General features: G+C 41.0%; 52 protein-coding genes (1 of these 52 cut by a window edge). 21 read left to right on the top strand and 31 right to left on the bottom strand.

The genetic code is table 11. From position 1 onward, the window contains the following. Positions 1–47 precede the first annotated feature (47 nt). The 4 genes from ACGTN9_RS00840 to ACGTN9_RS00825 form a co-directional block, all read right to left on the bottom strand. Positions 48–251, bottom strand: coding sequence for a mersacidin family lantibiotic (locus ACGTN9_RS00840; RefSeq protein ID WP_499589590.1), 204 nt, complete (start codon positions 249–251; stop codon positions 48–50). Between the two features lie 203 nt (positions 252–454). Continuing rightward, positions 455–1165: an ABC transporter permease gene (locus tag ACGTN9_RS00835; RefSeq protein WP_499589588.1), complete on the bottom strand. Its 711-nt coding sequence runs from the start codon at positions 1163–1165 to the stop codon at positions 455–457. Beyond that, positions 1162–2010 (bottom strand): ABC transporter ATP-binding protein, encoded by an 849-nt coding sequence (locus ACGTN9_RS00830; RefSeq protein WP_499589586.1) that lies wholly within the window; start codon positions 2008–2010, stop codon positions 1162–1164. Before ACGTN9_RS00830 ends, ACGTN9_RS00835 begins: the two co-directional genes overlap by 4 nt. Before the next feature lie 191 nt (positions 2011–2201). Then, entirely contained in the window at positions 2202–3293 is a 1092-nt protein-coding gene (locus tag ACGTN9_RS00825) for a LytTR family transcriptional regulator DNA-binding domain-containing protein (protein ID WP_499589584.1), read from the bottom strand. Positions 3294–3686: 393 nt separating this feature from the next. Here ACGTN9_RS00825 and ACGTN9_RS00820 point away from each other — a divergent pair, with 393 nt between their 5' ends. Genes ACGTN9_RS00820 through ACGTN9_RS00805 form a run of 4 tightly spaced genes read left to right on the top strand, consistent with a single transcriptional unit; the run spans position 3687 to position 10715 of the window. Next, positions 3687–3953 carry a response regulator transcription factor gene (locus ACGTN9_RS00820; protein WP_499589582.1) on the top strand — a complete coding sequence of 89 codons (267 nt, stop codon included), beginning with the start codon at positions 3687–3689 and terminating at the stop codon, positions 3951–3953. Next, positions 3946–6123: a peptidase domain-containing ABC transporter gene (locus tag ACGTN9_RS00815; protein WP_499589580.1), complete on the top strand. Its 2178-nt coding sequence runs from the start codon at positions 3946–3948 to the stop codon at positions 6121–6123. Before ACGTN9_RS00820 ends, ACGTN9_RS00815 begins: the two co-directional genes overlap by 8 nt. Continuing rightward, positions 6107–7552, top strand: coding sequence for a S8 family serine peptidase (locus tag ACGTN9_RS00810; RefSeq protein ID WP_499589578.1), 1446 nt, complete (start codon positions 6107–6109; stop codon positions 7550–7552). The genes ACGTN9_RS00815 and ACGTN9_RS00810 overlap by 17 nt, the downstream gene beginning before the upstream one ends. Continuing rightward, positions 7539–10715 (top strand): type 2 lanthipeptide synthetase LanM family protein, encoded by a 3177-nt coding sequence (locus ACGTN9_RS00805; RefSeq protein WP_499589576.1) that lies wholly within the window; start codon positions 7539–7541, stop codon positions 10713–10715. Before ACGTN9_RS00810 ends, ACGTN9_RS00805 begins: the two co-directional genes overlap by 14 nt. Positions 10716–11003: 288 nt before the next feature. Here the strand turns inward: ACGTN9_RS00805 and ACGTN9_RS00800 are convergent, their stop codons facing one another. From ACGTN9_RS00800 to ACGTN9_RS00790, 3 genes are all read right to left on the bottom strand, one after another. Then, positions 11004–11597 carry a hypothetical protein gene (locus ACGTN9_RS00800; RefSeq protein ID WP_499589574.1) on the bottom strand — a complete coding sequence of 198 codons (594 nt, stop codon included), beginning with the start codon at positions 11595–11597 and terminating at the stop codon, positions 11004–11006. A gap of 82 nt (positions 11598–11679) precedes the next feature. Beyond that, a complete protein-coding gene (locus ACGTN9_RS00795) occupies positions 11680–12915 on the bottom strand; it encodes a GNAT family N-acetyltransferase (protein ID WP_499589572.1) in 1236 nt (411 codons plus the stop codon). Positions 12916–12956: 41 nt separating this feature from the next. Next, positions 12957–13124 (bottom strand): hypothetical protein, encoded by a 168-nt coding sequence (locus ACGTN9_RS00790; protein ID WP_499589570.1) that lies wholly within the window; start codon positions 13122–13124, stop codon positions 12957–12959. On the opposite strand from ACGTN9_RS00790, the gene ACGTN9_RS00785 reads away from it, so the two are divergent. Continuing rightward, entirely contained in the window at positions 13117–15051 is a 1935-nt protein-coding gene (locus tag ACGTN9_RS00785) for a DNA/RNA helicase domain-containing protein (RefSeq protein WP_499589568.1), read from the top strand. The genes ACGTN9_RS00790 and ACGTN9_RS00785 overlap by 8 nt on opposite strands. A 67-nt stretch (positions 15052–15118) precedes the next feature. Here ACGTN9_RS00785 and ACGTN9_RS00780 read toward each other — a convergent pair whose 3' ends face one another. Both ACGTN9_RS00780 and ACGTN9_RS00775 read right to left on the bottom strand, forming a co-directional pair. Then, positions 15119–15586: a hypothetical protein gene (locus ACGTN9_RS00780; protein ID WP_499589566.1), complete on the bottom strand. Its 468-nt coding sequence runs from the start codon at positions 15584–15586 to the stop codon at positions 15119–15121. Further along, positions 15583–15792 carry a helix-turn-helix transcriptional regulator gene (locus ACGTN9_RS00775; protein WP_499589564.1) on the bottom strand — a complete coding sequence of 70 codons (210 nt, stop codon included), beginning with the start codon at positions 15790–15792 and terminating at the stop codon, positions 15583–15585. Before ACGTN9_RS00775 ends, ACGTN9_RS00780 begins: the two co-directional genes overlap by 4 nt. 178 nt (positions 15793–15970) lie before the next feature. Between ACGTN9_RS00775 and ACGTN9_RS00770 the strand changes: the two genes are divergently transcribed. After that, positions 15971–17014: a thermonuclease family protein gene (locus ACGTN9_RS00770; RefSeq protein WP_499589562.1), complete on the top strand. Its 1044-nt coding sequence runs from the start codon at positions 15971–15973 to the stop codon at positions 17012–17014. Positions 17015–17171: 157 nt separating this feature from the next. Further along, complete coding sequence (locus ACGTN9_RS00765) at positions 17172–17372, top strand: hypothetical protein (RefSeq protein ID WP_499590481.1); 201 nt, start codon at positions 17172–17174, stop codon at positions 17370–17372. A gap of 62 nt (positions 17373–17434) precedes the next feature. On the opposite strand, the gene ACGTN9_RS00760 is transcribed toward ACGTN9_RS00765, so the two are convergent. Together ACGTN9_RS00760 and ACGTN9_RS00755 are read right to left on the bottom strand one after the other, a co-directional pair. After that, positions 17435–18181 carry an HAAS domain-containing protein gene (locus tag ACGTN9_RS00760; RefSeq protein ID WP_499589560.1) on the bottom strand — a complete coding sequence of 249 codons (747 nt, stop codon included), beginning with the start codon at positions 18179–18181 and terminating at the stop codon, positions 17435–17437. A gap of 4 nt (positions 18182–18185) precedes the next feature. After that, a complete protein-coding gene (locus ACGTN9_RS00755) occupies positions 18186–18509 on the bottom strand; it encodes a PadR family transcriptional regulator (protein ID WP_499589558.1) in 324 nt (107 codons plus the stop codon). A 365-nt stretch (positions 18510–18874) separates the two neighbouring features. Between ACGTN9_RS00755 and wrbA the strand changes: the two genes are divergently transcribed. The 3 genes from wrbA to ACGTN9_RS00740 all read left to right on the top strand — a co-directional run bounded on the left by wrbA (position 18875) and on the right by ACGTN9_RS00740 (position 21058). Continuing rightward, a complete protein-coding gene (gene wrbA / locus ACGTN9_RS00750; protein WP_499589556.1) occupies positions 18875–19486 on the top strand; it encodes an NAD(P)H:quinone oxidoreductase type IV in 612 nt (203 codons plus the stop codon). 179 nt (positions 19487–19665) lie between these two features. Continuing rightward, entirely contained in the window at positions 19666–20418 is a 753-nt protein-coding gene (locus ACGTN9_RS00745; protein ID WP_499589554.1) for an aminoglycoside phosphotransferase family protein, read from the top strand. Between the two features lie 64 nt (positions 20419–20482). Then, positions 20483–21058, top strand: coding sequence for a hypothetical protein (locus ACGTN9_RS00740; RefSeq protein WP_499589552.1), 576 nt, complete (start codon positions 20483–20485; stop codon positions 21056–21058). Between the two features lie 124 nt (positions 21059–21182). Here ACGTN9_RS00740 and ACGTN9_RS00735 read toward each other — a convergent pair whose 3' ends face one another. From ACGTN9_RS00735 to ACGTN9_RS00720, 4 genes are all read right to left on the bottom strand, one after another. Beyond that, positions 21183–22172: a LacI family DNA-binding transcriptional regulator gene (locus ACGTN9_RS00735; RefSeq protein WP_499589550.1), complete on the bottom strand. Its 990-nt coding sequence runs from the start codon at positions 22170–22172 to the stop codon at positions 21183–21185. Positions 22173–22239: 67 nt separating this feature from the next. Continuing rightward, positions 22240–23070 (bottom strand): carbohydrate ABC transporter permease, encoded by an 831-nt coding sequence (locus ACGTN9_RS00730; RefSeq protein WP_499589548.1) that lies wholly within the window; start codon positions 23068–23070, stop codon positions 22240–22242. Positions 23071–23088: 18 nt separating this feature from the next. Further along, a complete protein-coding gene (locus tag ACGTN9_RS00725) occupies positions 23089–23976 on the bottom strand; it encodes a carbohydrate ABC transporter permease (RefSeq protein WP_499589546.1) in 888 nt (295 codons plus the stop codon). Between the two features lie 177 nt (positions 23977–24153). Further along, entirely contained in the window at positions 24154–25386 is a 1233-nt protein-coding gene (locus ACGTN9_RS00720; RefSeq protein WP_499589544.1) for a sugar ABC transporter substrate-binding protein, read from the bottom strand. A 234-nt stretch (positions 25387–25620) separates the two neighbouring features. On the opposite strand from ACGTN9_RS00720, the gene ACGTN9_RS00715 reads away from it, so the two are divergent. Both ACGTN9_RS00715 and ACGTN9_RS00710 read left to right on the top strand, forming a co-directional pair. Beyond that, positions 25621–27783, top strand: coding sequence for a glycoside hydrolase family 3 N-terminal domain-containing protein (locus ACGTN9_RS00715; protein WP_499589542.1), 2163 nt, complete (start codon positions 25621–25623; stop codon positions 27781–27783). Positions 27784–27907: 124 nt separating this feature from the next. Further along, positions 27908–28351 (top strand): VOC family protein, encoded by a 444-nt coding sequence (locus ACGTN9_RS00710; protein WP_499589540.1) that lies wholly within the window; start codon positions 27908–27910, stop codon positions 28349–28351. Between the two features lie 67 nt (positions 28352–28418). On the opposite strand, the gene ACGTN9_RS00705 is transcribed toward ACGTN9_RS00710, so the two are convergent. Then, complete coding sequence (locus ACGTN9_RS00705; RefSeq protein ID WP_499589538.1) at positions 28419–29045, bottom strand: NUDIX hydrolase; 627 nt, start codon at positions 29043–29045, stop codon at positions 28419–28421. Between the two features lie 205 nt (positions 29046–29250). Here ACGTN9_RS00705 and ACGTN9_RS00700 point away from each other — a divergent pair, with 205 nt between their 5' ends. Next, positions 29251–30183 carry a M20/M25/M40 family metallo-hydrolase gene (locus tag ACGTN9_RS00700; protein WP_499589536.1) on the top strand — a complete coding sequence of 311 codons (933 nt, stop codon included), beginning with the start codon at positions 29251–29253 and terminating at the stop codon, positions 30181–30183. 161 nt (positions 30184–30344) lie between these two features. Next, complete coding sequence (locus ACGTN9_RS00695; RefSeq protein ID WP_499589534.1) at positions 30345–31886, top strand: MFS transporter; 1542 nt, start codon at positions 30345–30347, stop codon at positions 31884–31886. A gap of 46 nt (positions 31887–31932) precedes the next feature. On the opposite strand, the gene ACGTN9_RS00690 is transcribed toward ACGTN9_RS00695, so the two are convergent. Further along, entirely contained in the window at positions 31933–32553 is a 621-nt protein-coding gene (locus ACGTN9_RS00690; RefSeq protein WP_499589532.1) for a DUF3298 and DUF4163 domain-containing protein, read from the bottom strand. Between the two features lie 214 nt (positions 32554–32767). Here ACGTN9_RS00690 and ACGTN9_RS00685 point away from each other — a divergent pair, with 214 nt between their 5' ends. Beyond that, entirely contained in the window at positions 32768–33259 is a 492-nt protein-coding gene (locus ACGTN9_RS00685; RefSeq protein ID WP_499589531.1) for a hypothetical protein, read from the top strand. A gap of 48 nt (positions 33260–33307) precedes the next feature. Here ACGTN9_RS00685 and ACGTN9_RS00680 read toward each other — a convergent pair whose 3' ends face one another. After that, positions 33308–35704, bottom strand: a complete 2397-nt coding sequence (locus ACGTN9_RS00680) for a S8 family serine peptidase (RefSeq protein WP_499589530.1) — start codon at positions 35702–35704, stop codon at positions 33308–33310. A 500-nt stretch (positions 35705–36204) separates the two neighbouring features. Between ACGTN9_RS00680 and ACGTN9_RS00675 the strand changes: the two genes are divergently transcribed. Further along, positions 36205–36660, top strand: coding sequence for a staygreen family protein (locus ACGTN9_RS00675; RefSeq protein ID WP_499589529.1), 456 nt, complete (start codon positions 36205–36207; stop codon positions 36658–36660). Here the strand turns inward: ACGTN9_RS00675 and ACGTN9_RS00670 are convergent. The 4 genes from ACGTN9_RS00670 to ACGTN9_RS00655 form a co-directional block, all read right to left on the bottom strand. Beyond that, complete coding sequence (locus tag ACGTN9_RS00670; protein WP_499589527.1) at positions 36614–36904, bottom strand: hypothetical protein; 291 nt, start codon at positions 36902–36904, stop codon at positions 36614–36616. The two genes, ACGTN9_RS00675 and ACGTN9_RS00670, sit on opposite strands and share 47 nt — an antisense overlap. Positions 36905–37249: 345 nt before the next feature. After that, entirely contained in the window at positions 37250–37387 is a 138-nt protein-coding gene (locus tag ACGTN9_RS00665) for a hypothetical protein (RefSeq protein WP_499589525.1), read from the bottom strand. An 87-nt stretch (positions 37388–37474) separates the two neighbouring features. Beyond that, positions 37475–38983 carry a malate:quinone oxidoreductase gene (locus ACGTN9_RS00660; RefSeq protein ID WP_499589523.1) on the bottom strand — a complete coding sequence of 503 codons (1509 nt, stop codon included), beginning with the start codon at positions 38981–38983 and terminating at the stop codon, positions 37475–37477. 229 nt (positions 38984–39212) lie between these two features. Further along, positions 39213–40310, bottom strand: a complete 1098-nt coding sequence (locus ACGTN9_RS00655) for a flavin monoamine oxidase family protein (protein ID WP_499589521.1) — start codon at positions 40308–40310, stop codon at positions 39213–39215. Positions 40311–40673: 363 nt separating this feature from the next. Here ACGTN9_RS00655 and ACGTN9_RS00650 point away from each other — a divergent pair, with 363 nt between their 5' ends. After that, positions 40674–41180 (top strand): CBO0543 family protein, encoded by a 507-nt coding sequence (locus ACGTN9_RS00650; RefSeq protein WP_499589519.1) that lies wholly within the window; start codon positions 40674–40676, stop codon positions 41178–41180. A 435-nt stretch (positions 41181–41615) separates the two neighbouring features. Here the strand turns inward: ACGTN9_RS00650 and ACGTN9_RS00645 are convergent, their stop codons facing one another. The 4 genes from ACGTN9_RS00645 to ACGTN9_RS00630 all read right to left on the bottom strand — a co-directional run bounded on the left by ACGTN9_RS00645 (position 41616) and on the right by ACGTN9_RS00630 (position 47592). After that, positions 41616–42695: a phage exclusion protein Lit family protein gene (locus tag ACGTN9_RS00645; protein WP_499589517.1), complete on the bottom strand. Its 1080-nt coding sequence runs from the start codon at positions 42693–42695 to the stop codon at positions 41616–41618. Between the two features lie 248 nt (positions 42696–42943). Further along, a complete protein-coding gene (locus ACGTN9_RS00640) occupies positions 42944–43987 on the bottom strand; it encodes a hypothetical protein (RefSeq protein ID WP_499589515.1) in 1044 nt (347 codons plus the stop codon). Beyond that, positions 43984–45081 carry a YaaC family protein gene (locus ACGTN9_RS00635; protein WP_499589513.1) on the bottom strand — a complete coding sequence of 366 codons (1098 nt, stop codon included), beginning with the start codon at positions 45079–45081 and terminating at the stop codon, positions 43984–43986. Before ACGTN9_RS00635 ends, ACGTN9_RS00640 begins: the two co-directional genes overlap by 4 nt. A 66-nt stretch (positions 45082–45147) precedes the next feature. Beyond that, the gene (locus tag ACGTN9_RS00630) at positions 45148–47592 is read right to left on the bottom strand and encodes a YecA family protein (RefSeq protein ID WP_499589511.1); all 2445 of its coding nucleotides are present in this window, start codon (positions 47590–47592) and stop codon (positions 45148–45150) included. Between the two features lie 223 nt (positions 47593–47815). Between ACGTN9_RS00630 and ACGTN9_RS00625 the strand changes: the two genes are divergently transcribed. Together ACGTN9_RS00625 and ACGTN9_RS00620 are read left to right on the top strand one after the other, a co-directional pair. Beyond that, positions 47816–49462 (top strand): DUF2075 domain-containing protein, encoded by a 1647-nt coding sequence (locus tag ACGTN9_RS00625; RefSeq protein ID WP_499589509.1) that lies wholly within the window; start codon positions 47816–47818, stop codon positions 49460–49462. After that, positions 49459–49761, top strand: coding sequence for a nucleotide pyrophosphohydrolase (locus ACGTN9_RS00620; protein WP_499589507.1), 303 nt, complete (start codon positions 49459–49461; stop codon positions 49759–49761). The genes ACGTN9_RS00625 and ACGTN9_RS00620 overlap by 4 nt, the downstream gene beginning before the upstream one ends. A 270-nt stretch (positions 49762–50031) precedes the next feature. Here ACGTN9_RS00620 and rlmH read toward each other — a convergent pair whose 3' ends face one another. Next, positions 50032–50511 (bottom strand): 23S rRNA (pseudouridine(1915)-N(3))-methyltransferase RlmH, encoded by a 480-nt coding sequence (gene rlmH, locus ACGTN9_RS00615; RefSeq protein WP_499589505.1) that lies wholly within the window; start codon positions 50509–50511, stop codon positions 50032–50034. A gap of 143 nt (positions 50512–50654) precedes the next feature. Here rlmH and ACGTN9_RS00610 point away from each other — a divergent pair, with 143 nt between their 5' ends. Continuing rightward, positions 50655–51566: a Gfo/Idh/MocA family protein gene (locus ACGTN9_RS00610; protein WP_499590479.1), complete on the top strand. Its 912-nt coding sequence runs from the start codon at positions 50655–50657 to the stop codon at positions 51564–51566. 112 nt (positions 51567–51678) lie between these two features. Here the strand turns inward: ACGTN9_RS00610 and ACGTN9_RS00605 are convergent, their stop codons facing one another. The 3 genes from ACGTN9_RS00605 to ltaE all read right to left on the bottom strand — a co-directional run bounded on the left by ACGTN9_RS00605 (position 51679) and on the right by ltaE (position 55612). Beyond that, entirely contained in the window at positions 51679–52932 is a 1254-nt protein-coding gene (locus ACGTN9_RS00605) for a S8 family serine peptidase (RefSeq protein ID WP_499589503.1), read from the bottom strand. Between the two features lie 162 nt (positions 52933–53094). Further along, positions 53095–54345, bottom strand: coding sequence for a S8 family peptidase (locus ACGTN9_RS00600; protein WP_499589501.1), 1251 nt, complete (start codon positions 54343–54345; stop codon positions 53095–53097). A 244-nt stretch (positions 54346–54589) separates the two neighbouring features. Then, positions 54590–55612 (bottom strand): low-specificity L-threonine aldolase, encoded by a 1023-nt coding sequence (ltaE, locus tag ACGTN9_RS00595; protein ID WP_499589499.1) that lies wholly within the window; start codon positions 55610–55612, stop codon positions 54590–54592. A gap of 206 nt (positions 55613–55818) precedes the next feature. Between ltaE and ACGTN9_RS00590 the strand changes: the two genes are divergently transcribed. Further along, positions 55819–56694: a DMT family transporter gene (locus tag ACGTN9_RS00590; protein ID WP_499589497.1), complete on the top strand. Its 876-nt coding sequence runs from the start codon at positions 55819–55821 to the stop codon at positions 56692–56694. A 41-nt stretch (positions 56695–56735) separates the two neighbouring features. Here ACGTN9_RS00590 and ACGTN9_RS00585 read toward each other — a convergent pair whose 3' ends face one another. After that, positions 56736–57671 carry the 3' portion of a glycoside hydrolase family 3 protein gene (locus ACGTN9_RS00585; protein WP_499589495.1) on the bottom strand. It continues 822 nt past the right edge of the window, so the window shows 936 of its 1758 coding nt (coding positions 823–1758); its start codon lies off the right edge, out of view; its stop codon occupies positions 56736–56738.

Raw genomic sequence — 57671 nt, 5'->3', positions numbered from 1 at the left:
AATTCCTCCTCATTTTAATTTTTTTGCTTTAACTTTAGGTATATTGATCAAGGGCAATATGCTAATGAAAGAGTAATACCGATTGTTACACAAGTTGGAGATGTTTCAGGCTGCACATCTGATCCACCGTTAATGCGGGAAAGTTCATCCTTGTTCAGTTCTCCTAACGTTTCACCAGCAGGGCTCTCCACACCTAGTTTTGTGCGAAGTTCCGGATTCTTCAGCGCTTTCGCGATTTGTGTACGGTTCATTGTAATTCCTCCTAATTATTTTTTGAACTTTCAATAAGTTCTTGACCTTACTGTACTGTATTTTTTTACTGCTCGGTACTACGCAAACTTGCCAATCATTAAATTCTGGAACATAAAAAACCGGGAAATGGTACTTGATCAAGCACCTGTTTCCCGGTTTCACTAATATTTCTCGCACAAAATAACGAAGACAGTAATTTTATTTATTTATCGAAGCGCCGCTTTTTAAAGGTTATAACACATACAGCGATAGAAATAACTGCCCAAACTAGAAGCACGAGTAGATTATCTTGAATAGCGGTCATTCCCCCGCCATTATTTAATTCTATAGCTACAGTATTCAATTGTTCGCTTGGTAAGTAGCTGACTAGTTCTAATAAAAAATCATTTTCAAACATCCCTTTAACCATCGACCCCATTCCGAAGACAGCCAGTACAGGAATACCGATAATTGTTGTCTCCATGACGCTACGAGAAACCAACCCTAACGCCGTGCCAATGGAAATGAAGATAATGATATTCAATAAAACAACCAAGAGGAACAGAGATAAATCAGGAACTTGGAAATCGCTAATCGAAATAGTTAATGCCACAGCTATAATAGTCACAACAGCTGATAATGCACTCTTCCCAATAAAGACTTCACCTATGTTAGCGGGAGATAACAATAAGCTGCGTAATGTATTTTTTTCCTTTTCTTCAGCAACCATTGCCGCTTGAATGAATGCCCCGCAAATCACTAAAGCCAAATTGATTGGCAGGGTATAAACTGCAGGCCCCTCCGCATCCATCCTCCCTAACATTGCAGCAAATAGAATTGGCATAGCAAATGTGGATAGAATATAAGAATTTTTTAACAGATCCTTCCAGTCTTTTATAAAGATGGCATTAATCCTTTTAAGAGAAAGTATCACCCTAAATCCCTCCCTGTTAATTGTACGAAAACATCTCCTAGGTTTGGTTCAACCGAATGAATCGAAACCACTTCCCCTTTTTTCATATAATTGTATATTTTCTCTGCCCCTTCTTCGTTCTTATCAACCACCACGGTACTGTTATCTTCAAATAGAATTGTAATGGCAGGATCGGCAAATTGAGTACGTATCTTTTGAGGAGTATCAAGCAGTTTAATCTCTCCGTGATCAAGAAAAGCTACACGGTCGCAAATGTCTTCCGCCTCATACATGTCATGGGTAGTCAAAAAGACGGTTGTGCCTTCTCTATTTAATTGGTTAATGATTTTGTGTATCCGCTTCCTATTCACAGGATCCAAAGCGGAAGTTGGTTCATCTAAAAAGAGGAGATCTGGTTTATGCAAAATGGATCGTGCTAAGGTGACGCGCTGTTTCATACCTTTTGAAAGTTTTTGAACATGTTTATTCTTTTCGTGGAGTAAATTTACCTGGTGAAGCACTTCATCGATACGTTGTTTATTCACATCATAAAGGTTACAGTATAAAGCCAGGTTGTCATAAACGGTAAGGCGGCTATAGAGCCCGCTATTGTCCGTTAAGATTCCGATCCTTCTCATTTGAGCAGGATCTCTTAATTTCATTGTATCCATACCAAAGATGTTCACTTCACCGGATGTTTGTTGAAGCTGAGAAGATAAAATTTTGATGGTGGTCGTTTTACCAGAACCACTTGGACCTAACAACCCGAAGGTCTCACCCTTCTTCACCTGAATGTTGACATTCCTTAAGGCAGTGTGATTCCCAAAGGTTTTCATTAGTCGTTTGACTTCAATAATGTTTTCCATCCAACTAACCCCTCTTTCCAAATTTTCATTGTCTTCATCATAGCCACTTTAAGAAAGAAAAGCAGTAGATTTTATATGAAAAGAGCGTATCAGTAGTTGAATGGAGTCTTTATTTACATGAGTGGACGTGAAAAAAGCTACTTTAAAGTACATTTAGAGGTGAGTGGTACCAATTTCCGTGTCAATGGATCCTATAATCCAATGATTTCCTTAAGTTTTTTAAAATTATTCTTGGATAATGGAATAGTCGTCTTGTCTTCATTATCAAGAATTAGACTATAGCTGTTGCGGGTCCATGTAATAACCTCTCGTACCTTTTGGAGATTTACGATATAAGATCGGTGACACTGAAAAAAGCCGAATGGATACAACCGATCATTGAGATCGTTTAATTTAAAAGAACACGGAAAAGCCTCTCCTTTAACATGGAGGTGGGAGACCCCATTGACACTTTCGATCATATCAATCTCTGTAGGGTCAAAAAGTATGATTTTTTCATTGACTTTAGCAGGAATTTTCAATCGGGAAGGGGTATGCAGAGAAGTAAATGTTTCCGGTTGCGTTTGTTCATTTTCAACTTGGTTATGATTCGCTGTTGTTTCCTCTTCTGCAATATTACTCTTCTCTTTTTGGTCATCCACTTGACTCTCTTCAGGAGCGACGTCAATTTTCTTCAACCCATCTTCATTAAGCTGATATACAATGTCCGTGAACGATATAGCACTTTCCAGGTAGCTGGAAGTAATCAAAAAAGACTTGCCTTGACTGGTCAAATCATTAATAAGTCTTCGAATGATCAAGTTGCTCTCTATGTCTAAGTTTTGATCTGGCTCTTCTAAAATAATGAGGTCCGGTTGATTTATAATTGCCCGGGCAATTAATACCCGCCTCTTCTCGGAGAAACTTAATTTTTTGATTTTGACCGATTCTTTTTCTGATAACCCTAACAGTTGGATAGTGAACGTTATATCCTCTTCGACACCATATATTCTTTTATAGAATGTCAAAAATTCCCGAATAGTGAGACGTTCATAGAGATTTTCCTCTAAGAATACAACGCTTACACGATGACAAAACTCTCTATAATTATCTTTTAAATGCTGACCGAATAAAGAAATTTCACCACTATAAGAGGGAAGTAGTCCCGTCACTGTATTAATAAGGCTACTTCCCGCCTTAGGATTGCACTGAACTGCTACCGTCTCCCCGGAATGGACTTCTAAATCGAACTTTGGGAATACCACTGTATTTCCTATATTTTTTTCTAATTGTTTAATACTCAAGACGCTCAAAAATAACTTCCTTTCTTAATTATTTTAATTCAACAATGTTATGTACTTTCTTCCTATATAAATGGATCATGTTACAACGTTGGGAGCAAACAAATAACGGGATTCAAAACCAGTGTTGTGATTGAAATACTAGACAAACCTCGATATTACATACTGAATATTACTTTTTATTATAGCATGCAGTATCTGTCATTAAAGTGTAAATAGCCATAGAGTTATAGGGATATAAGCGGATATATATATTAAATTCTCTTTATAAAAACGAGAGGGAGTGGGCTTATTATTCCTCTTATTTAACTTATTGTAGTTAACTTACAATCATTGTTACTTTTAATTCAAGCAATCTAATATTCCTGATTTATCAAAAAGGGGGAGGTGAAAAAGGTGCAAACTAAACCACAGATCAAGCCATTGAGCGAACGTCAAAGGGAAGTAGCTATTTTAGTTGCAACCGGATACACAGACGCTGAGATTGCCGAGACCCTATATATCAGTCGTCGAAGAGTGGGAGAAGCCATTTATTTTATTAAAGAAAAGTGGAATATACATTCACGGGTGCAGATTGGTGTGTTTGCTTATCACTTTGGATTATTGAAATGGTCAGAAGAGAAGAATTCATACGTACCGGAAGGAGTCGTGCAAATTGGCTAAGATTAATTATACAGAACAAATGGAGCATAGCGAGTGTGGTTTAGCCTGTCTTGCAATGGTTCTATCCTTCTTTAATAAGCATATCTCTCTTGCAAAAATACGCGAGACATTTGGAGTCCCTAGAGGGGGGACTTCTTTGACGCAGCTGATTGATATGGGAAGGGAGTATGGATTAGAAGGAAAGGGAATGAAAGCTGGTGCCCAAGAACTCTTTCATGCGAAAATGCCTGTTATTGCTCATTGGGAGGGCAAGCACTATGTTGTCGTTGAAAAAATCAGAAAAAGAAAAGTGACAATACTGGATCCGGCTACAGGGAAGCAAAAAGTTCCCTATGATGAATTCAATGAAAAGTATACCGGCTATTGTTTATGGTTCCAACCCGATAATGATTTCCAGGAAAATCAAAAACCATCCTATGTCTCTTTCTTTTTATCGTTTGCCTTAAAGCATAAAAAATGGGTGGTTGCTATCCTGGCAGTATCCTTAGTACTTCAATTATTCGGTCTGGCCATTCCCTTTGTAACACAGTGGATGACAGATTCCATCATCATGAAGCAAAATGACGATCCACTCACCATTATTGGAATAGGGATGCTGGTTACTTTTCTATGCTATCAGTGCTTTTCATTTATAAGAGGTTTTTTTATAGCACGTCTTCAGACCCTTATTGACAGTCTGATGATGTCAAAATTTATATTGCATCTCTTTCGGCTTCCTTATGCTTTTTTTCAGAACCGACCAGGAGGAGAGTTACTATTCCGAGCTAACTCACATGTGATGATCCGTCAAATTCTATCAAACAGCTTAGTCACTTTCCTCATCGACGGCATCTTACTTTTCTCCTACGCCGCACTCATGTTATGGCATTCCTGGTCTATGGGAATATTGGTGATCTCTATTGGTTTAACTATTTTCATCACCCTATTATTAAGTACGAACATAACACGAAAATTAACCAATAACGACGTGAGTGCCCAGGCAAAAGTTCAAAGCTTCTTATCAGAAAGTATTCATGGTGTCTGTGATGTCAAAATGATGGGGATTGAAAAAAATGTATTTAAAAACTGGAGGCAATTATTCCACGAACAATTGAAAGCTTCAGAAAAGAAATCCATCTGGACTTCCTTGCTGCATACAATAACTAGATCCACCCAATTCATCCTTCCTGTATTTCTACTATGGTATGGAAGTTTTCTCGTAATCGGTGGAGATATGACTTTAGGAGCACTGCTAGGATTCAATTCATTAGCAACGGTTTTTATTGTACCGATTGTCTCCATTGGAACCGGGTATACAGAGCTTCTTTATTTAACATCGTATATTCGGAGAATCTATGACGTATTCGAAACGGAGCCAGAACAAGAAGACGATAATTCACACCGTTTAAAGAGCCCTTCTTTTAAAGAAGAGATATCATTCCGTAATGTATCATTTCAATATGATCGGTTAAGTTCCCCAGTTTTAAAAGACATCAACTTGACCATAAGCCCTCAGGAAAAAGTAGCAATTGTCGGCGCTTCAGGTTCGGGAAAAAGCACAATCGCTAAATTACTGCTTGGTTTGTATCAACCGACCCAAGGAGATATTTTCATAGATGGCCATTCAATAAATGAATACAGACTTGCTGGGATGCGTAAACAAATGGGTGCCGTACTTCAAGAAACAAGACTATTCAACCAAACTATCGCGCACAATATCCTCCCTAAGGATTCAGGTGAGTTCGACTTAAAAGATTATGAAGATATCGCCTGGGCTGCAAAAGCAGCAAATATTCATGAGGAAATCATGAAAACAGCTATCGGTTACCAAACGATGATATCAGAATCAGGGAAAAATTTCTCCGGGGGGCAGCGCCAAAGGCTGTTGCTAGCAAGGGCTCTTGTTCACAAACCTTCCCTACTCATTTTGGATGAAGCAACCAGTTCTCTTGATATGAAATCAGAAGCAAAAATCGAGAAAACGATATCTTCTATCAATTGTACACAGGTCATCATCGCCCATCGGTTATCCACGATTAAAAATGTGGACCGTATACTTGTCATGGATAACGGAAGGTTGGTGGAAGAAGGAACCCACAATTCATTATTAAGAAAACAGGGGATTTATCATTCTCTCTATACCACTCAGGAAGAAAGAAAGGAGGAAACATTATATGCGGATTCCATTTAGTCATATTACCGTCAGTTTGTTCACGTTACTTTTATCCAGCTTCCTTCTCTTGTCACCGGTTGAAGGGCATGCCGACAAAGGGACGACCGATCAGGAATGGCTCATCCATGGAAATGATAAGGATTTAAGACATCTCGTAAACGAATTAGAAAAAACGGAGGAAATCGCCGTTAACTTTCTCGAGGACATTAACATGATAAAGGTAAGCGCCATATCCCAGGACGAAAAAAAACGGATGCTACAGACTATTGAAAGGGAAAAGCTGGATGTCGTAATGGGAGAGGATAGCCCCGTCCATCTCCCTGACCCATTCAGTTTCAGCACTATGTCTGACTTACCCCTAGTGAATTACACAAATAGTATTTTTTCAACAGCACAGTTATACGAAGAATGGGGGTGGGACATTAAGGAAGTTACAAACAATGGGGCATCCTTCGAGAAACAATTAGGAAATCACGATGTAGTGGTCGCTATCATTGATAGCGGCATTGATCATCAACATCCTGATTTAAAAGATAACATCCTGTCAGAGGGAAAGTCCTTCGTACCAGGAGTTGAAAGCACACAGGATAAGATGGGACATGGAACCATGGTCGCTGGTTCGATTGCGGCTAATGGCAGCCTTTTAGGTGTGGGTCCACAATTAGGGATAATTCCTTATAAAGTATTTGACCAATCAAGCGGGAAAACAAGCTGGGTGGTCTCAGCCATGATTGAAGCCGTAAACGCAGGATCCGATGTGATCAATTTAAGCCTTGGTTCCTACTTATCCGTAAAGAATTCTGAAGATAGAGCAGCATTGTTGGCGTACAAAAAAGCAATTAATTACGCCAATCAAAAGGGGACAGCTGTAGTTGCTGCATCAGGTACTCGAACCCAAGGAATTGATATAAGCAACCCGAAACTGCTGGGGCTAACCATTGGTACAGACGATCCGACATTTTATGCCCCAGGAGGATTGAACGGCGTCATTACCGTGTCAGGTTCAACTCGAACCCAAACAATAGATCCAATGTCCAATTACGGGCAACAGGTAGAACTGTCTGCACCGTCCGGTGATTATGGTCCAGAATTCCAGGAAAAAGGAGAGGTTGACTTTCAAAGGCTCTCTATGACCACATACCCAACAGACCTCCCATCCTCCCCATTGAATCAATATTTAGGTATTGAAGAGGGGTATACCCTTATGGTTGGTACGAGCTTAGCAGCACCTAAAGTCTCTGCTGCTATTGCTCTATTGATAGCAGAAGCAAAAGAAGAAATGATCGAATTACCTTTACGTGAAATCTATTCACTCATCAATGAAGGGGCAATGCCATATAACCCCGATGTTACCGATGAAAAACAAAGCCGTTATGGCATTGTAAATGTTAATAACTCTTTGAAACTATTAAATGAAAAAGGGGGAAATGATGGTGTTGAAAACTAAAAATTCCATCGATATCGATTGGACTAAAGGCTTATTTATAAGGGAAAAGGCTGAGTTACTAAGAAAGGAAATGGATAGAAACCTCGGGAATAGTCCAAGTGATGTTAATAATTTAGATAAGCGGCTGACAGACTGGAGGAACAATTGTTTATTGATCAATGATAAACTTTTCAACCAGCGGCTAGCAGCAGAGGGACTGAATTACAACGAGTTTACTCAACTACTTAATCAGGAAGAGACCGCCCTTAATGGGAAAGTATCTTATAGTGAAGAACCTGACTGGTTAAAGAAATTTAACGATATAATAAGCTTATCAGAAAAACACAGCCTAAATATGAAACATACTGAAGATGGTTTAAGTCACATCTTCCAGCCGTTCCTGACATGGGTGCAGTTTCAGTTAGAATTGTACTTCCAAAAAAGAGATGTCCAAACCTTCATTAATAAAGATACGGTCATTCAGAATTGTCTCGAAGCCATAGCCACAAATTTGCTGCAAATTACAGCACGTACCATAGCCCTTGAAATAAATGTTTCCCGTTTATTAGATGAATTAGAAGGTGACTCACCAGAAGAGCGTTATGCTTTTTTCATCGAAAATAAATTAAAATCAAGGGAATATGTAACGTCGTTCTATAATGAATATACGGCCCTTACCAGATTGCTAACGACCCGCACCGTTTTCTTTGTCGATCATGTATTCGATGCTTTATCCAGGTTTATCAAGGATAAACAATTAATAGAAGAGACGTTCCAATTAACCGATATAAATCTTGATGGGTTAAAACTAAGTTTAGGAGATTCGCATCAAAAGGGAAGGTCCGTCATTTCTTTTCTGTTCAATGATGGAGAAGAAATTTTGTATAAACCGAAGCCATTAGCGATTTCGAATGCGGTGCAACAGTTATTTCAGTGGATAAACCAGAAAGGATTTACCACTCCATTAAAGATTTATCGGATGGTTGATAAAGAATCTTATGCCTGGGAAGAAATTGTTAAGCAATCTCCTGTTAAAAGTGAAGAGGAGCTGGAAAGGTATTATACCCGTTTCGGAGGTCTTCTGGCTCTGATGTACTTGCTTAAGGGAACAGACTTCCATTATGAAAATATCATTGCCCATGGAGAGTATCCCGTAATTATTGACTATGAAACTGTGTTTCATAATACCATACAAGATGTATTCAAAGACACAGCAAACACAAGAGCCAAACTTGAAGTCTCTCATTCTGTTATTGGTACGGGCCTAGTTCCTCTATTAGGTTTTCAGTCCAAAGACGGAAAAGGCCTTGAGATCAGTGGAATGGGTGGTAGAAAACAGGAATTGCCTTTTCCTGTTCTGCAGATTGAAAATAGAGGCACTGATGAATTAAGGTTTGTACGTAAGTCCCTTTTATTAGAAGAAAGCTCGAATCGTCCGATGATAAACGACGAAGAGATCGATGCTACTCAATACGTCGATTTTGTGATTAAAGGATTTGAGGAAGTCACCCAGCTTGTCAACAACAACAAAGATGAATTGCTTGCCTCAGGCGGTCCAATACAAGCGATGAATAATCTCAAAATTAGGATTGTGGTAAGAAACACCCATTACTATTCAAATTTTATTATAGAATCGAGCCATCCTGACTATTTAAGAAATGCTTTGGATCGCGAAAACATAATCGACCGGGTCTACTTTACACCCTTTCCCCCAACAGTTGTACGCTCTGAAAAAGCGGATTTACTAAATGGAGATATTCCGTATTTTGTTACTACGCCTGCTTCAAAAGATTTATGGGACAGTAGAGGCACCAGGATAGCAGATGCCTTTGAAAAAAGCGGAATGGAACTAGTTCTTAATCGCATTAAACATTTAGATAATGAATCTATCCAGAAACAAATTCATTATATCAAAGCTTCTATTTTAAGCTTACAAGAAGATAAGACACCAGATGATAGGAATGAAGAGAAGACACTGTATATTCCTGAAAAAGTGGACCAGCATTGCTTTTTAGACGGAGCTATTAACATTGGAGATCGTTTAATCGAGCAAGCCATTTATGGACCAGACGAAAAGAATGCTTCATGGATTGGAATAGGAATGAACCACCAAGGCCAATGGAATGTTTCCGCTCTAGAAACTGGTTTTTATGATGGAGTAGGAGGAATAGCACTATTCTTAGGTCAGTTAGGAATAATAACTAATGAGGATAAATATATAAAAGCATCAAAAGCGGCTCTTACCACAGCAATCGCTGAGGCAAATATATCAAATGCGCTTCCTTCTGTCTTTTATGGCCCGGTATCCCTTTTATATCCAATTATGCATTTGGGTCAAAGTTTTCAAGATGATAAGCCATTCACTCAAACTATTAACAAAAAGCAAAAAGAGATTATACATTTCTTAGAACATAATGTGGAACAGGATGAGGTTTTTGATGTCCTTGGAGGGTCGGCTGGCATTATTCATGTGTTGTTAAGTTATTATCAAAAAAGTGGCAATTACAAGTATGTGGATATTGCCCAAAAATATGGCCAGCACTTAGTTGACCGTGCTACCATGACACCGACAGGGATAGCTTGGCTGTCTGCTGCCACTGATTTTAAACCCCTTGGAGGTTTTGGTCATGGGGCCAGCGGTATCGCTTCCGCTCTTCTCCGATTAGCTCAATTTACGGGTAATGAACGATTCTCAGTAATGGGGCAAGAAGCGTTAGCCTTTGACCGCTCTTTATTTGATAAAACAAAATCAAACTGGCTAGATCATCGCTTTGATAAGCAAGGATTGTGTAAGCATTACTGGTGTCACGGATCCTTAGGCATAGGGATGAGCCGTTTGATCATGCCTGGTTATGATCAGGATGGAGAAATGAAAAAAGAGATACAGATAGCAACACAAAATGTCCTGAACCATTACCCATCCCATAATCACTCCCTGTGCCATGGAGATATGGGAGCAGTAGACTTTTTATTGACAACCGGCATATCATTTAATAACGAAGAATTAATAAGAGCGGCACATGCTTTGACAGATAATTTGTTGAAAAGCAGCGATGGCTACCTTTCCGGTGCCATCCAGCAATTAGAAACACCTAGTTTATTTTTAGGATCAGCAGGAATAGGCTATCAATTATTACGCATTTATCAACCGGATAAGGTACCATCACTTCTGCTATTGCAATGACACAGCTAATCGTATATATAAAACCCTTAGTATAGTACATCAAAATACAGAAAGAAACACAGACGTAAATATCAGCGTTTATGTCTGTGTTTTTCTGTAGACATCCATAAGCAATCACCCCTATAAAAGATTTTTTGCACCTCCTCAGTTATTTTCATAAAATCCGTTGGTTGGCGGCTGAGGAGCGAATGAAAAAAACCAGCATTTTGTTAATTTTTATTTCCATTTATTATTCCTATCTTTAATTTCTCCGTATTGAAGCGAGAAATCAGGCTTTAGTTAGTGTATTTATTTTAACTTTCGCACCAGACCTTCTACTGTACGCCGATCCACAACATGTTCTTTTCTCCCCCACATCATCAACGTATACCCTAACAAAAATGTCATCACGAGTACGAGCGAGCCGATAAACGTATAGATGCTTGTCTCATGAGATGGGAAATAGTGGCTGGCAATAAACGCATAAACCCCTAACATCAGCATGTTGGCGACCAAAAACAGCGATTTTCCCGCAAAAGACAGCTGCTTATTATTTCGCCCAGCAGGGACAAACATACACCAAAAGAGATACGAACTGACCAGCATCAGTAAATGAAAGATAGGCAGAGCCCATAGAAAATGGCCGGTAAATAAAGCCAGGTCATATCCGACGCTGATAACTAAAAAAAGAAGAGAAATAACCAAAGGGTGTTTACTCCAACCCAGTGATTTTTGAATGTGATGATGGAACCAGTAGCGATTTTTATTGATCCAGTAAATAGCGGCGAGAGGCAAGAGAAGTTGTATAATCAGCTTGTTCATTACACTCGTGAACGGAAACCAGACAGTTAACATTCCGGTTATGGAAGCAGCAAGCAATACTCCGAAGACCAGTTTTCTCATCTAATTCCACTCCCGTATGTGTACGATATTTTCTTCCAATTAAAGATGCAGTTACTTTCCTCTTTTGAATATTCCCGTTTATCTAGTTTTTACCCGCGGTTTTCGCCCGTTTATACACCTTATTCCTCTCTACAACCGTGCAGCCATTTGCTTCAAAGGTTTTCAGCATGGGAACATTATTACTACTTGTGGAACCGATGTAATAGCCGGCACCAAACTTATCCTTTAATATACCCAGTGCCTGTTGGTGGAGTCGTTTGCTTTTCCCTTTACCACGCGCTTCCGGCACGAGTCCAAAATAAAACAATCTTCCTTCCTCAGTAGTTCCTGGTTCAATATGCGGCATCACAACTCCGATGGGAAGGTCGTTCTCATAAGCAATGAGGCAGGAGCTGCGGTAATCTTCGCCAAGCTCCTCTTTTACACTTTGCATGTGACCTTCCATGTCCAGAGAAGAAGGTGCGTTTAACGATTGGCTCATCGCTTGTTCCCAAATACGAGTAAACTCTACTTCCTGGATATCATGGAGAGAAACTGTGTCAAAATAGACTACTGTCTGTGCCTCTTTGCTCAGTACTTTTTTCACCATGACATTTTCATCGTGCAGCTGAAAACCACGGTCTGTTAAAAAACTTTCGATGTCTTCGCTAAATTTATGGTGGACAAGGAGAGTCATTGCTTTGGAATGAAAAGCTGGATCGTTTAATAAGTACGTGACGAGGTTTTTCATCTCCTGATTTGTCAGGTGTCTGGTATCTTCCACCGTCACATATTGCTCCCCCTCCACAAATTTAACTTTATCGTAAACCGCAAAATGATCAGCGATTTTCTGATAGGCCGGCGTTTCCAATACATCGGTCAGGAAAGCTGCCTTCGCCTTCCGGTACGTATCCATGTGCGCTCCATACCGCTTTTTCAAAGAATTATACTGTTCGGTGTAAGAAGGGTTTTCTATGAAAAAGCGCGTCATCTTATAAAAATGGTCGACGGAAGTACCGATCACCGTCAACTGGACACCCACCGGCAGTACATCTTCTTCCCACTCAAAAGCGCAGAAAAAAGACGTTTGGTCACTGCCCGTATTCACGGGATACAGATCTAACAAGGCTTTCCTCGCCTTGTCAAAATCCGCCTGAGTCACGCGCACCTGCACATCGATATCACCTTTCGTCAGTGACCCTCTTACGGCTGTACTCCCAACATGATACACTTCCGCTTCCGGCAATTTCTTTTGAATTCTATTTTTATGCCTTTCAAAAACTTTCCTCGCCCTCTCCCGAAACTCCTCTTCCGGGGAGAAGGTAACTTTTTCATTCATTTCAAATTAACCTCCTGAGTTAGTAATTCTTCTGGTTGAACTCAATAATCACATGTATATCTCCGCTTTGTTTGGAATGATTTTTCTACAATCACGTGGGAAAATAAGGTAAGCTGAATATATAACCCTTTCGACACGAAAAAATGATTACCTTTATTAGATTCTTCGCTAATTTTTACTAATTGATAGGAGATGGTTCCCATGATCATTTATGAAGCTACCAAAACAGAATTCATCTCGGATATTACTAATGAACTACTGGTGGAGCGACTTTATAACTCCTATCAGGAAAAAATCGGCCGGACCTCAAAGAGTGAAATTTTGTCCTGGGAAAATTCCCTTCAGCGTATGTCCAATGTCATGCAGGATAGAGATATTCCGAAAGATTCTTCGGTTGCCATTGAATTTAACATACCAAACACTTCGAAACGAGTGGATTTTCTGGTTGCAGGAAACAGCGGTTCTCAGGACCATGTGGTAATAGTTGAATTGAAGCAATGGTCCGAAGTAGAAAAAGTCGAGGGAAAAGATGCTTTAATTGATACATATCTGGGCGGAGGCAAGAGATCGGTCACTCACCCTTCTTATCAAGCCTGGTCTTATGCAGCCTTAATCGAAGGCTTTAACGAAAATGTTCAAGAACAGCACATCACCCTTAATCCATGTGCTTACCTTCATAATTATCGAAAAGTAACGGATGATCCGCTTACTGACGCTCATTATGAGGAGCACCTTACAAAAGCTCCGGTTTTTACAAAAGGTGAAATCCAGAAACTTCGCAATTTCATTAAAAAATACATACGTAAAGGCGATGAGAATCAATTAATCTACCAAATTGAACATGGCAGAATCCGGCCATCCAAATCATTGCAGGACTCCCTTAGCAGCATGCTGGAGGGAAATGAAGAATTCCTTATGATAGATGAACAGAAGGTATTTTACGAGGAAGCCTACCACTTGGCATTAGATGCAGTGAAAGAAGATAAAAAGCAAGTGATGGTGATCGAAGGCGGTCCGGGCACAGGAAAATCGGTAATGGCTGTCCATTTACTGGTTAACCTAATCAATCAGGATTTGATGACTCTCTATGTTTCCAAAAACTCCGCTCCAAGAGAAGTCTATGCTTCCAAATTAAAAGGTACGTTAAAGAAAACAGAAATCGATAACCTATTCAAAGGATCCGGGAGCTTCACCAACTCTGATTTAAACGAATTCGACGTCATCGTCGTTGATGAAGCCCACCGGCTAAATGAAAAGTCAGGTTTCTACGGAAATCAGGGCGAAAACCAGGTCAAGGAGCTGATTCAAGCCTCTAAATTCACTCTGTTCTTTATTGATGAAAATCAGCGGGTGACATTGAAAGATATCGGCAGCATGGATTTAATAAAAAAATATGCCGAGGAATTTGATGCCGATTTAATTACCGGCAAACTGATGTCCCAATTCAGGTGTGACGGTTCGGATGCTTATATCGCCTGGCTGGAAGACGTTCTGCAAATTCGAGAAACAGCCAACACCCATGACTATGGGGTCGATTATGACTTTCAAGTTTTCGATAATCCCCACCGGATGCTGGAAAAAATTGAGGAACTCAATAAAGTTAATAACAAATCCCGTATGCTGGCAGGGTATTGCTGGGAATGGCCGACAAAGGAACGAAGAAATACCAATTTCAAAGACATCACCATCCCAGAACATGCGTTTGAAATCAGTTGGAACCTGCAGGATAGTATTTGGGCTATTGACCAGAATTCCGTCAGTGAAGCAGGGTGCATCCATACTGCACAGGGATTGGAATTCGATTATGTTGGAGTAATTATTGGAGCGGATTTATTTTATGAAGACGGCTACGTAAAAACGGATTACACCAAACGCGCCCGCTCCGATCAGTCTTTAAAAGGGATTAAGAAGATGGCCAAAGAAACCCCTGAAAAAGCTCAGGCTATTGCCGACGAAATCATCCGGAATACTTATCGTACGTTAATGACCAGAGGGCAAAAAGGCTGTTTTATCTACTGTGTAGACCCAGCGTTGAATGAGTATTTTCAATCACGTTTGAAGAAAACAATGCTTTATAATGATTTGTCTCCTGGTAGTTTTGATAAGGTTGCTGAGGATAATGAAGAATATAAATAAAATCAGAAGCAGTGTTACAATTAAATGCCTGCCCCTCAATTGTTTTTGTAGGAGTAGGCATCTTTATTTAGAAGTTCTTTTTCCACGAAACCGTATAGGTGATGATCTGCGTAATTGGAAGCAGAGCAAATACCAGGATTGGATAGTATGGTAACGTTTCTGATACGAATGGATACAAAAGCAGCAATGCACTGATGACGGGGAAAGAATACCACATACTGATGTAGGCGGAGCGGCATGCTTGGGCTGTGAGTTGCCTTTCCCGCTCATCTGATTCTTCAAATTCATCCGGCAGCAGTAATACTTTCTTCCACGATTGGCGTTTTCGCTTTTTTTGGATGGATATAAAGGCCAACAATCCCCCTACAAGGAAGAACGCAATAAATGGAATCAGCCTTATTTCAAACATATACTCCCGTGTCGGGTCATATAAAAACTTCGATATATCCATCGATGCTGAATAAAACTCAACCAGTGCCCAGCTAAACAAACCCAGTACCGTCAAAGAAATCCAAACACTTTTCATGATCTTCATGTATCCTCCCCCTCTAAAATGAAAATCTCCTCTACTGGCAACTCAAATGTCCGTGCGATATTCATCGCAAGCAGCAGCGATGGGACATAACTTCCTTTTTCAAGTGCGACGATGGTCTGCCTCGTAACATTGACCTTCTCTGCCAATGCCCCTTGGGTCAGCCCATCCCTTGCTCGCAATTCTTTTACTCGATTCCTTATTTCCATACAAGCGCTCCTTCTACTTTCTTCCAATTTAATTGTAAAGTAAACTATACTTTTTGTAAAGGTCATTTTACATATAAATGTCTGAGCCCTCCCTCATTCCCAACCATCCCCTCTTGAAAAATACAGTATTTTCCTTAGAATGGTAGTGTAGTAATTTACTAGGGAGAGGTTAAATACTGTGGATACATTATTTGCATTACTTGCCTTCGCGACCCTCATTCTCATGGTAGTTGGGTTGTTTTCGCCGAAACGTGCGTTGTTTTGGTCAAACATAAGACCGACCCGTAAGCGTGTGCTGCTCATTTATTCCCTCGCTTTTATCATCAGCATCACCCTGTTCGATATGACCTACAGTGAGGAAAACGAGACGACCGAAGACGCCCCAGAAGAACAAGTGGAAGAAACCGAAGATACTCAGGAAAATAAAGAAACAAACGATAAAGAGAAAAAAGAAGAAAACGACAGTAGTCAGAAAAAATCCGATCCTGCTGATGACAAACAAAAAGACACCTCGAAACAGCAGGACAACGGCCCGGATACGAATGCTACGGTTAGCCGCGTAGTCGACGGTGATACGATCGAAATCAACTATAACGGCACCAAAGAAGATGTCCGGCTGCTGCTTGTCGATACACCGGAAGTGCATGGCGGCACACAGAAGTATGGTCCGGAAGCGTCTGCTTTTGCCAAAGAACTGCTGAAGCCCGGTACAAAAGTAAAGTATGAATCTGATGGACCAAAGCGCGATCATTATGGCCGTCTGCTCGGCTACCTTTGGGTGAACGGCGAACTGTTCAATGAAAAACTGCTCGAAAATGGTCTTGCCCGCTATGCCTATGTGTACGATCCGCCTTATAAATATCAGGACCGGCTGAAACAGGCGGAAGCTCGCGCCCGTAACAAGGGAATCGGAATTTGGAGCATCGACGGCTACGTCACCAGTAACGGGTTCGCATCTGGAGCAACTTCTTCAGGGAGTTCAAGCGGTTTCTCCAGCGAATCTACTGCTGGTAGCAACTCAGATAGTTCTAATAGCTCATCAGATGGCGGTTCTGCTGCAGGATTGAAATATGACCCGAACGGACCGGACCGTGACTGCGGCGACTTCGATACTCAGGCAGAAGCCCAGGCATTTTTTGAAGCAGCCGGAGGCCCTGGATCCGACCCGCACCGGCTCGACGGTCATGACGGTGACGGTGTCGTCTGTGAAAGTTTGCCTTAAATTTTAATGTAAAGTGCCTGTTCCCCCCCTGCATTATTATTCTTTACCGGACGGGAAACAGGCACTTTTTGTTTTTATGAAATTAGTGAAACGAGGTGACTTAATGGAAATCCTATTCACAAGCATCACGGGAATTGCTCTTATATTTTCAATTATAATGATGATTAGGAAAAGAAAACGTCTTGGCATCACAGGGTTAAAAAGCCTGCTGACGTCAATCTCCTTCTTTATGATTGCTATCATCAATATCTTTGCCTACTGGTTTGATTTTATGGGAATCTGGAGCTGGCTCATTACGATCGGGCTACTGATACTGGGTGCTTATTTCACCAAATACATGCCAGCAGCTACTAATTGAACGCTGAAAAATGGCCGCCCTTCTAGTTTTTTGCAAACTAGAAGGGCGGCCATTTCATATCTCTATCTCACTTTTTCAAACTTGATCGTAACTAAATAATAGATAAACAAGCCACCAAACATCGTGATCGTACTCCAAATCATTTGCGTCTCTAAACGTAAAGAAGTCAGTCCCAGCAGCACTTCCGGCAGAAATAAAATCGCCGGTACAATGATGGACACCCATGTTTTACTCCAGATGGAAATGACGATGAACACCGCCACACATACACCGATGGTAATTGCATTTCCAACAAGATTAAATACAATGGCTGGCGAATCGATCACACGGTCGAGTAACATCAGTCCGACGAAGAGGCCAATTGGAACCATCCCTAACATTAGAAAAAGCATGCGTTCTTTCACTACAGAAAGTGTGTGGCTGGCCATGTACTTGAATGTACTAGAGTACAAAAGCAGCGTGATGACAAAGACAATCACATCTCCGATCGCACGCCATAATGAATATTCGACCCCGCCCCGAATTGCATTTCCGAGCAGCATGTAAGCATATGCGCCGACTAGCAGAATCGGTATATATTTCAACCAGCCCTTAAGGTCGACATCCAATTCCCCTGCAATCTGCTCCATATACGCTTTTGGACTCTGGCCAACTAAATATTCCACATCTTTTCCATTTTGCTCCGACTCAATCAGGTGATCTTCCAACTCTGAAATAACCTCCGCGATTTCACGATCATCCTTCCCACTGGAAAACAAATAAAGCCTCAAATCATCCAGAAAATCCTGACTCCGTTTCGATAAACCCATGTGCTTACTCCCCCCTTAATAATTGATTGACCCCTGTCGAAACTTTGGCCCATCGCTGTTCAAATTGTTCAAGCTCTTTTTTTCCATCTTCTGTAAGTGAATAATACTTTCGTTTTGGCCCGCCGGAAGGGACTTGCTTTTTCGTCGTTTCGACAAGTCCTTCTTTTTTCAAGCGCAGTAAAACTGGATAGATGCTCCCCTCACTCACCATCGTCAGTCCGTAATCATTCAGCTTCTCTGCAATTTCATACCCATACGTCTCTCCGCGTGAGATGATCGCCAAGAGACAACCTTCTAATATGCCTTTTAAAATCTGACTGGTCGACAACCACGCCCAACTCCTTTGATATACAACTATCTTGTTAAACCATATAGTCAAATAAAAAAATAATGACTATTTTGTAATACAATATAGTTATACTGTACCATACCCTTCTTCCATTAACAACCAATTTTTTCAAGGTGCAGTAATTATAATATATATAATTTGGAATAAGCACCTTTGCTTAATAAGCGGTGAGGTCTAAAATAAGAAGCTATAGTTTTTTTATTTATAATAAACTTATACCATTTGGGTATAAGAAGAAGGGTACACTGTCGCCATGGGATGTAGTCGTTATATCGATACGCAGAAAGGTGTCATACATGAGATTTTTAGATAAATTATTTGGTAAATCAAAGGAGATGGAAGACATGTCAAACGTAAAATTAGCTGTCATTTTTTACACAATGAGTGGAACAAACTATCAATTGGCCAAATGGGCGGAAGAAGGAGCAAAAGAAGCTGGTGCTGAGGTAAAAGTCTTAAAAGCTGAAGAGCTGGCACCGCAATCCGTTATCGAGGCGAATGAAGCATGGAAAGCAACCGTCGAAAAAACGAAAGACGTACCGGTAGCGACATCCGCTGACCTCGAATGGGCCGACGCCATTATTTTCAGTATCCCGACACGCTTTGGTAATATGCCATCCCAGATGAAGCAATTCCTTGATACACAGGGCGGTCTTTGGGCAAGCGGCAAGACAATCAACAAAGTCGTCAGCGGGATGACTTCTGCGCAAAACCCGCACGGCGGTCAGGAAGCAACTTTGTTGGCACTATATACATCGATGATGCACTGGGGCGCAATCATTGTTTCTCCAGGTTACACCGATGAAGTACTGTTCGGCGCCGGCGGAAACCCATATGGCACAAGTGTCACCGTGGATCAGGATGGAAATATGGTCGAGGACGTGGAAGGTGCAGTCAAGCATCAGGCAAAACGGACTGTCACTGTTGCCGACTGGGTGAAAAAAGGAATTCAATAAATTAGACATAGCAAGAGCCGGTCAAAATGAGGATCGGCTCTTTTTTATTTTTAAAGGAAACTTTTATAAATGTTGTTAAATGCCTAACCTATTTTACAAGAAAAAGAAGGACAAAGAAGCTGAGAGGGAGAAACCAATAACAATCTAAAGAATGTAATTCGATTAGGGGAGAAAAACCAATGAATTTAGGCACGCCCATAGCGACAGGAAATACTGCGCAAATATACCTTTATGAAAATAAGATTGTTAAAGTTTTTGAGGGTTCTCATCCTGATACTGCCTCTTCCTATGAAGCCAATAAACAGAAACTTGCCTACTCATGTGGTCTTCCCGTACCCAAAATATTCGAGCTCACCACAGTAGAGGGCAAACAAGCGATCATCATGGAATTCATTAAAGGCAAAACACTTGGTGACATGCTGGCCGAAAACAAAGATAATGCAGAATATTATATGAATCTTTCCATAGATATACAACAAAGCATACATACGATAGCACCGGACACACTGGAACCGATGGCTGCTAAATTAAGCCGTCAAATTGAAACAGCTAACCAATTGGATAAAAGACAGAAGCACTCGTTACTTCAACAATTAGATATGATGACATATGAAAACAGATTGTGTCATGGGGATTTCCATTTATTTAATCTAATTATGTCCGATAACAACAACGTAACCATCATAGATTGGGTGGATGCCAGTGCAGGAGATATACGTGCCGACGTCTATCGTACCTACCTTTTATATTCCCAGTTTTCATCAGCGTTAGCAGATATGTACCTGCAGCTTTATTGTAAAAAAAGCGGTATTTCACAACAGGAAATTTTTCAGTGGGCCCCCATTATTGCAGGAGCAAGATTATCTGAAAATGTCTCATCAGAAAATAGTGAGCGACTTTTGAAAATTGTTTCTGATTATAGTCCATTATAATAGAGATCGGCTTTTACGAAAAAAATGGGGATGTAAATCAATGAAAAAATATTTTAATTTAAATATGTTATATATCGTGGCTGGAATCGTTGCCCTTGGATCTTTTCTCATACCTCGGGCAATTGACATGTTCCAGCTTCAGGCTGATGGAATCAGACACTTAGCCCAGGACGTCGAGCGTTATCATAATAATACACGTAGTATGGAAGGTGACTATACTGTAACGATTGATTTAAGTAATCCGGAGAGCAATGAAGGAAAAGTGCTTTTTGATGGTGAGGAAGGAGATCAAATCTACATCTCAAGAATCGTACAGAGTAGTTCCAGTTATATAGTGGTTTTCCGGTCAAGTGGTAGCTATAACCTGGGGGGCGGTACTTTAGTTTCGGGTCTTGAACACGCCCGTAATAAAAATGGCTTCACCCATGAGTTTAAAGCAAAGGCGCAGGCGTCGTATAACGGAGAGACGTATAAACTAAAACCTTCTTCTTCTTCAGGATTAAACTACCGTAGCGGCGACGAGTTCGGGTTTTATTTGTTTTCACCAGATGAGGAGATTGACATAACAAAAGAGCAAACTATTGAGGTGACCATTACGAACTTGCAACTAAACATATGGGCAGAGAAAGTAAATCATTAAATCTCTAACAGGATTTTTCCGTTATGTCAGACGAACGCCAGATTACCGAGACGGGGCCAGATAATAAAAAAATGCCTGGATCCTAGTATGCTGATAACACAGCACCTTAGGAACCAGGCATTTTTTATCGGTTTTTCACAGAATCGCGTTCGACAAACTCAGTTGCAAGTTTATACGTTTGATCCACTTCTTCACCGGCGAGCATCTGGAAAATCAGATGGACGGAGAGCGAGCCGGCTTCGTATTTCGGCTGCCTTACGGTCGTGAGCGGCGGATGCACGTATGTCGCTAGTTGAATATCATCGAACCCGATGATTGAAATATCATCCGGCACACGAATGCCTTTTTCCGAGAAGGCCTGCAACCCGCCAATGGCCATTTCATCGTTGGCATAGAAGATGGCTTCCGGTAAATTTTGTTGGGCGATCAAGGTGCGGGTTGCCCGGTAGCCGCCCTCTCTTGTGAAATCGCCATTGATCGTCCAACGGGAATGATACGGGACCTCGGAAGCCGCTAATGCAGCCTTATAGCCTTTGAACCGCTCCTTATTGTCATGGGAATCCAATGGTCCGCTGACATAGGCAATGGAGCTATGACCTTTATAAAGCAAATGTTTCGTCGCATCATAGCCGCCCTGCTGGTTATCGACTTCCACGTGGATTACATGAGGATTGGCCACTTCCCGGTCCAACACTACAATCGGAAAATCTTCCCGCGCCGAGGCTTCAATCGCTTCGGTGCTGATATTCGTCGCAAGTACGATCGCTCCATCGACTCTTTTTTCTCTCAAAAACTTCGTCGCGGTCGACTTATCACCGCCGACCGAACTGCAGGCGATCAGATCGTATCCGTTCGACGTGGTGACGTCCTGTACGCCTTTGATCAGTTCCGAAAAGTAAGGACCTGATAGATCGCTCAATATTAAAGCAATCGTATTGGTCTTCGTACGTTTCAAGTCAGAAGCGATACCGTTTTTTTGATAATTCAATTCCTGTGCCGCTTTCAGCACTTTATCGACAGTCGCCTGACTGACTTTATTTATGCCATTAAGGGCGTAGGATGCTGTCGACACAGCAACCCCTGCCCGCTTTGCAACATCTTTGATTGTTGCCACCTTACATCCCCCCAATAACACAGCACTGTCCAGTTCCATTGTAAGCTATCCGGACGCTGCCATACACTCATTTGATTCCAGACATTGTAAATCCTTCGACAATGTACTTCTGGAAAAACGAAAAAATAATGATGATCGGAATGACCATGAACGCCGCACCCGCCATTTGCAGGGCGAAGTTATTGGCATACTGTCCTTGCAGCAAGGATAGGCCTACCGATAACGTATACAGGCTCTCGTCATTTGCGATGATCAACGGCCATAGGAAACTGTTCCATCCGGCAATGAACGTCAAAATTCCCTGGACGGCAAATATCGGCTTGGCGATCGGAATGATCAACCGGAAGAAAATATAGAATTCACCAGCTCCATCTAGCCTTGCTGCTTCCAGCAAATCGTCGGGAATCGTCGTCATGAACTGGCGGAACAGGAAGATGCTGAACGCTACCGCAAGTCCCGGTAAAATGATCCCGGCCATCGTATTGGTCAGTCCCATGGCATTCAAAATCAAATAAACGGGAATCATCGTTACCTGCCCTGGAATCATCATGGTAGCAAGGACAAGGTAAAAGATTTTTTCACGGCCCTTAAAATGATATTTCGCAAATCCATAGCCGGCCATTGCATTGAATAGCAGGCCCAGGAAAGAAAACAGGACAATAATAATGGTATTCCGTAAGTAAACCGCGAAATTCATACTCGTAAATAGATTGATATAATTTTCTATGGTAGGGTTATCCGGAATGATCGTCGGCGGGATCGCCAGTACTTCACTTTCCGGCTTGAATGAACTGGAGATCATCCATAGAAACGGGATAGAAACCAAAATTCCGCCTGCAATCAGGAGAAAGATAACAAGTGTTTTTTCCGTCTTGCTCCTTTTAGTAGCTGTAGCCATATCCCCCACTCCTTTCTATTATAATTCCGTATCTTTTTTCTGAAGTTTGAACTGAAAGACCGTTACGATGATAATCATCGCAAACAGGATGAATGAACCTGCGGCTGCATAGCCGAACTCACTGTATTGGAAGCCTTCCTGGTAAATGAAGAGCGCAATCGATATCGTTCCATCCAAAGGCCCGCCATCAGTCATGACAAATGGTTCTTCGAAGAACTGCATCCAACCGATCAGCGTAGTAACCGTTACGAAAAAAGTGGCGTAACGCAGTAATGGCAACGTGATATGGAACAACACCTGAAGCCGGCTCGCTCCATCCATTTCGGCAGCCTCATAGTAGGATTTCGGAATTCCCTGGAGTGCTGCAAGAAAGATGATCATATTGATGCCAATTCCTTTCCAGACGGCCAGAATGATCAACGATATTTTGGCAATCGTCGGTTCCTCGAGCCACGGTATATTTTCTACCGACACCAACGACAAAATATAGTTGAACAGTCCATATTCCGTGTTGTATAAATAACCCCAGATAACTGCGACCGCGATGATATTCGTGATCGAAGGCATGTAATAGACCGCACGGAATGTATTGAAGATCCAGCTGGTGCCATAGTTTAAGAGTAATGCGATGGATAATGATGTAATGATGACAAGAGGTACACCAATAATGACATAGAAAAATGTGTTGAATATAGACTTAATGAACGTTGCATCGGAAAAAAGAGCTTTATAGTTTTCTAAACCGATAAAAGAAATCGCCGACCAGTTCGCCAGCCCTTTCAAGTTCATATCCGTGAAGCTGATCACCAGCGCAACCAGAATAGGAATCAGACTGAACAAAGTCAGTAAAATGACAGCCGGAGCGATAAACATATACGGATGCCGGTTATTCAGTAATTGTTTCATGGAACCACCTACCTCACCTTGGTTAGAAATACTTGGCTTATCCCCATGACCTTATGGTGAAAGCCCTAGTCTTTTCTTATACTTTAATCCTTTAACAAAGTTAAACTTTCCTAAAGTGTAAATAGAAAAGGGAATGAAATTGACATCCATCCCCTTCTCCTTTCAACAAACACGCTTTTATTTTTCTAACAGACGTTGCGCTTCTTTATTGAATGCTTCTAACTCTTTCTCCAAATCAGCTCCGCCTTCGGTAATTCTTTCGATGGAACCTAGAAACTCTTGTGCAATCCGTTCAAACTGTGGTGTTTGCAATCCTGGCTTCGTATTTTCCAGCTGCTTACCGAATGTTTCGAACATCGGATCGTCTTTAAGCATCGGATCTTCCCAGGCTTCTGTACGAGAAGGAAGTGTTTTAGATGTTTCTACCCAGTCCAGTTGAGTTTCGACTTCTGTCATATAGGAAATGAACTCCATTGCACCGTCAACGTTGTCGGCACTTTCAAAGACAGACAGAACGGAACCACCCATGCTTGATGTGTTGGTTTCTTTTTTAGGCATTACGGCAGTGGCCCATTTCCCTTCGATGTCCGGGGCCTGGTCGTTGATGATGTTGACCATCCAAGGACCACTGAAGAACATCGGCTTCGATCCGTCAGCAAATGCTTGTGTGATGTCTTTCCCTTGCTGTGTCTGACTGATTCCTTCTTCAAAATAACTGGTGTAATATTTGATTGCTTCTTTGAATTCAGGTGTATCAATGTTCAAATCATTGTTTTCTAAATCCGCTTCATAACCATTTTGCCATGCGAAAATGAACGGGGTGATCTGGTCGTTACGGTCAATATCAAGACCATACATACCGTCGCCACGGTCAGCCAGTTTGCTTGCTGCATCTTTCAATTCATCCCATGTCTTCGGCGCTTCGTCATAGCCTACTTCTTTTAGCAGATCGGTACGGTAGAAAAGTACCCTTGTATCTACATACCAGGGAATTCCGACCACTTGATCGTCAAATTCCATTGATGCAACAGAACCTTCAAAGAAATTCTCTTTCGCAAAAGAATCATAATCTCCCATTGAACCGGATAGATCTTTCAATGCGCCGGCTTCTGCAAATTCTGGTACCCAGGTCGTACCCAGCTGCACAACGTCCGGACCATTACCGGAAGCTACGGCTGTAAGCAGTTTATCGTGAGCCTGATCCCACGGAATAGCTTGTACATCTACCTTATAATCAGAATTCTCTTCAAATTTTTTACTGAAGTCTTTCAACAGCTTGCCTTCTTCTCCCATCGCCCAAACCGTCACTTCTTTATTATCCTCACTGGATCCCGAATCATCACCGGAAGAACAAGCCACCAAGATACTGGATAAGACTACAATCAGCAAGATCATCATTTTACCCTTCACAACAAGCACCCCTTTTTTGAGTTTTTAGTGAAATTTATTGAAACGTTTCGATAACTGCATTATAATTTATTTTGAATCCGCTTTCAAGTGTGTTTTCTAATTTTTTTGAAAAGTTTCAGGGAACCATTTGAATTAGACCATTTTCTTATTGACTTAGAAAACGCTCCCATTTATACTGCAATTAATATTAATTTCGAAACGTTTCAATAAAACGTATCTATAGGAGGATGTAATATGTCAGACAATAAGATGGAACAATTACTGGAACAAATGACGATCGAAGAAAAAGTCGGCCAGCTCGTTCAATTGGCTACCCCTTTCTTCCGGGGTGCTACCGACCGCGGGGAAATCACAGGTCCGATGGTACAAATGAATATCGATGAACAAGATATCAAAAACACTGGCTCTGTGCTCGGCGCATCCGGCGCAAAGGAAACGAATAATATCCAAAAAGTCCATATGGAAGAAAGCCGCCTCGGCATTCCGCTTTTATTCATGTCTGATATCATTCATGGTTTTAAAACAATCTTCCCTGTACCGTTGGCAATCGGCTGCTCGTGGGATATCGAATTGGCAGAAAAAAGTGCAGCGATTGCAGCCAAAGAAGCAGCCGTAGCCGGCGTTCATGTTACATTTTCACCGATGGTCGACCTCACCCGGGACCCTCGCTGGGGACGCGTGATGGAGTCAACTGGTGAAGATACGTTTTTAAATAGTGAATACGCCCGAGCATTTGTACGAGGCTTTCAGGGGGATCTCGATAACGAAAAATATAAAGTCGCCTCCTGCGTGAAGCACTTTGCCGCTTACGGCGCTCCAGAAGGCGGCCGTGATTACAATACCGTTGACATGTCCGAATGGATGCTCCGGGAAAATTACTTACCGGCTTACAAGGCAGCGCTGGATGAAGGGTGTCAAATGGTGATGACGGCTTTCAATATTTTGAACGGCATCCCATCAACCGGGAATGAGCAATTGATGCGAGGCATCCTGCGTGATGAATGGGGATTCGATGGGGTCTTGATTTCCGACTGGGGCGCGGTAAAAGAATTGATCCCTCACGGTGTCGCCGAAGGTCAGAAGCAGGCCGCAGAACAAGCATTGAAAGCTGGCGTCGATATTGAAATGATGACATCCTGCTATGTCAATCATGTCGAAGAACTGATAGAAGAAGGCGCATTGGAGGAAAGTTTGCTCGATGAAGCTGTGCTGCGGATTTTGAAATTGAAAGAGAAGCTCGGCCTGTTTGAGAAGCCGTACCGTTTCGCCAATGAAGAGGAAGAAGAGAAATATATTCTTTCGGAAGACCATCGCCAGGCTTCAAGAGAACTGGCTGCAAAATCGATTGTATTACTGAAAAATGATGCCCTGCTCCCACTGGCTTCCAATAAAAAAGTCGCGCTCGTCGGTCCGTTTGCTGATAGTACGGATGTGCTTGGGCCATGGTCCTGGGGAGGAGCTTCCGAAGATACCATTACCGTCAAAACCGGCCTGAAAGAACACTTTTCGGATGAAAACCTGCTCGTCGCAAATGGTACCGGGATCGAAGAAGGTACAGAAGATCAAATGCAGGAAGCGTTGCAGGCAGCGGAACAGGCAGAAGTCGTCGTGCTGGCGCTTGGTGAGGATTCTGATATGAGCGGGGAAGCCGGCTGCCGCGCCGACATCCGTCTGCCAGAAGTTCAGCTGGATCTATTGAAAAAGGTAAGAGCGCTAGGTAAGCCCGTTGTAGCCGTTTTATTCAATGGAAGACCACTGGATTTACGAGAAGTTACTGAAAATGCAGATGCTGTAGTAGAAGCATGGTACCCTGGTACCGAAGGCGGAAATGCCGTTGCCGACATCCTGCTCGGCAAGGTCAATCCTTCCGCCAAGCTGACGATGTCCATGCCTTATTCCGTCGGCCAAGTCCCTGTCTACTATAACAGCTACAACACCGGACGTCCGAAAGACGCACCAGATGCACAGGAACGCTATGTATCCCAGTATCTCGACATTCCGAATGGACCACTCTTCCCATTCGGCTACGGATTGAGCTACAGCCAATTCGAATATGCGGATCTTCAGCTTTCTAGCGACACGCTTGCAGCTGATGGCACCTTGAACGTCAGTATTAATGTGACCAACACCAGCGACCTGGCAGGTGAAGAAGTCGTGCAAATGTACGTCCGCGACCATGTTGGCGAAGTCGTAAGACCGTTGAAAGAACTGAAAGCCTTTGAGCGGATTTCACTGGAAGCAGGCGAATCTCAAACGGTTTCCTTCGCGATTACGGAAGAACAACTGCGCTATTATCACGCCGACCTGGAACATAAGAGTGATGCCGGCGAGTTTACAGTATTTGTCGGAACCAATAGTGAAGATGTACTGGCTAAGAGCTTCCGATTAAAAAAATAACAGGATGATCAGACCAAATCGCAAATTGATTTGGTCTGTTTTTTATAACAAAGGATAATCGCAATCTTATGTGGAAGTAAATATAAACACGGACAGGTGAAATTTTTTTAAAGGAGAAAAAGTGATGAACCGATTAAACCTTATTACCCTAGGTACGAAGGACATCGTCAAAGCACATCAATTTTTTAAGGAACTTGGATTTGATACCTCCGTTAGAGGCACAGAGTCAAACCCTGTTATAATTTTCTTTAAAAATCAAGGTACGAGGATAGCCTTGTACCCTTTAGAAGAGCTTGCGAAAGATATCAACGAAGAGAACCCTCCTGCTCTATCGGATGGATTCCCCGGCATAACATTAGCTTATAATGCCAAGTCCATGAAAGAAGTAGATGAAGTATTGAAAAAAGCAGAGGCAGCTGGAGCTACCATCCAAAAGGAGCCTGAAAAGACGGACTGGGGAGGCTATGGAGGTTATTTCACCGACCTTGATGGCTACTATTGGGAAGTTGCCTACGGAGAAGATTGGGAGTTTGACGAATCCAATATGTTAATTATTAACGACCAATAATAGCCATCCAGCTCATAAAAATAATGCCTGGGTTAGTTCCAGGCATTATTTTTATCACATCATCCTATTATCTACTTTCCTCCTGCAGAATATCTATGAAATTATAAAGCACCCGTGCGGTAAGCCCCCAGATCACTTTTTCTCCATAGATATAGAAATATTCCTCCATCTGCCGAGGCCGCCAGTTATAATCCCTGCCATTCGGGATGAGTTCGTAAGGAAAATTCTCCGGCGGCTTCACTTCCAATGTAATATAGTGCACTTCTGGTTCATTGTGAAGGAAAAAAGAAAGTGGCACCGTAAACACTTCCCCTACTTCATCAGGATTCGGGACGATCTCCTCAAGTGAACGATTGATAAAACCGACATACGTATTCACACGCATGTCCATGGAACCAACCAATTGGCCTAACGGAAATATCTGCTCGATATCCTCGTCATCCACTCCCAGCTCTTCCATCGATTCCCGGACTGCTGTGTCCTTATCATGCCGGTCTTCTGCATCTTTCTTCCCGCCCGGAAAACAGACTTCACCCGGCTGCCGGATGTTATGAGAACGCACCTCAAAAAGCAAGTGCAGCTCGCCGTCTTTTTCTATCAATGGGAGCAATATAGAAAATGGCTTCATTTTTTGCTGGCCGAGGATGCTTGGCGTATGGTTTTTCATTTTAGTCATGATGGCATCGAGATTCATTACTTCACCCCACCTAGCTTTTACTTATATCTACTATATCAAACTTAAGGTTATTACATTGTTATAAGCGTCCCTTTTATACAGTGCACTTTGCTGTTAAAATTCAAACCTTTTTGATAGATTGATATGTAAGAATATTTAAATAATTTGATAGAAGAAAGGTGAGACCATGCTGAGACAACTATCTTTTTCCTTTTTGGCCGTAATGATTGGTTTAATGACCATAGTAGGAAGCGCTTCTGCATCTACTGTTACATATCCACAGTCAATCGTACACAAAGACGGGGCTCTGGCCTATGAACACATGAATTATCTCGCAAATGAAATCGGCTCTCGAGTGGCCGGAACAGAAAATGAAAGATTGGGAGAACAGTATATCTATGAACAATTCGAACGGATCGGCTATGAAACAGAGGTTCAGGAATTCAGTTTTGGTAAAGGTTACGAATCTTCCAATGTGATTGCTTATAAATCAGGTAAATCAAACGAACAAATTATTGTCGGCGCCCATTATGACTCCGTATCAGCAGGAAAAGGCGTGGACGATAATGCCTCTGGCGTAGGCGTGATGTTAGAGGCTGCAGAAGTATTGAAAAACATCAAGACACCATACTCTGTCGTATTCATCGCCTTCGGAGCAGAAGAACGGGGATTGCAAGGGTCAAAGGCATACGTCGAGCAAATGACACAGGGGGAAATAGATAACACGGTAGGAATGATCAATTTAGACAGCTTAGCTGCCGGAGATAACATGTATGTATACGGGAACGCCGGCGAGGATGGTTTCATCCGTGATCAGGCATTGAAAATTGCGGATAAGAAAAAATTAGACTTAGAAACGAACCCAGGGCTCAACCCGGGTTATCCTGCTGGGACGACCGGTGACTGGAGCGACCATGCTCCATTTAAAGCAGCGGGTATCCCATATGGGTATCTCGAAGCGACAAATTGGGAAATCGGTTATTTGGACGGCTACACGCAGACGGTAGATCATGGGGAGATCTGGCATACCGAACAGGATAATCTGGCCTTCATCGAAGAGCAATATCCAGGAAGAATTCAGGAACACCTCTCCACTTTTAGTACCGTATTAACTGATCTGCTCAAGTTCATGAATAAAACCAGCACCTCAAAATAGAATGAAGATATAAACAAGACTGGCCTGAAAACGTCGGATATTTTCGACAGAAAAGGCCAGTTTTTCTAATGGTAAAAAAGAGCAATTAGCGTTACAATAAAGAGGTGACCAATATACCAATAAGGGTATATGAATTGTACCATTAGAAAGGAAGAACAGCGATGTCTGAAAAAGCTATGAAAATAGAAGAATCTAACAGCCCGCCTGCATGGCTGCAAGCGTATATAAATTCTACTGAAAAACAACAAAGCCTGTACCGGCGGACGCTGATCATCGTCATCATTGCCCAGATTTTCGGCGGAGCCGGACTTGCCGCCGGGATTACTGTCGGAGCATTGCTTGCCGAGGATATGCTTGGCACCAACAGTTTCGCAGGCCTACCTGTTGCACTGTTCACACTCGGTTCTGCCGGAGCAGCCATGATTGTCGGACGGCTCTCACAAAGGTTTGGACGACGGCCAGGACTGACGATTGGGTTTGTAGCTGGTAGTATCGGGGCGATCGGGGTCATTTTTGCTGCCATCATCAATAGTGTTATTTTATTGTTCGCTTCTCTATTAGTCTATGGTGCTGGAACGGCTACCAATCTACAGTCACGCTATGCGGGAACCGATATGGCCAATACGCAGCAGCGGGCCACCGCCGTCAGTATGGCGATGGTTTCTACCACGTTTGGTGCGGTAGCCGGACCGAACTTAGTCGGTGTCATGGGTAATTTTGCTACGTCCATCAGTGTTCCTGCATTAGCCGGGCCATTCATCCTGGCAGCTGCTGCCTACATCCTTGCCGGATTGGCCATTTTCATCCTGATGCGTCCGGATCCACTCCTTGTTTACAAAGCGTTGGCAGATGTCCAGCCAGTCGATGACAATTCCGCACCAGGTGTAACCCTGCCTGCTTCCTGGAACAAACGAGGCGTGATCATTGGCGCCACCGTCATGATCCTGAGCCAGATTACAAATATTTTTCGTGATCGTCACCTTACCAAAAACCTTGAATATCATAGCTGTAGATTGCTTAAAAAATGTACGAAAATGAAAGAAAAGAGGGATTACATGTATCATTGCTTCTGGCGAAATGCCGCCCATCCCTGGCCAGTACCCTATTACCTCTATCCTCAAGTCAACCCTGCTTTTTCACAAGTACGGCGTGTCAAGTGTATCAGTCCGGCAGAGGTTGAGCTGAAGAGTGACATGCGAAGTCTGTGGGAAGAACACGTTGCCTGGACCCGCATGACAATTATCAGCTTAACCTTTAAACTTCCGGATGTTGATGAAGTGATTACACGACTGCTGCAAAATGCAACCGACATGGGAAATGCGCTCAGACCACTTTACGGAGACAAAATCGGCGACAGGTTTGGCGAGTTGATAAAGGAGCATTTGCTTTTTGCTGCTGACCTTGTCAAAGCGTCACTTGCGGGCGATCAACAGGCAGCCGCCGAGGCGGAAAGAAAATGGTATGCCAATGCAGTTGAAATTGCTATATTCTTAAGTACGATCAACCCTTTCCTAACAGAAGAAGCAGTACGTGAAATGTTCTATAAACATTTGGATCTCACAAAAATGGAAGCAGTATTCATGATACAGATGGATTACAAGAAAGACATTGCCATCTATGATGAAATTGAGGAACAGGCATTAGAAATGTCCGACGCCATCACAGATGCCATTGTAAAGCAGTTTCCAGGAGTATTTGGATAAATACAAAAGCAGCTTCTTTTTGCTTAGAAGCTGCTTTTTATTCCTCCTAATTATTTTGGGCCATGCGCCCAAGCGGCCCTTCTTCATCAATGATATCCTGAATCTCGTAAACAGAAATCGGGAACATCGGAAAACCGAAGACATACGGCGTAATTTCATAGAGCTGAAAATAGATGACCAGCGTTTTATCAGCGATATAGAAGTCCTGATCAGGACGTATGGTTGTGAACCCATCCAGTGTCTGGATCTCCCGCTCCTTTATTTGCGCGTCAATCAAAGCTGAAAGCCTTGCGACATAATCACTTCCCGGCTTAAATAAATCATTCAGTTCACACTGCTTCCCTTTTTGCAGATCGAACGTCAACGACTTGATATACGTCATCCCATGGGCCGCCTGATAGTGGTACGTATAATTGGAAAGGGCCAAGCTGAGCACATCGCGCTGATTGTTCTTGATTTCATACAGTCCAAGCATCTCCACTACTGTCGACGGCATATTCCCCACCTGTTCATTGATCAACTGCTGGGTCTGCCGGACAATCGCACGGTTGATCGTCCGTTCTAACACAGGATTACGCATCGCCACCGCCCGGGGATAATAAACGGTTTTATCCTGACCGCCGCTGATGCTTTCTGTCCTGATTCTTACTGGAAAAGCATTAACCATTTCCTCCACCCTCTGTCATGTAATGTGCGCATGCTCATACCTATTAAAAATTGGGTGGAATTATTACGACCGGATAATGAAGAAATGAAGCCTTCTCCGGATTGCTCCGCTATTCACCACACTAAGTAAATTTACATAAGTTAGTAGCATATGCACATGGCTTCCGCCTAAAGCGACTAATTTTGTGGATGTGGATGTTGATGGAGGGATGAGGATGGTAAATTTTAATTCTTTTCAGGGGACTGTCACTATGATCCAAGACTTTATGACGGGATCGAATGGTGAAGGAGAAGGATGTTATAAGATAATTTCAGTGGAAAACGAAACTGGAGCCATGGTAAATTTCGTGGTGGCTCCAACTACTTATTTTGTTGATCAGGCAATCGTGAACGTTGGAGACAGGGTGACTGGATATTATGATGGGAATGCGCCTGTACCCTTCATTTACCCGCCCCAATACCGGGCCCTTGTGATGGTAAAGGAAACGCCCTATCAAAACGTAAAAGTAGATTATTTCGACGGTCAGCTGGAGAGCAGTGATGGGTTTTTGAGATTGAACCTTGCTCCCAACACGCCAATCTTATTGGCTAATGGTCAGCCTTTCTCAGCAAGTCCTGCAAATCGGAATTTAATAGTTGTTTATGGGCCAGCGACAAAAAGCATACCTGCTCAGACTACGCCTTATAGAGTTATAGTTTGGTGTTAAACGTAAAAAGGATTCCAGCTGCATGAGCTGAAATCCTTTTTTAAAAATTTATTCTTTGGTTACTAGATAGGCTTTATAGTCCGTAACACCTTCTTTCTCTACGTATACTGCTAGTACCCAATCTCCGTTTGGTAGCTCAATACCATTTTGTACTGTGCCATCCCATATGAATTCATGATATGGAATTGGAGCATTTGTGAATGAACCTAAAGTATCTACAAAACCCCCAATTGTTCCATCTTCAGCATTAAATTGATATAAATCATAGGCTAAGACTTCAGCGCCTCCAGGCAGATAAGCACCGACATAGTATGACTCTTCACTTGCTTTATCCATAAACGCTCCTGTTACCCTTGGGTAATCCGGCTCCCCAACGAATAAAATCGTTGGAACTTTGATTGTTTCCTTACCTTCACTTACTAAAACGGTTCCTTCATAGTAACCAGGCTCAAGTTTAGACGTATCTACCTGGACGTTGAAGTTCACCTTTTGAGATTTACCTGCATTGACTTTCAAGTTTTTACTTGTCATTACTTTAATGCCAGCCGGATTATCGGTAAATTGAACATCAAAGCTATAAGTCTTCTTTTTATTGGATAGGTTCTTAATCTCAAAGCTTTGTCTCTCTACTTGCTTCCCACTGTCTTTTACAAACTTGCCAAAGGAATGGCTGCCAGTACCAACGAGGGTTTTAGTATTTAATGCTTCAACCACGCGGATGCTTCCCGCTCCTTGTGTGTTATGCGCATAAGCTGCACCAGTACCCGGATCAATAACATCAACTGCAGTGTTCATCAACGCAGCTTTTACATCATTGGTTTCCCAATTTGGATTTTTCTCCAAAAGTAATGCTGCAGCACCAGCTACATGTGGAGATGACATGCTCGTTCCCTGTAGCGCTACATAACCATCACCAGGGAATGTACTTGTAATGTTCACCCCAGGCGCAGAAACGTCGGGCTTGATCATCCATGACAATGTGACTGGACCGCGGGACGAGAAGTCCGCCATAGTTTCATCTACAGATTTATCAAATTCTATATCAAAAGAAACTTTGTTATTGCCTGTTTCTAACTCAGATAATAACTTTTCTCCATCTTCTAAAGAAGTTTTTATTGTCGGTACTGCCATTCCAGGAACGTTAGGTTGTTCACCGGCACTATGATTAAAAATAATCACACCTAACGCCCCAGCTTCCTTAGCATTGGTTGCTTTATCCACAAATGGATATTCTCCACGTTTGATTAACGCAATTTTTCCTTCAAGATCTTTTTCTTCAAAATCACTAGCAGCACCTAAACCAACATATTCAAACTCGAATTCATCTTCATTCAATGCAAGTAACTCATCATCAGATGGGAATCCCATCACCTTTGCGGTAGGATACTCGACATCTTCAGAAGTGGATAGATCTACTGTATATTCATTGTAAGGAAGCTGTGTCGCTCCTACAGAAATAGCATCACGCGACGTACCTGGTGAGCCTACTGTCCAGTTATCCGGACCAGCGTTACCATTGGAAGTGACTGCAACTACGCCTTCCGCCATCGCCCAGTCTAAAGCGATAGACGTCGCCCAGTCAGGGTTGTTGAGCGAGTTACCTAAGGACAGGTTCATGACGTCCGCGCCATCCAGGACAGCCATTTCAATACCAGCTACTACATCTTCAGTCGTACCACCATCTGGTCCCAGTACACGGTATCCTAGTAATGTAGCATCAGGAGCAACCCCTTTAATCGCTCCATTTGCTGCAACTGTACCAGAGACGTGGGTCCCGTGGTATTGAGTAGGACCCTCTTGCGGATCATTATCATTATCTACAAAATCGTACCCTTTATTATCTCTAAATGCATGAGCTAAATCAGGGTGCGTATAATCAACACCAGTGTCAATGACTGCTACCGTTACACCTTCACCGGTAAATCCAGCTTCCCAGGCCTCATTTGCTCCAATGAAAGGAGCACTATCCATCATTTCTGGACTGAACTCTTCCTCAGAAATCTCTTTCTTTGAGATAACCTCGGCAGTATAGTGAACATTCGGATAGATAGCTTTCACACCATCGACCGATGATAGTTTGATAATTTCATTGGCCGGCAGTTTTACAGAGAAACCAGAGAAAACATAGTCATACTCCCGATTTACATCCGCATCTTTTACCGCCTTTTTCAATTCATTAATCACTTTTCCTCTTTCGGCCTTCAGATTAGCTTTTGTCTGTTTCTTCCCTTGATGCTTTGCTTCTACCATAGACTCCGCTTCGAGCTCGACAATGACCGACGTCGGTCGTTCCGATCCTAATTCAAGGTCTCCGAAAATTTCCGCTGTATCCAATTCTGTAAGTTGGGTTCTGCTTTCATTTGCCCCTGCATTAAAGTTGAATGCAGAAAAAATCAACATAAATGCTAACAGGCTGAATAATACTCTAGATAAATTTCGCTTCATTTGTGTCTTACTCCCTCTCTCAAAAGTTTATTGGTTAATGTAATGTTTCACTTGCTGGTAATTATGTACAGGTGCTCTACCCATTCCTCCTTTACGAACAATTCATACGAAATAACGCACAGGTTCGTATACTTGTTAATTGGCTAGTTATTCGTGTTTTCCTTTAACTTTCGTTCGTCAAATTCCCTTAAAAAGCTGCAGGTAAGGGCTGAATTTGTCTATTAGAATGCCTTCTCTCCATTAAGGTTGGCTTAATGGAGAGAAGGCATTTAATCGATTGGGTAAGAGAAAGAAATCGATCGCTTCAACGAAAATTTTAAACCTGTTCACCTAAATAGCGACGCTTTCCGCTCTAATATCAGGGCTTATCGCCTAATTATCAAATAACTTCGCTCAATTAACCGCTTGGAGTGCCCAATTATGTCGCCCAGCAATAGGCATTTTCCTTCCACCATGGGAATAATTTTTCCTAAGGAGATTTTTTCGAGAGGAGTGAGGCTTTGAAGAAATTAAATCCTGAAAAGCTTTCCGTGGAATTCAGAGAAGGAGTCACCGCCACCACGCCTATACTGCCAAGGCGCTATACACTTACCCATTCAGACATTACTGCAGAGCTTTTTTTAACAATTGGACAGAATTATGCCTACGATACTATCAACCCGATGAGGGATGAAGTGCTTGGCGAATGGATCAATACGGGAGAAGGATGCTACTATCAAGCGTACGTTTTTGTAGATGGCACAGGGCCCTTTAATCAGTCCACAGCTTCGATACGAAATACGATTTTTAGAAGGGAACTGCCGCTAGCCCTTCAAGCAATCCGATATGGAGATAAACAATTTTTCATACACCACCCCCAATTAAATCATGCTCCGCTCTTCATTCATTTTATTTCCGTAAGTCCCCAGTTTAACCGGAACGAATCGTGGGGCACGTTTTCAGATTACGAAATCTAAATCTTGGCTTCCCTATTGCCTCCTTCCCCGCCATCGAAGTAGGCCCCCTGATCTGTACAAAACTGTTTTCGTGAACATAACCGGCAACCACTTCTTTCAATCCTGTTAGTTTTTCACTACCCATCTTTCCCTCATTGAACCAACTATTGTCATAGCTTCCGATCTCAGCACTCACCACTTTGACGAACGGTAATATGCCTGCCAGCAACACAAACCCCAACACAGCCGTTAATAAATTTTCCACTTAATCCCTCCTGAAATAAAATTGGTTATACTTGCTAATTGGCTAAAACTTTCCGATTTCCTTTTATTTTCGTTCCTCAAAATCACTGAAAAACCTACAACAGTACGGCTGTTTTTGCCGCATGGTGTCCACATTCTTACGAAAAGGAAGAACGTCGTCGCGTTAAGTCAGAAGTTGCTGGTGTTAGGAGGGTTTTATAGGAGTAAGGGCTGGACATCACTACGTTAGGGAGGGATCTGTTAACAAAGATGGTCTGCTCATTCAAGATAGAAAACACAACCAGGTTCATAAGGGGAACAAAAAATGCCTGCCCCACTCTGCATTCGGCAAAGTGGGGGCAGGCATTTACAAACGTGAATCAATATATTCCTGTACAGAAGCTGGTAATATGCGATAACCCAATCCTTTGTATTTCAAATCTAACAATGCAGCAATTACAATAACCACCCCGGCTATTGGCCACAACCATCGACTGATTGGCACCTGTTCCACCCCTTCCTTCATACAAAAAATAAAGGAAGCATAAATGTGCTGAACCAGCCATTATACTTCCTTTGCCACACTAATATTTCAGTTCGAATTTGCTATTTTTTCATCTTCTGCTAAATCCAGTGCCCGATCGGTTGTCGTATTAACTTCTTCAAGAAGCTCTGGATTTTCTGATAGCCGGACCCCATAAGACGGAATCATTTCTTTTATTTTCGGCTCCCATTCTTTCACATGTTGCGGGAAGCATCTTTCGAGTACTTCAAGCATGACGGATACAGCTGTAGAAGCACCTGGAGAAGCACCAAGTAAGGCAGCTATCGAGCCATCGGAAGAACTGACGACTTCGGTACCGAATTGCAGGGTTCCTTTTCCACCGGCCTCTGTATCTTTGATAACTTGTACCCGTTGACCCGCTACTACCAGGTCCCAGTCCTCACTTTTAGCATCTGGGATGAACTGGCGTAAAGCTTCCATGCGCTGTTCCTTAGACTGGACCACCTGTTCAATCAAGTATTTAGTCAAGGAAGCATTTTTCACACCGGCGCCTAACATGGTAAGAAGATTATCTGGTTTGACAGACGTCACCAAATCCGTCAGTGAACCTGTTTTAAGGAATTTCGGCGAAAAGCCGGCAAACGGTCCGAATAACAGCGACTTTCTACCATCGATAAATCGTGTATCCAGATGCGGAACGGACATTGGAGGTGCTCCAACATCAGCTTTTCCGTATACTTTTGCATGATGCTTTTCGATCACTTCCGGATTTTTGCAGACCATGAACTGACCGCTTACCGGGAATCCTCCAATACGCTTGGATTCAGGAATACCAGTTTTCTGTAAAAGGTGAAAGCTTCCGCCACCTCCGCCGATGAAAACGAAGTTCGCGGTATGGTATTCGATTTTATCGTTAGCCATATCAAGGACTTTCACTTCCCACGCGCCATCGCTGGTGCGTGTAATATCTTCTACATTGTGCTTGTAGTATACCTCGATGTCTTTGCTCTCCAAATCATCGAACATTTTACGCGTCAATGCGCCAAAATTGACATCAGTCCCGGTATCGATTTTTGTTGCTGCAATGGCTTCGTCCGCTGGCCTGTTTTTCATAATCAACGGCATCCATGTCTTCAGCTGTTCCGGATCATCGGAAAATTCCATCTCCTTGAACAGTGGATTGGCAGACATGGTTTCGAAACGCTTTCTTAAAAATTCCACGTTCTGTTTTCCTCTTACCAGACTCATGTGCGGCAATGGCATGATAAATTCCCGTGGGTTACGGATTCTATTGCTGTTTACCAGATGAGCCCAGAATTGCTTGGAAACTCTGAATTGTTCATTGACTTTAAGCGCTTTCTTAATATCGATAGAGCCGTCCGGCTTTTCCGGAGTATAGTTGAGCTCACATAAGGCAGCATGTCCTGTCCCTGCATTGTTCCATACATTCGAACTTTCCTCTCCTGCACTTTCGAGCCTTTCAAACACTCTGATGTTCCAGTCAGGTACTAATTCTTTCAGTAGTGACCCCAATGTTGCACTCATAATTCCTGCACCAATTAAGATGACGTCTGATTTCGTATATTTTTCGCTCATTTTGACTTTCAAACTCCCTAAGCATACAGAAAAGATGCAGTATCCAGCCTGCTGATAGATGATCAGCAAGACACAGTTCGACCTGATTATACACCTTTTCCGGTTATTTTTATTCCCATCTCAGTGTATCATTATTAACAATATTTTAAAATATTTATGACGTATCTATAGTAGTAAGATAATTTGATTTTTTGTAAATATCACCCAAATCTTTGTCGGATCATAAGCCTCATTTATATAATACAATAGTTTCATTATACGCACGTTCAGCCGCCCGAAGTGCTCCTTCCAGGTGTCCCCCATGTTCCGAAGCGGTTTCAGTGCCAGCAAAGACAATCTTTTTATCCCAGACTTTGGCACTTTCAGGTCTCCCATAGTTTGGAAAGCTGCTAAGCGGGGTGGAGTCATCTTCCACTGCAGTTTCAGGATCAAGTGACCAGTCCTTATACAGGAGGGAAATTGGTTTTTCAGCGGACGGACCAAAGAGCCGGACTAACTGGTCAACGACAAGTTTGAGAACTTTTTCCTCACCCAGCTCCTGGCGCATTTTTGCAGGCATTCCTAAGAAACCAAAAAGTGCACCGCAACCTGTCTCCGGTGATGCATCATGGATTTCCTGCAAGGGACCAGCCCAGCTCATTGCCTGACCGGAAAGTCCATCTTCCCGCCAAAAAGGACGATTATAAATCGCAACCGCTTTAGCCTGCCCCGCCATCCATGTGGGCTTATCCATTAAGCTGGCCGTAAGCTTATCAGGAAATGATGGCGAGAAGGTAATGTGGCGCGCCACAATCCGGGGAGGTAACGCCCGGATAACTGCTTTTGCACGTATACTTTTTTGCTTTCCAGCATGGGCAGTTTCAAGAGTGATGGTTTCTTTTTCATCCAGATGGATTGTTGTTACACGCGTGTCTAACTCAATCGTCCCGCGAGGAAGCGTGGCTGTTATCGCGTCAGTGAGAGACTGAACCCCTCCAGCAAGTCGATCTGATCTTTCCACAGCACCATCTGGTAACCTGCGTCGCTGAATGGGTTGATGCTGAGATTGCTCCAAAAGGATCGCTCCTTCGGTGTGCTGTACGAATGTTCGTAAACCTAGTTCCCTGACAAGACTGGAGATAACGGGCTCATGTTGGGGCCAGAACCATGTTGGTCCAAGGTCAAACTTGCCGAGGTCAGGCCTATTTTCGACTGCCCTGCTTAAAACCCTGCCTCCAATTCGACCTCTAGCCTCCAGCACCTTACACTCGATTCCCTTCGAAACAAGTAGAGATGCGGTACGAAGGCCACTTAAACCGGCTCCAACAATGATAATAGGATCACTCATAATTTATCTTCAACCTTTCAATTTACTTTACCCATAACAAATGGACCTGCTAGCTATGGCTATATGATTCTAAAAAACTTTTTTACTTAGGGTACGTTTCTACGAAATGTATCTAAATGAGGTACTTTACATACGTTCTTAGAACCGATTTTATACACCTATCCCTGAAATGGTCACAACACCATCTGAAGCTAGGATAACAGAAGTTGACCACATTTCGTGTTTTACTGAGGTATGGTAATTAATTATTGATACATAGCACAAATCAAATGGTAAGTATATATACCGCAAATGAATATTGCATAAGAGTGTTAATTTTGGCGATAATACCTCATAGTTTCTACTAATATCAAGAGGTGGACTATGTATTTATTATTAGTTTTGATTATTTGGAGTTTATTTGCTTATAAATTTATTGATTGGTCACGTGTAAATGACCAATATCCTACGGTTTTATTTTTCATTGCCATAAACATGACGTATAACACTATTTATCACGATCAATTACTCTGGGCTTTTCAGGGGATCACGGCAGAATGGTTAAACCATATGACAATTAATTTATTTTTCACGTTTTATATATGTCCGGTGACTCTGATTATTTTTTTCCAGCGAATGCCTACAGCTCGTAATGCAAAAATTATCTATATAACAGTTTGGGTGATTTTTTACACCATTATTGAGGCATTATTTGCTCATAAAGGGATGTATGTATACGGAGATGGATGGAATAGCTGGCAGAATATTTGGTTAAACGCCACATTGTTTTTGTTTTTGCTTATCCATTATAGAAAACCTGCTTTCGCACTTATTCTTGCTTTACCAGCTGCGGCACTTTTTTATATCATGTTCCCGGTTCCGCTCTATTGATTAAACGATGAGGTGAGACTCTTGATGTTCGTTCTAAATGTTTTGTCCACACCAGTCTTTTTGTTGCTACTATTTTTGACCTATCTATCCATGGCGCTCTATTTATTTAGACTCGAAAGAAGAAAATCTAAAAAATAATAATGAAAACAGGTTGAACAAGCCGAAATATGCAAGTTCCCTATACAAAACTTGATATTTTGGCTTGTTATATCCTCACTTACTTATGGTACGGTTCACCGTGGTTATTTAAGAGGCAAAAAATTTACCTTTTGTGAAATTTTTTAATGATAATAAAGATATGAAGATTAATTCCAAGTTAAAAGTACCAATAAGAAGGCGGCAAGTTATTAAATTTGCCGCTTTTTTAAAGCGTATCTTATCCTTGTTCTTCAAATATTAATAAAGTTCTAATTAATCCAATTATGTATACATTGCTCATATAAATGGATTCTTAAAATCAAACTCTTTTTTTAATTTACGATCCCTTAAAACATTTTTAACCGAATCATTCCTTTTCACTCTTGCTTTTGTAATCTTTATCAAATTACCAAAGTTATTTATGGATTCCATTAGTTCAGTAAAAATTGACTCTTCAATAAAAACTTTTAATATGCATTGAACTTGTTCTATTCTTTTATTTATGGATGGATGACTGGCACTTCCCTCATTAGGATTTAACGAAATTACTTTTAAAATTTCTAATGTTAACAGTGAGCCCATTGCTGTTTCAAAAGCTTTTTGGGCTTTACTGGAGAGTTTGTCTTGGAAGTTATCTTGCGATACACCTAACATTAGTAAAATTGCCATTGCATCTGCTTGAAATTCATTAGCAATACTTCCTCTTTCTTTTTCCCAAAACCTACAACTTTCAGGTAATAAGTTTATAAGTTTAAGCCCATCGTTCGCTCTACCAGTATGACCTAATAAATGATGTGAAATTTCATGAGAAAGAATGAAATTATCTGTGAGAGTGGCAATTCCGACAGCCTTTCTTTCACTTTGCTTAGAAATAAGCTCTATTATTGTTTTTTCTTTAAGTTGAATGTGATTTCCATTTGCTTCCCATTCAAGACTTGCCATTGAAATTTTTGTTAACCTCACAATTAATTGCATCTGCATAAAAGGTTTAGGTTTATCTACTCTTAATTCTAAAAAATCATAAAAAACTGTTACAAACTGATAACAAACATCAGACAAGCCTACATTGAACGCTATTAAATCCCCCCAGTAACTTTTATCGCCTTCTTTTGCACCTGCATTACTTACTTTATCTCTCACTTTATATACAAATAAATTCTCTATTCTTTGTTTTATTTTCCCCGTATGAATTGATGTTAGATTTGCTATTAAATCTTCTATTAATCTATCATTACTTCTCCTTGGAATGTGATTAAGTATTTTCCTAGCTTTCCTCTCGTTTATTTTTTCATAGTATTCCTTCTGGTATATCTTTTGATAACTCTTCCCTTTATGACTTGGATTAATATGAGTATAATAATATTCTCTTGCGTTCACATTAAACAACCCCAAATGCATTTTTATTTTATTGTGAATTAAAGATAGTGAATCTTTAAATTTATTAATAACCTCTTTCTAATCCTATAATTAAAGCTGACCTCTGGATCAAAATAAAAAGTGAATATTTTAAAAATTTGATTAATAATTTTAAGAGGCATTGACAAGTAAAAAGTTACAAACTCTAACTTATAAAAATAAGCACTGGAAGAAACACTTCAGTGCTTATTAACATATTTATTCATTCTTTATCTGTAATTTGAGGATTCAAGAATACCTTTAAAAGGATTTAAGTCCTCATCAATAACTCTAAGTTTTAAATCTTCATGACTTCCAAATTCATTTTTAAAGCTAATAGTGGCACTTTCAATTTGACAGAGCTTCGGAATATGTTCGGTATCATAAGGGTTAATGACATGTACTAGATCTCTTGGCTTGGAATTATACTCATACTGGGATTTTAAAGTATATCCTTCCCCCCCTAGATGCGAGGAACTCTCAATACTAATTAAGTTATCTTCATTATATACTGGTAATTTATCTTGTAAAAAGGCTTGATAGATAAGTTGATTTAGAGTGTGTATTGATTCTCTAATACACATTAAAGAAAACATATATTTTAAAGGTATTAAAGCATTTCCTCTCTTTGCACTTCTAATAGCTTCTAACATGTCATCTGGGTAAGTCATAACCCCAGCTTTATATAACCTATCTGTAAATACATAATTAGTATTTTCAATTTTCTCGTCACTTACTTTATTTAATTCAGAATATAAATTGACTGGTATTTTACCTATTTCTTGAAACCCCTTATGTTTTCTAAAGGAAGATTTTAATCTTTCCAACTGATCTTCTGAAAATATAGATGACTTAAAACTACTTAAATCCTTACTTACAACATTCCCATACATACTATAAGGATTTAATGTACGTCTGTGAATCAAATTATCAGGTAATAATTTGATTATTTTTTCGTCCACAAACATAAATTCTTTATGTAATTTGGTCAATAAATTAAAATGTTTCTGTGATAATTCTGGTACTAGACAATTCAGATCTTTTTCAATCTCTTTTCTCTTGTGATTTGCTATTAAATACCCATAGAATTGTATATTTGCTTTTACTGCACTTTGGTTTCTTATCGATTTACCCATTTCATACTTATCTAGTTTTTGACCAATTTGAACTTCCTGGAAATGATTTATTTCATTCATCATTACAGACACTTCTTCTCTTAGAGGTGATTTTATAACGGTTTTACATAATTCATACGCAACCTTTAAAATACTCATTTATATTTAATCCCCTTTCCGTAAAGCAAATACTCCAATTGTTCTTTTACAATTTTGTCAATATCTTCACTTAAAGTAGTAAATCTTAAATCAGTAATTCCATCTGTCTCATTAATAAACTGTATATTCTTATCCTCAATAAAATTCAAAACTAGATTGGGTATGTGTCGAATTGAAACAGCTAAAAACTTCTCAACTAATAGTTTCTCCCCAGTTATATCTTTTTGAATAAAGGGATTCCATATACTTGGGTTATAACGTGATAAAAAACCAAGACCGAATAATCCTGTATACATTGCAATTAAGGGAGATAAATTAACTTGCTTACCATGTTTTTCAAAAGATAATTGCAGGTATTTTCTCCCATATAGAGAGTATACTCCAATATCCCTATGTTTGATTTTTCTATTAAGGATTACTCTTTCTTTTTGAATTTCTGGTCTCAAATAATTCTCTTTTAAATCTTTAACCTTTTCTAATAGATTAAGATTGTGTTCAAGATATGGGCACTCACCGAAGTTTATTCTCTCGATAGTTCTATTTCTCAGTTTAACAATTTCAATGGGAAGTACGTTTGAGTTAGTTGAATAACGATTCTCAAAGTCATTTCTTAAATCCGGAATAATACTAAATAACTCCATTAACTCTAAATTTATTCCATTAGGAAGAATATTACTTGAATAAATCTCATTAAATCTCGAAAAACCACCATATTCAGCATCTTTTATTGAAATAAATGACTTACCTATTCCTGCCTTTAAATCTGTAGGAGGTGTCATTGTCATACCATGACCTCTTATATCAATTTTTTCACCTAGTTTTAGACTTGCAGACCCCGCCAATAGATTAGTGACACCATAATAAATCAATAAAGGGGTTATATAGAGAGATGAATGCTTTGCGGCTTCAAAGTAAGCATGAGACTGCATAATTGAACCTGCAATAAATTCAGTTAATTCTTCATTTGAATTGTGTTGCATTTTATCAGAATATTTTTTTATATTAGAAGGATATCCAAACCTCAACAGTAATTTCCATTGTTCTTCCTCTGGATTTTCTGTAACAATATTGGTTATTTCCACTTTAAAACTCATCTCCAAATCTTCAACTGTTTGTTAAATCTAGCATTCCACCTTAAATCCCCAAAAGTTCACAGTGATTTATAAGTTATTTCTCCCACAGCATTTTTTATACTTTTTTCCACTTCCGCAAGGACATGAATCATTTCTTCCAATCTTCTTTATACCATTTTGCTTTTTATATGATAGTATGCGTTGTTGTGCATACCTTTCAGTTAATTCACTAAACTCTGTAGCTCTTTCAGGTGGAATATCATCCTTAGTAAGAAAGTCGAAATCTACGTTATATAATTTACTCTTAGAGTCGTAATCTAAATACAATGCTAACCTAATAGCATCATTAGGTTTTAACATTGTTGCAATAACATAATCTTTTGCTTTTTCTCCAGTAAATCTACTAATTCCATTTTGATTACAAATGAAAGTAATTTTGGTTTCTCCAAACAGACTTAGAGGCATGACTCTTTTTACTTCTGTTTGTCTATTCATCAAGGTATTTATCTTACTATCAACCTCAACTCGTGTATCACCGTTTAAATTAAGTAGATCACTAGCAACTCTAGTAAATCCGCTTTTTCTTTGTTTATCGAGAATATCAATAATTTCTCTTAGCTTCTGTGGAATTGCTTGTTGAGGTTTCTTGGGCGTTTCAACGTCTGGAAAAACTAACATTGAAAAATAATTATCTAACTCTTCCCTATAACCATGCCAATGTGCTATCATACCATTTCTTGATTCAGAAGTTTGAGTGTATAGGTTATGCTCAATGTACATACCTAAATGGTCTAACTCATCAATAAGTTCTAAATCATTCGATCTTGATGCCTTTACACGCTGCTCCAAAAAATGAAGAAACATACTTAGAGAATTAAAGTAATCAGCATATACCCTCAGTTCATCAAGCGCGACATTCCATGATGGTATATCACCTAGTTCAATCCCAATAGCAGATAGCTTATTAAGCCTAGCTGCAAACTCGTTAAAATTATCAATAGTAACATTACAGGAAACTATATGCCTATAATCATCATAGTTTAATTCTTTTATCGGCTCATGCTCCTCATTACAAATTATGATTTTCCCTTCTGTTTTTAAGGTGTCTATAAATCTACTTGCTTGCTCATGAGGCTTTTTTGCTAGATTTTCAATTGATTTAACAAAAGCCCTGAAATCAGTAGAAGGGGAGGTATAGGTAAATGAACCTGCCTTCACTTCTATAACGATCAAATGTTCATCAAATATTAAAAGCCCATCACATTCACACCATTGTTTTTTTCCATTATTACCAGTTTTGCTTTGATAGTAGATAGAGCTATACGATTCAGATTCAGGAAGTAACTTATCGAACAAAGCAAAAGGCAATTTTTCTGACACCTGCTTTTGTCTCACGTTCCATTCACTTTTATATTCCGGCTTAAGTCTAAACATTAACCTTTGAATAACTCTGTACAAGTTATCGAAAAGACTATAGTAATCAAAACAAAAGATTTTTTCCTCTATGCAAATAAAAGGACGTTCTTCAATTGGTAATCTTTTCAATGGCCATCCTGCATAATCGCCTTCAGAGTAAAAAATCTTATCTTCTCCTATTTTCCAAGATAGCTCTTCTAATAAAACTCTAGGAAGTCCCGTTACTTTCTCTACATCAAACAAATCATATCCTACACATCGCCCAATAAATGTGTCACTAAGCTCCTTCAATTCTAATTCTTTTAATAATTTATCCATTTCTTCTCGAGATTCTTTCGGAATATTTTCGAATTCTTCTCCAAATAAAGGGATAGTCTTTTCCATAAGAGTTTCTAAATCCTGCATTGCATTATCCATCCCTCGCATCAAGGATGTTTGCATTTTTTCCATACCTAATAGGAACTCCTTTATACCAATACCAAAAAGTTCTTGAAAAACCTCTTCATGTGGGGATAATAAATCAAAATGATGAGTAAATTCATGAACAGGATATCTTTGACCTCTTACTGTAGTTTTTAATTCTTGTGCTTGAACATAAAGAGAATTATAATTCTCTTTAAAATTTGGATCTGTCTTCTTTAAATAAGCCGAATGACAAATGTGGTAGTGACTTAGACTACTATAAAGCTCAGACACTTTATTATAAATAATACCCCAAGTGTCTATATCATCTTCCCCATTTACACTTTTTGGGGGACCAGTTGAAACAATTACACTTTGTACGTAGTCTAGCATTCGTACGGCAACTATTTCATCAAAGCCATATTGAAATTCTGATGTTGTGCCTAACATAGACATAAACATATTTTGATAACTTTGATGTAATAGCATTAACGGATTACAGCTTGCTACTAAATCACGAATTTCATGAACAAGCTGATTTATTTTAGATTTTATTTCAGGGTATTCGTTTGCTAAATTACTAAAATAATCTTGATGATCTTCTTCTGTCATATTATTTTTCATAATTACTTCATTTCCAAATCTTGCAATTTCAATTGGACCATATCTTACATAATCATCTGGTTTTAGAGGTTTTGTTTTCCTATTCTTCATTTTTAATCTCCTTTCTAAAAAGAATCAATATTTTTGTCTACCTTAGAGGGGGAGGTTCTAGCCTAATTAATTCGTTGGTGTTTCACTTTCTCACACCTATTTAATTGACAAGTTCTAACACTTTTATAATATACTAGTTAACTCTTCATAATCCATAAATTGTTAAATCAAAACCCTATTTTATGATACTATTATCTTAAAAAGAAACAATGAGGCTACAAATATGAGTGAATTAGTATTTGAAAACAGAGATTTTACACAGACTTCAGACTATACCGTTAAGCAGGTTCATCTAAATAATTATCCTATTGTCTATATTCTTTATAACGAGAGAAAAAGGCCATCAGCTTATATCGGACAAACCGTTCAGGCTACAAGAAGGTTAAAGAACCATTTAGAGGATAAAAGGCGAAGGAATTTAAACCGGTCTATTTTAATTGGACACGAGAAGTTTAATCAGTCTGCTACGTATAATATTGAGTCAAACTTGATTAATTATTTTATTGCCGATAACCACTTTCAATTGCAAAATGTAAGTCAGACCTGCTCAAGGGAAACGCACAATTACTTTGAAAAATCATTCTATAATGAAGAGCTTTTTCAAGCAATTTGGGAGAAGCTTCGTGAAGAGAAAATTGTGAGTGATACCCTTGAAAATCTTAGGAACAAAGATATTTATAAACTATCACCTTATAAGGAATTATCACCTCTGCAGCTGGATATTAAAAATGAAATTCTTGATTTCTGTAAGGAACATATCATGTTAGAGGGCAACCATGTAATTACAGTTGAAGGGGATGCTGGGACGGGTAAAAGTGTCCTATTAAGCTCTTTATTTAATACTCTTCAGTATTTATCTAAGGATAGCAGCTCTCTCCTACAAGGAACCGATAATTACTTACTTGTGAATAATGGCGAGATGCTGAAGACATATAAAAATATTGCTAATAGCTTGCCGAATATTAAGAAAAAAAACCTAATGAAGCCAACACCATTCATTAATGAGAAAACGAAGTCAGGAGCTTCAGCAGATATTGTTCTTATAGATGAAGCCCACCTTCTTTTAACAAAGGAAGATTCCTATAACAATTTCAACTATAAAAATCAGTTGGATGAGATCATAAAACGAAATAAAATTACCATTGTTATCTTTGACCCTAAACAAGTTCTGAAAATTAAAAGCTATTGGAACGACAGTTTGCTCGAGGAAATTACAAGACACTATTCAGCTAAAACCGTAAAGTTAACAGATCAAATGAGGATGAATGCCAGTCCTAAAACAATACATTGGATTAATAGCTTTGTTGCTAAGGAAGTTCTTCCACTTCCTGTAGAAAAAGACTCTTTTTTTGAGCTTGAAATTTTCAAAGATGCTGAGTCGTTTAAATCAGCTATAGAAAATAAGAACTCTGAAGTTGGACTATCGCGGATTGTTTCAACCTTTGACTACTTACATAAAAAAGACAACAAATCGTATATTGTCGATGAAGATGGATTAAACATGCCTTGGAATAACACAATGAACAATGTAGCATGGGCTGAGAATCCACAATCTATTAGAGAAGTAGGCTCTATATATACTGTACAAGGCTTTGATCTAAACTATGTCGGTGTAGTTCTTGGTCCTTCCGTCAGCTATAATGAAGATGAAAACAAACTAGTTATTGACCCTTCTAGATATAAAGATACCGGCGCATTCGCTTCACGCTCTGATTTATCAACAGAGAAGAACCAAGAAATTAAGGAAGAAATCATCCTCAATTCCATTAACGTTTTAATGAAAAGAGGAATTCATGGTTTATATATATATGCTACAGACCCTATATTAAAAAAACATCTACTAAATTTAGAAAGGAGAAGAAAAGCATGAGTGATATTCAACACTTAATCAATAAAATAAACAAATTCCGAGACGAGCGTAACTGGAGACAATATCACAATCCCAAAGACCTTGCTATTTCTATTTCTATTGAAGCAGCTGAACTACTTGAAGACTTTCAATGGGTCAATAGCGAGGAAGCACTTAAAACTAATAAAGAAAACATCCGTGAAGAAATCGCGGATGTCTTAATCTACTCATTGATGTTGTGTTCTGACCTTGAGTTGGATGTCCAAGAGATTGTAGAAGAGAAGGTCATGAAAAACGGAAGGAAGTATCCTATTGGGTAAGTATTGGGTACTTCCTTTTTCACATTGGGTTTTCTATTATTTTAATAACATTACCAACCGTTTCTTTACTTAGTTTATGTTATTCAGTTCCAAATCAAATATCACATCTACTATGCGTAGAGCCTTTGTATTTAACCTTGTTTTTCTTTTAGTTAGGGACGTTATCATAATGGCATCTAAATTAAGATTCGGTTCACTAGAGTGTTCCATTATATTCGATACTTGTCTTTGTAACTTTTCTGCTTCTTTATCTCATCTTTTTTTTTGCCTCTATTTATGATAAGGTTCATTTCGATTGATTTTAAACGCGCGGTAGATCTGCTCAACCAGAACCAGCCGCATCAGCTGATGGGGGAACGTCATTTTTGAAAAAGACAGCCCCATGTCACTGCGCTTCAATACCTCATCACTCAACCCCAGTGATCCACCGATGACGAAGGTCACCTTGCTTTTTCCGTATGTAGCGAGATCGTCCAATTTTTTGGCGAATTTTTCAGAGGTGAGCTGTTTACCTTCAATTTCAAGGGTGAAGACATAGCTGTCCGGATTGATTTTCGCTAGAATTCGTTCGCCTTCTTTGTTCTTCACTTCTTCCATATCCGCTTCGCTTAAATTTTCCGGTGCTTTTTCATCTGCGACTTCCACCATATCTATCGATGCATAAGGGCCCAGGCGTTTGACGTATTCCTGGATGCCTTGCTTCAAGTATTTTTCTTTCAATTTCCCTACGGTTACAATCGTGATCTTCATAGATAGTCCTCCATTGATAAGGATAGTCTTAGTTTATCATAGCAAGAACGACAAAGAATAAACATAACCCGCCTTAGACAATAAGTGCAAATGACAAGAGCTTTTTGCTGTTCCATGTTACGCTGAAACCAACTAATAGCGGGGTGATAACTTTGAAAATAGGAATTGTGGGTTTAGGAGACATCGCAAAGAAAGCCTACCTGCCTGTTCTTTCGGAAAAAGCAGGCGTGGAACTTGTGCTCTGCACACGAAACGCGGAAACACTCGAACACCTTTCGGCTAAATATCGGATTCCTGAAAAAGTCCAGACCGTTGAGGAGCTGATGGAGAAGGATATCGATGGCGCTATCGTCAGTGCGGCAACAGAAGCTCACTTTGAAATAGCGGAGAAGCTACTGTCACATGGCATTCATACCTACATAGACAAGCCGATTTCGATGAATTTCCAGGAAACACAAAGAATCATCCAACTTGCAGAAGAAAACAAGACAATAGCCATGGTCGGTTTCAACCGGCGCTTCATTCCACCTGTAAAAGCACTGAAAGATAACGGCAGGCCGGGTCTGATAATCATGCAGAAAAACCGTTTTAAGCTGCCCGATTATGTCCGGCGTTTTGTCGTCGAAGATTTTATCCATGTCGTTGATACCCTTCGTTTTCTGATGGATACCGAAGTGAAAGACATCCATGTCCAGACGCTGAAAAACGGCGATATGATGGACCACCTGATCATCCAGCTGGTTGGTGACGGCTGCACCGCAATGGGCATCATGAACCGCAATGGCGGCGTCACGGAAGAAACCATCGAATATTCCGCTGGGAATCATAAATATGTCATCAAAGACCTGGTGGAAACCACCCATTATCACAATAAAGAAATCAGTATCTCCCAATTTGGCGGCTGGGATCCAACCTTGTATAAACGCGGTTTTTACCAGATCACCGATCATTTCATCGACTGTATCGCCAACAACCGGACGCCTGACCCGTCAATCCAAGACTCGCTTACAACTCATTACATCTGTGAACAGATCGTCGAGAAAATAGAAAATTAATCTTGTAAAAACAAAAACGGACGCGTTAAAGGCGTCCGTTTTTGCTCTCATGTATAGTAGGGGGTCACACAAGAATATCTACAAAGATGCAAGAAGCATCCTGTATTCCAAATTAGTTGACTTGCGGGAAGCCGAAACCAGACGCATAATCATCGCCGGATGCAGCGCCATATCCACCAAGGATATCATTAGCTGTCGCACGGTTTTGCAACTCAGCACGCAGACCAGCATTGCTTAGTCCAGGATTTTCCGCCCAGATTTTAGCAGCAAGACCGGATACGTGTGGAGTAGCCATGGAAGTACCACTGATGGTGTTATAACCGCCATCATACCAAGTGGACTCGATAGCTGCACCTGGTGCCGATACTTCTACATCCAAACGGCCGATCTGATAGTCGCCGTCCGTATTCGGATTTCCACGGGAAGAGAAATCAGCTACACGGTATGTGCCATTTTCCTGTGTATCTTCAAGCGCTGCTACTGCAACCGCATCTTCTAAGGCACCTGGATAACCGATAGTGTTGGCATCCGGTCCAGAGTTACCGGCAGCCGCTACCACAAGCGCACCATTATTATTAGCATAGGTGACAGCGTCGGAGATCAACGTGCTCTCAGAGCTTGCTCCAAGGGACATAGAGATAACGACATTTACACCGTTAGCCTGTCCTTCGTCTGCAGCCATTTTAATTGCATTTGCAATATCATCAGAGTAACCGGAGCCACGGTCGTTCAAAACTTTGTAAGCCCATAGGTTTGCATCTGGTGCCACACCGTAAACGCCAAGGCCGTCTGCCCCGCCATCAGCAAGTACCGTACCTGCTACGTGTGTACCATGACCGTTTTTGTCGTTACAAGTTCCTTCGACCAGAGGAGAACGCCTTTGGCTGAAATCTTTACATTGTTCAACATTTGAATTTAAATCCACATGATCGGCAACACCTGTATCGAGGACTGCGACACGGATATTATCGCCGCCATCAGTAGTTGCGATTGAGCTGTCATTATAGATTGCTTCCATTCCCCAAGGAGTCTGGTCGGAAGGTAAAGCACGTTGTCCTGATTTATCTGGTTTAGCCTCCAACGACACCTTTTCTACTTTAGAGACCTCTAAATTCTTATTCTTTTGTAAAGCATCGAACTGCTTCTGGTTTACATTGGTAGTAAAACCTTTTGTATTGAAATCATGACGGACACCATAGTTTGTTTTTGCTTTTTCTTCAACTGCTTCATTAGCAGACTTGATCAATACACGAATTTGTTCCTGTCCATTAGCTTTGGCATCATCCGCTGCGGCAGCAAATGCACTGATAGCAAATACGGACATAAGTAATAGAGTGGTCGTAACTGAAAATAATAGTTTCTTCATTCTATTCCGCCTTTTCTAAGTATTTTTTAATAGATTACTAGAATCTGCTTATTGTTATCCGAAGATTCTGTAAAATTTGATAATTTTAATTCTAGCACAGTCCATCACCATATTATTGAGTAGTAAGAGGTAAATAGATAGGTAATATCGGCTAATTTTTCATTATTGAGCTAGTGGAAAACCGAATCCGGACGCATAATCGTCACCTTCAGCGGCTCCTGTTCCGCCAAGGATGTCATTAGCTGTCGCACGGTTTTGCAATTCGGCACGTAGATCCGTATTGCTTAGTCCAGGGTTTTGCGCCCAGATTTTAGCTGCAAGACCGGAAATGTGTGGAGTAGCCATGGAAGTACCACTGATCGTGTTGTAGCCGCCATCATTCCACGTGGACGCAATCGCTGCTCCTGGAGCAGCAAGTTCTACATCACGCTCCTGAATGACATAGTCGCCATCAGTGTCTGGATTTCCACGAGAAGAAAAGTCAGCAACACGATACGTGCCATTTTCCTGAACATCCTCTAAAGCTGCTACAGCCACAGCATTTGCAACTGCACCCGGGTAGCCGATTGTATCAGCATCGGGACCAGAATTCCCGGCTGCCGCTACAACAAGGACACCATTTTCATACGCATAATCTACAGCTTCTGTAATCAAGCTGCTTTCAGAACTGGAACCTAACGACATAGAGATGACTACATTCACCCCTTGTGCTTGTCCCTGATCAGCAGCATGGCGGATCGCATTGGCGATATCATCAGAGAACCCTGTCCCAAAATCACCAAGAACTTTGTAAGCCCATAGTTTGGCATCTGGGGCCACTCCATAAATACCTGCACCATCTGCACCACCATTAGCCAGTACAGTTCCAGCTACATGGGTACCGTGACCGTTCACATCATTACAAGAACCATCTACGCGTGAAAAGAAGAACCTGCTGAAATCCTTACATTGTTCCACGTTGCCTTCCAGGTCGACGTGATCGGTTTTTGAACCAGTATCAAGTACAGCTACACGAATATCGTCACCGCCATCCGTGGCTGTAATGGAGTCATCGTTATAAATGGCTTCCATTCCCCAAGGAGTTTGATCAGAAGGGGCTGTGCTACGATCAGCCGCAGCTTGAGGTTTATTTACTAAAGAGACTTTATCCACTTTAGTAACGTTGAGGTTTTTATTATTTTGCAGAGCTTTATACTGTTGGAGCGTGACATTGGTAGAGAAACCTTGTTTGCCAAAATCATGTCTGACATCATACTTTTCTTTCGCCTGATTTTTCGCATTCTCATTCGTGGACTCAATCAGGACACGTACCCACTCATTTCCCTTTTCTTTTTCCGGGGATGCGAATGCACTGACAGCAAACAGCGACATCATCAAGATGGTAGTAGTTAACGTAAAAAATACTTTTTTCATTAACGCATGCCTCCTGTTAAGATTTTTCAGCAATAGATTAATAGATTTATGCATAACCCCCTTTTATTCAGAAGATTTAGTCTATTGCGTTAAATTTGATTTTAGCACAGGATTTCAGGGGATTGATTGAGTAAGAGGAAGTAATTTCCTAGTACTTTTACACTATTTATCTAAATTTTCCGACATTTTATCACAAAAAAAGAACCGCCCTCTCTTCAACGGAGAGAAACGGTTTCTGTTATTGCTAGTTGACCAGTTGTTTTACCTTCATCAAAACAGTATCGATATCTTCTTTGGTAATATGATAATTGGTGACGAACCGGACGGTATGCGGTCCAAATGGTACCGCTAAAATCCCTTCCTCTTTCAAGGCATTTAAAAACTGTTCTGCCGTATAGCCTGCCTGCTTCGTGTTGATCAGAATAATGTTGGTTTCCACCTCATTTTCCACGGTCAGTCCCTCAATCTCTGCCAATCCGGCCGCCAGCTGTTCCGCATGTTCTTGATCTTCCACCAGCCGCTCCGTCATTTCATTCAAAGCGACTAACCCCGGCGCTGCGATAATCCCGGCCTGCCTGAGACCGCCGCCAAGGCGCTTTCGCCACTTCCTTGCTTTCTTAATGAAGTCAGCGGAACCAGCGATGATCGACCCAACTGGAGCTCCAAGCCCCTTGGACAAGCAAAACTGGACGGTGTCGGCAAGTTCAGCGTAGCGTTCCACAGCTATTCCAGTAGCTGCCGAGGCATTGAAAAGCCTTGCCCCATCAAGGTGGATCGGAACATGATGCTCTCGTGCAATTTGAGCGATAGTTTTCATATTTTCCAGAGGAAGCACAGCTCCACCTGCTTTATTGTGGGTGTTCTCCAGACAAATCAGACCGGTTTCCGGGAAATGGATATCTTCACCGCGGATTGCCGCGGCAACATCAGTCGGAGACATTGCTCCCCGCTCTCCCTTGATTGTTCTTGGCTGTACCCCTGCCAATGCTGACATGGAAGCACCCTCATAGACAAACAGGTGAGCATCCTGCTCCAGGATGACCTCATCTCCAGGTTTGCAATGGGTCAGCACAGCAATCTGGTTTCCCTGCGTACCGCTCGTCACAAACAAGGCCGCTTCTTTTCCAAGCATTTCTGCTGCCCGCTCCTCGAGCTTATTGACCGTCGGATCTTCCTCATATACATCATCGCCGACTTCCGCTTCATACGCTGCTTTCCGCATCGCTTCTGTCGGTTTCGTTACCGTATCACTTCGTAAATCAATCATGGCTATTCCTCCATCGTAGTGACGTTTATTAAAAGTGTACTAGATTAAGAGGTTCTTTACCAAGATGAAGCACTATTAATGGTCATCATACGTGGATACTTATAAATAATTACTTAAAGCAAGAAACTTTTCCAAGGGTTAATTTTGTATTAGGATGGTTAGAGTGTGTAACATCACCAATTCTTTCAGATAGATGGAGGAAGCTTATGAAAGATCGAAATAAAGGAATTATCTTATTACTGATATCAGCGTTTGGCTTTTCGGTGATGGCGGCCTTTGTCAAGCTGTCAGGTGATTTGCCTACCGTACAGAAAACGTGGTTCAGAAACGTCATTTCCGTCCTCATTTCATTTGGATTTGTCATGTATTATAAAGAAAGCTTGTTCGGGAAAAAGGAAAACCAGAAGTTCCTGCTGATACGGTCGGCGATGGGAACCCTGGGCATGGTGCTGTTTTTCTATTCGATCGATGAACTGGTTTTGTCGGATGCAGACATGCTGAATAAATTAAGCCCGTTTCTGACGATTATTTTCTCCGCCATTTTCTTAAAAGAACGCGTAAAACTGTTTCAGATGGTAGCGATCGTCATCGCCTTTATCGGGACGCTATTCATCATCAAGCCGCAATTTTCGATCGATATCGTCCCTTATTTAGGCGGGATTCTCGGGGCTGTGTTTGCTGCTGGAGCCTATACGGTGCTTCGGATTCTTGGAAATAAAGAGAAGTTTTATACGGTCGTCTTTTACTTTTCCTTTTTCACGACCATGTCTTTACTGCCATTTGTCATCATCTTCTGGGAGCCGATGACCATGCAGCAGCTGATCTACCTTCTCTTAGCAGGAGTGTTCGCCACGATGGGCCAATTTGGTATCACCGTCGCCTATAAATTCGCCCCTGCGAAGGAAATCTCGATTTTCTTCTATTCAACAGTGGTCTTTTCTACGCTGATCAGTATTGTCGTCATCAACCAGGTACCCGATTTGATGAGCATCCTGGGGTATATCATCATCTTTGGTGCGTTGCTCTACATGTTCCTCAAAAACAACCAGCTTGATAAAAAATATCAGCAAAAACAAAGCTAAAACGGCGGTCCTAGCAAAGGACACGCCGTTTTTCTTAGGGGTTATTCATAAGATAATCCTGAACCTATTTGGTACAAACCTTCGATATTTACTGGCAGCTTGCCACCTGGATTTTCACCAAAAATAACAGCGACAGCTCCAGTCCAGGCAGTCGGGTTCGCTGTACCCCACCTATCTAGTGCATACGAAGCTAAATAAGCATCTACATCGGGAAATTCCTTGATATCATATGGCAGGCCTAGTGAAACGACAGCCACAGGCTTACCGGTATCATAAAGTTCTTTCACTAAGTCAGCTTGTCCTTCTGGCAGCACGCTTGCTGAGTACGTCGGTACAATAATCCGATCCGCTTCCTCTGCCAGTGTGACCGCCTCCTGAATTTGAGCCGCGTCAGGGTTTGCGCTTGAAGACGACCAGCTCAAGACCTCGCCATTTGATTTTTCCTCCACCTTTTCTGCAATTTGTTCAATATATCTCGTTCCGGCAACTAATGTTGTTTCCTCCGATTGATTATTAAAAGGAAGCACTCCTTCATTTTTAAGCAATGTCATGGAGTTGATCGCTATATTGGATGCAGCTTGCTTATGAGCAGGGGTATGAGTGATATCGAGAGCCTCTTCCGGATCTACTGTCCGCTCATCGAATAAATTGTACTTAAACTTTTTAGCTAAAATCCGTTCCAGGGATTCATGGACCCGCTTCTTGGTAATTTCATCCGTTTGATAAGCTTCATATAACGCTTCAAAAGTTTCTATCTGATCTGCCTGGTTTCCTGTAGCCATGATGATATCAGCCCCGGCATTGATAGCAAGAACAGCAGCGTTGCCTGCTCCCCAGTGATCATCAATGGCTTTCATGCTCATCGCATCTGTTACAATCAAGCCATCAAATCCCATATCCTCTCGTAAAAGGCCTGTCAGTACTTTTTTCGATAAGGTAGCAGGAAGTTCCGGATCGATCGCATCGACAATGACATG

Source organism: Halobacillus sp. B23F22_5 (assembly GCF_043497085.1).
In the GTDB taxonomy this organism is placed as follows: domain Bacteria; phylum Bacillota; class Bacilli; order Bacillales; family Halobacillaceae; genus Thalassobacillus.
This window is presented reverse-complemented; position numbering and strand designations above follow the sequence as displayed.

Excerpts from the sequence above, each read along its gene's own strand:
- ACGTN9_RS00840 (WP_499589590.1), bottom strand. The coding sequence starts at position 251 with ATGAACCGTACACAAATCGCGAAAGCGCTGAAGAATCCGGAACTTCGC.
- ACGTN9_RS00830 (WP_499589586.1), bottom strand. The coding sequence starts at position 2,010 with ATGGAAAACATTATTGAAGTCAAACGACTAATGAAAACCTTTGGGAAT.
- ACGTN9_RS00810 (WP_499589578.1), top strand. The coding sequence starts at position 6,107 with ATGCGGATTCCATTTAGTCATATTACCGTCAGTTTGTTCACGTTACTT.
- ACGTN9_RS00800 (WP_499589574.1), bottom strand. The coding sequence starts at position 11,597 with ATGAGAAAACTGGTCTTCGGAGTATTGCTTGCTGCTTCCATAACCGGA.
- ACGTN9_RS00795 (WP_499589572.1), bottom strand. The coding sequence starts at position 12,915 with ATGAATGAAAAAGTTACCTTCTCCCCGGAAGAGGAGTTTCGGGAGAGG.
- ACGTN9_RS00785 (WP_499589568.1), top strand. The coding sequence starts at position 13,117 with ATGATCATTTATGAAGCTACCAAAACAGAATTCATCTCGGATATTACT.
- ACGTN9_RS00790 (WP_499589570.1), bottom strand. The coding sequence starts at position 13,124 with ATGATCATGGGAACCATCTCCTATCAATTAGTAAAAATTAGCGAAGAA.
- ACGTN9_RS00780 (WP_499589566.1), bottom strand. The coding sequence starts at position 15,586 with ATGAAGATCATGAAAAGTGTTTGGATTTCTTTGACGGTACTGGGTTTG.
- ACGTN9_RS00775 (WP_499589564.1), bottom strand. The coding sequence starts at position 15,792 with ATGGAAATAAGGAATCGAGTAAAAGAATTGCGAGCAAGGGATGGGCTG.
- ACGTN9_RS00765 (WP_499590481.1), top strand. The coding sequence starts at position 17,172 with ATGATGATTAGGAAAAGAAAACGTCTTGGCATCACAGGGTTAAAAAGC.
- ACGTN9_RS00760 (WP_499589560.1), bottom strand. The coding sequence starts at position 18,181 with ATGGGTTTATCGAAACGGAGTCAGGATTTTCTGGATGATTTGAGGCTT.
- wrbA (WP_499589556.1), top strand. The coding sequence starts at position 18,875 with ATGTCAAACGTAAAATTAGCTGTCATTTTTTACACAATGAGTGGAACA.
- ACGTN9_RS00745 (WP_499589554.1), top strand. The coding sequence starts at position 19,666 with ATGAATTTAGGCACGCCCATAGCGACAGGAAATACTGCGCAAATATAC.
- ACGTN9_RS00740 (WP_499589552.1), top strand. The coding sequence starts at position 20,483 with ATGTTATATATCGTGGCTGGAATCGTTGCCCTTGGATCTTTTCTCATA.
- ACGTN9_RS00730 (WP_499589548.1), bottom strand. The coding sequence starts at position 23,070 with ATGGCTACAGCTACTAAAAGGAGCAAGACGGAAAAAACACTTGTTATC.
- ACGTN9_RS00725 (WP_499589546.1), bottom strand. The coding sequence starts at position 23,976 with ATGAAACAATTACTGAATAACCGGCATCCGTATATGTTTATCGCTCCG.
- ACGTN9_RS00715 (WP_499589542.1), top strand. The coding sequence starts at position 25,621 with ATGTCAGACAATAAGATGGAACAATTACTGGAACAAATGACGATCGAA.
- ACGTN9_RS00710 (WP_499589540.1), top strand. The coding sequence starts at position 27,908 with ATGAACCGATTAAACCTTATTACCCTAGGTACGAAGGACATCGTCAAA.
- ACGTN9_RS00705 (WP_499589538.1), bottom strand. The coding sequence starts at position 29,045 with ATGAATCTCGATGCCATCATGACTAAAATGAAAAACCATACGCCAAGC.
- ACGTN9_RS00700 (WP_499589536.1), top strand. The coding sequence starts at position 29,251 with ATGATTGGTTTAATGACCATAGTAGGAAGCGCTTCTGCATCTACTGTT.
- ACGTN9_RS00695 (WP_499589534.1), top strand. The coding sequence starts at position 30,345 with ATGTCTGAAAAAGCTATGAAAATAGAAGAATCTAACAGCCCGCCTGCA.
- ACGTN9_RS00690 (WP_499589532.1), bottom strand. The coding sequence starts at position 32,553 with ATGGTTAATGCTTTTCCAGTAAGAATCAGGACAGAAAGCATCAGCGGC.
- ACGTN9_RS00685 (WP_499589531.1), top strand. The coding sequence starts at position 32,768 with ATGGTAAATTTTAATTCTTTTCAGGGGACTGTCACTATGATCCAAGAC.
- ACGTN9_RS00680 (WP_499589530.1), bottom strand. The coding sequence starts at position 35,704 with ATGAAGCGAAATTTATCTAGAGTATTATTCAGCCTGTTAGCATTTATG.
- ACGTN9_RS00660 (WP_499589523.1), bottom strand. The coding sequence starts at position 38,983 with ATGAGCGAAAAATATACGAAATCAGACGTCATCTTAATTGGTGCAGGA.
- ACGTN9_RS00655 (WP_499589521.1), bottom strand. The coding sequence starts at position 40,310 with ATGAGTGATCCTATTATCATTGTTGGAGCCGGTTTAAGTGGCCTTCGT.
- ACGTN9_RS00650 (WP_499589519.1), top strand. The coding sequence starts at position 40,674 with ATGTATTTATTATTAGTTTTGATTATTTGGAGTTTATTTGCTTATAAA.
- ACGTN9_RS00640 (WP_499589515.1), bottom strand. The coding sequence starts at position 43,987 with ATGAGTATTTTAAAGGTTGCGTATGAATTATGTAAAACCGTTATAAAA.
- ACGTN9_RS00635 (WP_499589513.1), bottom strand. The coding sequence starts at position 45,081 with ATGAGTTTTAAAGTGGAAATAACCAATATTGTTACAGAAAATCCAGAG.
- ACGTN9_RS00630 (WP_499589511.1), bottom strand. The coding sequence starts at position 47,592 with ATGAAGAATAGGAAAACAAAACCTCTAAAACCAGATGATTATGTAAGA.
- ACGTN9_RS00625 (WP_499589509.1), top strand. The coding sequence starts at position 47,816 with ATGAGTGAATTAGTATTTGAAAACAGAGATTTTACACAGACTTCAGAC.
- ACGTN9_RS00620 (WP_499589507.1), top strand. The coding sequence starts at position 49,459 with ATGAGTGATATTCAACACTTAATCAATAAAATAAACAAATTCCGAGAC.
- rlmH (WP_499589505.1), bottom strand. The coding sequence starts at position 50,511 with ATGAAGATCACGATTGTAACCGTAGGGAAATTGAAAGAAAAATACTTG.
- ACGTN9_RS00605 (WP_499589503.1), bottom strand. The coding sequence starts at position 52,932 with ATGAAGAAACTATTATTTTCAGTTACGACCACTCTATTACTTATGTCC.
- ACGTN9_RS00600 (WP_499589501.1), bottom strand. The coding sequence starts at position 54,345 with ATGAAAAAAGTATTTTTTACGTTAACTACTACCATCTTGATGATGTCG.
- ltaE (WP_499589499.1), bottom strand. The coding sequence starts at position 55,612 with ATGATTGATTTACGAAGTGATACGGTAACGAAACCGACAGAAGCGATG.
- ACGTN9_RS00590 (WP_499589497.1), top strand. The coding sequence starts at position 55,819 with ATGAAAGATCGAAATAAAGGAATTATCTTATTACTGATATCAGCGTTT.